This is a genomic window from Methylobacterium sp. P3_A11 (genome assembly GCF_056403155.1).
Genome location: NZ_JBFUGA010000031.1, coordinates 1 through 50,152, shown reverse-complemented (window position 1 = coordinate 50,152; position 50,152 = coordinate 1). Strand labels below are relative to the sequence as shown.

Annotated in this window: 46 protein-coding genes and 1 pseudogene; 26 read left to right on the top strand and 21 right to left on the bottom strand. The window is 69.5% G+C overall.

The annotated features are described in order from the left end of the window. Window positions 1–294: 294 nt before the first annotated feature. Together AC1DXK_RS12375 and AC1DXK_RS12370 are read left to right on the top strand one after the other, a co-directional pair. Entirely contained in the window at window positions 295–633 is a 339-nt protein-coding gene (locus tag AC1DXK_RS12375; protein ID WP_003600526.1) for a P-II family nitrogen regulator, read from the top strand. A 181-nt stretch (window positions 634–814) separates the two neighbouring features. Then, on the top strand, window positions 815–991 hold the full coding sequence (locus AC1DXK_RS12370) for a DUF2735 domain-containing protein (protein WP_457105840.1): 177 nt from the start codon (window positions 815–817) through the stop codon (window positions 989–991). Between the two features lie 124 nt (window positions 992–1,115). On the opposite strand, the gene AC1DXK_RS12365 is transcribed toward AC1DXK_RS12370, so the two are convergent. Continuing rightward, window positions 1,116–2,150 (bottom strand): glutamine synthetase beta-grasp domain-containing protein, encoded by a 1,035-nt coding sequence (locus tag AC1DXK_RS12365; RefSeq protein WP_477297899.1) that lies wholly within the window; start codon window positions 2,148–2,150, stop codon window positions 1,116–1,118. Window positions 2,151–2,485: 335 nt separating this feature from the next. Here AC1DXK_RS12365 and glnA point away from each other — a divergent pair, with 335 nt between their 5' ends. After that, window positions 2,486–3,895, top strand: coding sequence for a type I glutamate--ammonia ligase (gene glnA / locus AC1DXK_RS12360; protein ID WP_238194911.1), 1,410 nt, complete (start codon window positions 2,486–2,488; stop codon window positions 3,893–3,895). A 221-nt stretch (window positions 3,896–4,116) separates the two neighbouring features. After that, entirely contained in the window at window positions 4,117–4,755 is a 639-nt protein-coding gene (locus AC1DXK_RS12355) for a VOC family protein (RefSeq protein WP_457105838.1), read from the top strand. A gap of 163 nt (window positions 4,756–4,918) precedes the next feature. On the opposite strand, the gene AC1DXK_RS12350 is transcribed toward AC1DXK_RS12355, so the two are convergent. Further along, window positions 4,919–5,542, bottom strand: a complete 624-nt coding sequence (locus AC1DXK_RS12350; protein ID WP_457105837.1) for a ribonuclease D — start codon at window positions 5,540–5,542, stop codon at window positions 4,919–4,921. 87 nt (window positions 5,543–5,629) lie between these two features. Between AC1DXK_RS12350 and AC1DXK_RS12345 the strand changes: the two genes are divergently transcribed. Further along, a complete protein-coding gene (locus tag AC1DXK_RS12345) occupies window positions 5,630–6,058 on the top strand; it encodes a cupin domain-containing protein (RefSeq protein WP_477297897.1) in 429 nt (142 codons plus the stop codon). Between the two features lie 152 nt (window positions 6,059–6,210). Here the strand turns inward: AC1DXK_RS12345 and AC1DXK_RS12340 are convergent, their stop codons facing one another. Then, window positions 6,211–7,167, bottom strand: coding sequence for an ABC transporter substrate-binding protein (locus AC1DXK_RS12340; RefSeq protein WP_457105835.1), 957 nt, complete (start codon window positions 7,165–7,167; stop codon window positions 6,211–6,213). 606 nt (window positions 7,168–7,773) lie between these two features. Here AC1DXK_RS12340 and AC1DXK_RS12335 point away from each other — a divergent pair. Next, window positions 7,774–8,262, top strand: coding sequence for a response regulator (locus AC1DXK_RS12335; protein WP_457105834.1), 489 nt, complete (start codon window positions 7,774–7,776; stop codon window positions 8,260–8,262). Between the two features lie 194 nt (window positions 8,263–8,456). On the opposite strand, the gene yddG is transcribed toward AC1DXK_RS12335, so the two are convergent. Continuing rightward, window positions 8,457–9,362 carry an aromatic amino acid exporter YddG gene (gene yddG, locus AC1DXK_RS12330; protein WP_477297894.1) on the bottom strand — a complete coding sequence of 302 codons (906 nt, stop codon included), beginning with the start codon at window positions 9,360–9,362 and terminating at the stop codon, window positions 8,457–8,459. 97 nt (window positions 9,363–9,459) lie between these two features. On the opposite strand from yddG, the gene AC1DXK_RS12325 reads away from it, so the two are divergent. After that, window positions 9,460–10,686 carry a glycerophosphodiester phosphodiesterase family protein gene (locus AC1DXK_RS12325; RefSeq protein WP_457105832.1) on the top strand — a complete coding sequence of 409 codons (1,227 nt, stop codon included), beginning with the start codon at window positions 9,460–9,462 and terminating at the stop codon, window positions 10,684–10,686. Between the two features lie 172 nt (window positions 10,687–10,858). On the opposite strand, the gene AC1DXK_RS12320 is transcribed toward AC1DXK_RS12325, so the two are convergent. The 4 genes from AC1DXK_RS12320 to AC1DXK_RS12305 all read right to left on the bottom strand — a co-directional run bounded on the left by AC1DXK_RS12320 (window position 10,859) and on the right by AC1DXK_RS12305 (window position 14,131). After that, entirely contained in the window at window positions 10,859–11,098 is a 240-nt protein-coding gene (locus AC1DXK_RS12320) for a hypothetical protein (protein ID WP_457105831.1), read from the bottom strand. 21 nt (window positions 11,099–11,119) lie between these two features. After that, complete coding sequence (locus AC1DXK_RS12315; protein WP_457105830.1) at window positions 11,120–11,623, bottom strand: hypothetical protein; 504 nt, start codon at window positions 11,621–11,623, stop codon at window positions 11,120–11,122. 480 nt (window positions 11,624–12,103) lie between these two features. Next, a complete protein-coding gene (phbB, locus tag AC1DXK_RS12310; protein WP_477297891.1) occupies window positions 12,104–12,832 on the bottom strand; it encodes an acetoacetyl-CoA reductase in 729 nt (242 codons plus the stop codon). Between the two features lie 114 nt (window positions 12,833–12,946). Beyond that, the gene (locus tag AC1DXK_RS12305; protein WP_457105828.1) at window positions 12,947–14,131 is read right to left on the bottom strand and encodes an acetyl-CoA C-acetyltransferase; all 1,185 of its coding nucleotides are present in this window, start codon (window positions 14,129–14,131) and stop codon (window positions 12,947–12,949) included. 324 nt (window positions 14,132–14,455) lie between these two features. Here AC1DXK_RS12305 and phaR point away from each other — a divergent pair, with 324 nt between their 5' ends. Both phaR and AC1DXK_RS12295 read left to right on the top strand, forming a co-directional pair. Continuing rightward, on the top strand, window positions 14,456–15,046 hold the full coding sequence (gene phaR / locus AC1DXK_RS12300) for a polyhydroxyalkanoate synthesis repressor PhaR (protein WP_457105827.1): 591 nt from the start codon (window positions 14,456–14,458) through the stop codon (window positions 15,044–15,046). 167 nt (window positions 15,047–15,213) lie between these two features. Next, window positions 15,214–15,456 (top strand): hypothetical protein, encoded by a 243-nt coding sequence (locus tag AC1DXK_RS12295; RefSeq protein WP_457105826.1) that lies wholly within the window; start codon window positions 15,214–15,216, stop codon window positions 15,454–15,456. Between the two features lie 19 nt (window positions 15,457–15,475). Here the strand turns inward: AC1DXK_RS12295 and rpmF are convergent, their stop codons facing one another. After that, window positions 15,476–15,664 (bottom strand): 50S ribosomal protein L32, encoded by a 189-nt coding sequence (gene rpmF / locus AC1DXK_RS12290; protein WP_003601373.1) that lies wholly within the window; start codon window positions 15,662–15,664, stop codon window positions 15,476–15,478. A gap of 225 nt (window positions 15,665–15,889) precedes the next feature. Between rpmF and AC1DXK_RS12285 the strand changes: the two genes are divergently transcribed. Next, the gene (locus AC1DXK_RS12285; RefSeq protein ID WP_457105825.1) at window positions 15,890–16,249 is read left to right on the top strand and encodes a helix-hairpin-helix domain-containing protein; all 360 of its coding nucleotides are present in this window, start codon (window positions 15,890–15,892) and stop codon (window positions 16,247–16,249) included. A gap of 18 nt (window positions 16,250–16,267) precedes the next feature. Here the strand turns inward: AC1DXK_RS12285 and AC1DXK_RS12280 are convergent, their stop codons facing one another. Together AC1DXK_RS12280 and AC1DXK_RS12275 are read right to left on the bottom strand one after the other, a co-directional pair. Beyond that, the gene (locus AC1DXK_RS12280) at window positions 16,268–16,954 is read right to left on the bottom strand and encodes a hypothetical protein (RefSeq protein WP_457105824.1); all 687 of its coding nucleotides are present in this window, start codon (window positions 16,952–16,954) and stop codon (window positions 16,268–16,270) included. After that, complete coding sequence (locus AC1DXK_RS12275) at window positions 16,951–17,241, bottom strand: hypothetical protein (RefSeq protein ID WP_457105823.1); 291 nt, start codon at window positions 17,239–17,241, stop codon at window positions 16,951–16,953. Before AC1DXK_RS12275 ends, AC1DXK_RS12280 begins: the two co-directional genes overlap by 4 nt. Window positions 17,242–17,382: 141 nt before the next feature. Between AC1DXK_RS12275 and AC1DXK_RS12270 the strand changes: the two genes are divergently transcribed. Beyond that, entirely contained in the window at window positions 17,383–20,262 is a 2,880-nt protein-coding gene (locus AC1DXK_RS12270; RefSeq protein ID WP_457105822.1) for a phosphoenolpyruvate carboxylase, read from the top strand. Between the two features lie 104 nt (window positions 20,263–20,366). Continuing rightward, window positions 20,367–20,738, top strand: coding sequence for a thiol-disulfide oxidoreductase DCC family protein (locus AC1DXK_RS12265; RefSeq protein ID WP_457105821.1), 372 nt, complete (start codon window positions 20,367–20,369; stop codon window positions 20,736–20,738). A gap of 100 nt (window positions 20,739–20,838) precedes the next feature. Here AC1DXK_RS12265 and AC1DXK_RS12260 read toward each other — a convergent pair whose 3' ends face one another. Continuing rightward, window positions 20,839–21,306 (bottom strand): NfeD family protein, encoded by a 468-nt coding sequence (locus AC1DXK_RS12260; RefSeq protein ID WP_457105820.1) that lies wholly within the window; start codon window positions 21,304–21,306, stop codon window positions 20,839–20,841. 8 nt (window positions 21,307–21,314) lie between these two features. Next, a complete protein-coding gene (locus AC1DXK_RS12255) occupies window positions 21,315–22,295 on the bottom strand; it encodes an SPFH domain-containing protein (RefSeq protein WP_477297884.1) in 981 nt (326 codons plus the stop codon). Window positions 22,296–22,505: 210 nt separating this feature from the next. Between AC1DXK_RS12255 and AC1DXK_RS12250 the strand changes: the two genes are divergently transcribed. From AC1DXK_RS12250 to AC1DXK_RS12235, 4 genes are all read left to right on the top strand, one after another. Next, window positions 22,506–22,631 (top strand): hypothetical protein, encoded by a 126-nt coding sequence (locus AC1DXK_RS12250; RefSeq protein WP_457105818.1) that lies wholly within the window; start codon window positions 22,506–22,508, stop codon window positions 22,629–22,631. Beyond that, the gene (locus tag AC1DXK_RS12245) at window positions 22,628–23,722 is read left to right on the top strand and encodes a glycosyltransferase family 4 protein (protein ID WP_457105817.1); all 1,095 of its coding nucleotides are present in this window, start codon (window positions 22,628–22,630) and stop codon (window positions 23,720–23,722) included. Before AC1DXK_RS12250 ends, AC1DXK_RS12245 begins: the two co-directional genes overlap by 4 nt. Before the next feature lie 106 nt (window positions 23,723–23,828). Next, window positions 23,829–24,923 carry a glycosyltransferase family 2 protein gene (locus AC1DXK_RS12240; RefSeq protein WP_457105816.1) on the top strand — a complete coding sequence of 365 codons (1,095 nt, stop codon included), beginning with the start codon at window positions 23,829–23,831 and terminating at the stop codon, window positions 24,921–24,923. Further along, complete coding sequence (locus tag AC1DXK_RS12235) at window positions 24,920–25,978, top strand: glycosyltransferase (RefSeq protein WP_457105815.1); 1,059 nt, start codon at window positions 24,920–24,922, stop codon at window positions 25,976–25,978. Before AC1DXK_RS12240 ends, AC1DXK_RS12235 begins: the two co-directional genes overlap by 4 nt. A gap of 58 nt (window positions 25,979–26,036) precedes the next feature. Here AC1DXK_RS12235 and AC1DXK_RS12230 read toward each other — a convergent pair whose 3' ends face one another. Then, window positions 26,037–26,219 carry a hypothetical protein gene (locus tag AC1DXK_RS12230; RefSeq protein ID WP_457105814.1) on the bottom strand — a complete coding sequence of 61 codons (183 nt, stop codon included), beginning with the start codon at window positions 26,217–26,219 and terminating at the stop codon, window positions 26,037–26,039. Window positions 26,220–26,397: 178 nt separating this feature from the next. Between AC1DXK_RS12230 and AC1DXK_RS12225 the strand changes: the two genes are divergently transcribed. The 4 genes from AC1DXK_RS12225 (at window position 26,398) to AC1DXK_RS12210 (ending at window position 32,120) form a co-directional block, all read left to right on the top strand. Beyond that, the gene (locus AC1DXK_RS12225) at window positions 26,398–27,681 is read left to right on the top strand and encodes an efflux RND transporter periplasmic adaptor subunit (RefSeq protein ID WP_457105813.1); all 1,284 of its coding nucleotides are present in this window, start codon (window positions 26,398–26,400) and stop codon (window positions 27,679–27,681) included. A 9-nt stretch (window positions 27,682–27,690) separates the two neighbouring features. Continuing rightward, window positions 27,691–30,828: an efflux RND transporter permease subunit gene (locus AC1DXK_RS12220; RefSeq protein ID WP_457105812.1), complete on the top strand. Its 3,138-nt coding sequence runs from the start codon at window positions 27,691–27,693 to the stop codon at window positions 30,826–30,828. An 84-nt stretch (window positions 30,829–30,912) separates the two neighbouring features. Beyond that, window positions 30,913–31,470, top strand: a complete 558-nt coding sequence (locus AC1DXK_RS12215; RefSeq protein ID WP_457105811.1) for a DUF4337 domain-containing protein — start codon at window positions 30,913–30,915, stop codon at window positions 31,468–31,470. A 122-nt stretch (window positions 31,471–31,592) separates the two neighbouring features. After that, window positions 31,593–32,120, top strand: a complete 528-nt coding sequence (locus AC1DXK_RS12210) for a phosphate-starvation-inducible PsiE family protein (RefSeq protein ID WP_457105855.1) — start codon at window positions 31,593–31,595, stop codon at window positions 32,118–32,120. Window positions 32,121–32,250: 130 nt separating this feature from the next. On the opposite strand, the gene AC1DXK_RS12205 is transcribed toward AC1DXK_RS12210, so the two are convergent. After that, the gene (locus AC1DXK_RS12205; protein WP_457105810.1) at window positions 32,251–32,769 is read right to left on the bottom strand and encodes a TspO/MBR family protein; all 519 of its coding nucleotides are present in this window, start codon (window positions 32,767–32,769) and stop codon (window positions 32,251–32,253) included. Between the two features lie 84 nt (window positions 32,770–32,853). Between AC1DXK_RS12205 and AC1DXK_RS12200 the strand changes: the two genes are divergently transcribed. Next, window positions 32,854–34,059, top strand: a complete 1,206-nt coding sequence (locus tag AC1DXK_RS12200) for a trans-sulfuration enzyme family protein (protein ID WP_457105809.1) — start codon at window positions 32,854–32,856, stop codon at window positions 34,057–34,059. 21 nt (window positions 34,060–34,080) lie between these two features. On the opposite strand, the gene AC1DXK_RS12195 is transcribed toward AC1DXK_RS12200, so the two are convergent. Further along, window positions 34,081–35,748 carry a methyl-accepting chemotaxis protein gene (locus AC1DXK_RS12195; RefSeq protein ID WP_457105808.1) on the bottom strand — a complete coding sequence of 556 codons (1,668 nt, stop codon included), beginning with the start codon at window positions 35,746–35,748 and terminating at the stop codon, window positions 34,081–34,083. A gap of 405 nt (window positions 35,749–36,153) precedes the next feature. Between AC1DXK_RS12195 and AC1DXK_RS12190 the strand changes: the two genes are divergently transcribed. The 3 genes from AC1DXK_RS12190 (at window position 36,154) to AC1DXK_RS12180 (ending at window position 39,006) form a co-directional block, all read left to right on the top strand. Further along, entirely contained in the window at window positions 36,154–36,618 is a 465-nt protein-coding gene (locus AC1DXK_RS12190; protein ID WP_457105807.1) for a hypothetical protein, read from the top strand. 118 nt (window positions 36,619–36,736) lie between these two features. Continuing rightward, on the top strand, window positions 36,737–37,666 hold the full coding sequence (locus AC1DXK_RS12185; protein ID WP_457105806.1) for an AEC family transporter: 930 nt from the start codon (window positions 36,737–36,739) through the stop codon (window positions 37,664–37,666). Window positions 37,667–37,776: 110 nt separating this feature from the next. After that, a complete protein-coding gene (locus tag AC1DXK_RS12180) occupies window positions 37,777–39,006 on the top strand; it encodes an acyl-CoA dehydrogenase (RefSeq protein ID WP_457105805.1) in 1,230 nt (409 codons plus the stop codon). A 143-nt stretch (window positions 39,007–39,149) separates the two neighbouring features. Here the strand turns inward: AC1DXK_RS12180 and addB are convergent, their stop codons facing one another. Both addB and tcuA read right to left on the bottom strand, forming a co-directional pair. Then, complete coding sequence (gene addB / locus AC1DXK_RS12175) at window positions 39,150–42,314, bottom strand: double-strand break repair protein AddB (protein ID WP_477297878.1); 3,165 nt, start codon at window positions 42,312–42,314, stop codon at window positions 39,150–39,152. Between the two features lie 152 nt (window positions 42,315–42,466). Then, window positions 42,467–43,963, bottom strand: coding sequence for an FAD-dependent tricarballylate dehydrogenase TcuA (gene tcuA, locus AC1DXK_RS12170; protein WP_477297876.1), 1,497 nt, complete (start codon window positions 43,961–43,963; stop codon window positions 42,467–42,469). Window positions 43,964–44,079: 116 nt separating this feature from the next. Here tcuA and AC1DXK_RS12165 point away from each other — a divergent pair, with 116 nt between their 5' ends. After that, window positions 44,080–44,733 carry a GntR family transcriptional regulator gene (locus tag AC1DXK_RS12165; protein WP_457105802.1) on the top strand — a complete coding sequence of 218 codons (654 nt, stop codon included), beginning with the start codon at window positions 44,080–44,082 and terminating at the stop codon, window positions 44,731–44,733. Window positions 44,734–44,746: 13 nt separating this feature from the next. Here the strand turns inward: AC1DXK_RS12165 and tcuC are convergent, their stop codons facing one another. From tcuC to AC1DXK_RS12150, 3 genes are all read right to left on the bottom strand, one after another. After that, window positions 44,747–46,054: an MFS transporter gene (gene tcuC / locus AC1DXK_RS12160; RefSeq protein WP_457105801.1), complete on the bottom strand. Its 1,308-nt coding sequence runs from the start codon at window positions 46,052–46,054 to the stop codon at window positions 44,747–44,749. A 24-nt stretch (window positions 46,055–46,078) separates the two neighbouring features. Further along, window positions 46,079–47,461 (bottom strand): 2-hydroxycarboxylate transporter family protein, encoded by a 1,383-nt coding sequence (locus tag AC1DXK_RS12155; RefSeq protein WP_457105800.1) that lies wholly within the window; start codon window positions 47,459–47,461, stop codon window positions 46,079–46,081. Between the two features lie 325 nt (window positions 47,462–47,786). Continuing rightward, window positions 47,787–49,397 (bottom strand): porin, encoded by a 1,611-nt coding sequence (locus AC1DXK_RS12150; protein WP_457105799.1) that lies wholly within the window; start codon window positions 49,395–49,397, stop codon window positions 47,787–47,789. Window positions 49,398–49,730: 333 nt separating this feature from the next. On the opposite strand from AC1DXK_RS12150, the pseudogene AC1DXK_RS12145 reads away from it, so the two are divergent. Further along, window positions 49,731–50,152, top strand: a pseudogene (locus tag AC1DXK_RS12145) (hypothetical protein); the annotation flags it as partial.

Here is a 50,152-nt window from a genome sequence, read left to right as displayed (position 1 = left end):
CCGCCGCCCCGGCCGCCTCCATCAGGCGGATGCCGGGCACACCACCCGCGATCGCCGCGGCATCGACCCGCCGCATGGCCGCGACCGTCAACAACCGCATATCCGTCTCCGCCTTTGCCCGCGCACCGATCAGTCCTGACTAAAATTTCGCCAAAAACCCGCCAATCGCCCGAAGGATGTGCGTAGATCGCACAGGAAATGGGCACTATCATCGGACACGCCAAGAAAACGGCATGGCGGAGGCGTCACGAGGATGTTAGAAATGACGGACACCGCAGCGCAGGCCCGAGCGGCATGAAGAAGATCGAAGCGATCATCAAGCCTTTCAAGCTCGACGAGGTGAAGGAGGCGCTCCAGGAGGTCGGCCTCCAGGGCATCACCGTGATCGAAGCGAAGGGCTTCGGCCGCCAGAAGGGCCACACGGAACTCTATCGGGGTGCCGAATACGTGGTCGACTTCCTGCCAAAGGTGAAGCTGGAGATCGTTCTGTCCGACGCGCTGGTGGAGGGCGCCGTCGAGGCGATCCGCAAGTCGGCCCAGACCGGCCGCATCGGCGACGGCAAGATCTTCGTCTCGACCATCGAGGAGGCGATCCGCATCCGCACTGGTGAGACCGGCACGGACGCGATCTGACCCGCATCGTCCCGCGGTCCCGCCCCTCGGAACCGTCTTTTCCGGGCACTGCCTAAGATTTCGCACTGCGCGAATGTCCGGCATCGGCGTTCCTCGCTATGGAGCGCCGCTCTCCGCACCCCACATCATCGGGAACGGCCGGGATCATCGGCCGCGTGAACCCGATGCAGGAGGATGTGCGATGGCCGTCACGGACCCGCGCGAGACTGCCAAGATCTACGATCTGTCCGCGTTCCGGCGCGTGCGCGTGGCGCCCCGGACGAGTCCGGATGCGAAGCCGGCGCCGACGCCGAGCTTCGGCGGCGCGTGGTATCACGAGGCGGCCATCCGCGAGGACGACCGCCCACGCCGCTCCTGAGGCGAGGCGGCCCTTGCCGCCATGGCGGCCACGGCGGAATCCCGAAGCCTGAACACGACGAAGCCGGACTCAAGAGCCCGGCTTAGTTGACTTGACGTGGGGCGCGTGATGCCCCCCGCGCGACTTACGCGGCTGCGGCGGCCTCAGTCGGCACGGAAGCGATCGTCTTCAGCACCTGCGAGGCGATCTGGTAGGGGTCGCCCTGGGAGTTCGGACGGCGGTCCTCAAGGTAACCCTTGTAGCCGTTGTTGACGAAGGAGTGCGGCACGCGGATCGAGGCGCCGCGGTCGGCCACGCCGTACGAGAACTCGTGGATCGAGGCGGTCTCGTGCTTGCCGGTCAGGCGCATGTGGTTGTCCGGACCGTAGACGGCGATGTGCTCCTCGCGGGCGTTCTTGAACGCCTCCATGAGCGTCTCGAAATAGGCCTTGCCGCCGTGCTCGCGCATGAACGCGGTCGAGAAGTTGCAGTGCATGCCCGAGCCGTTCCAGTCGGTGTCGCCGAGCGGCTTGCAATGGTACTCGACGTCGATGCCGTAGGTCTCGCAGAGGCGCTGCAGGAGGTATCGGGCCATCCACATCTCGTCGGCGGCCTTCTTGGAGCCCTTGCCGAAGATCTGGAACTCCCACTGGCCCTTGGCCACCTCGGCGTTGATGCCCTCGTGGTTGATGCCGGCCTCGAGGCAGAGGTCGAGGTGCTCCTCGACGATCTTGCGGGCGACGTCGCCGACGTTCGAATAGCCGACGCCGGTGTAGTACGGGCCCTGCGGCGCCGGGTAGCCGGAGGCCGGGAAACCGAGCGGGCGGCCGTCCTTGTAGAGGAAGTACTCCTGCTCGAAGCCGAACCAGGCGCCGGCATCGTCCAGGATCGTGGCGCGCTTGTTGGACTCGTGCGGGGTCACGCCGTCCGGCATCATCACTTCGCACATCACCAGCACGCCGTTCTTGCGGGCCGGGTCGGGGAAGTGGCGCACGGGCTTGAGCATGCAATCGGAGCTGCCGCCCTCGGCCTGCTTGGTGGACGAGCCGTCGAAGCCCCACATCGGGAGCTGCTCGAGGGTCGGGAAGCTGTCGAATTCCTTGATCTGCGTCTTACCGCGCAGGTTCGGGGTCGGCGTATACCCGTCGAGCCATATGTACTCGAGCTTATATTTGGTCATTCCGGTTCTCTCGTCCGTATCGATGCGCGACCTGGGGCAACCCGGGAAGACGCGAACGGCTTGCCGCCTCCACGACGGCCGATGCCGCCTTTGCACGGAGCGTGCCAGAAACGCCTTTGCAGCGAGAGGACGACGCCCTAGACGGGGATGGACGCGTTCACGCTTTCGAGATCGGGCGCATTCGCGGAGCAAACGTTTCACCGGTCGGCCGATTCCGGCGCCACGCGGGTGGCAACAGACGCCCGCGACGGATATCAAGCGCCGCTTGCCGGCGTAGCCGACTGGATGCGGGTGCGCACGACAGACGTTTCAGAGATCCCTGGAGGATGCCCACGATGACCACAGCGGCCGAGGTGCTGAAGACGATCCGGGACAACGACGTGCGCTACGTGGACTTCCGGTTCACCGACCCGCGCGGCAAGTGGCAGCACGTCACGTTCGACGTGTCGCTCATCGACGAGGAGATCTTCGACGAGGGCACCATGTTCGACGGCTCCTCGATCGCCGGCTGGAAGGCGATCAACGAGTCCGACATGCTGCTGATGCCCGACCCCGTGACCGCCACCCTCGACCCGTTCTTCTCCGCCGCAACGATGTCGATCGTCTGCGACGTGCTGGAGCCGGCCACGGGCGAGCCCTACGGCCGCGACCCCCGCGGCACCGCCAAGCGCGCCGAGGCCTACCTGCAGCAGACCGGCATCGGCGACACGATCTATGTCGGCCCCGAGGCCGAGTTCTTCGTGTTCGACGACGTGAAGTTCGGCGCCGACCCCTACCGCACCGGCTTCGAGCTCGATTCCACCGAGCTGCCGACCAACGGCTTCACCGACTACGAGGGCGGCAACCTCGGCCACCGGGTGCAGACCAAGGGCGGCTACTTCCCTGTGCCGCCGCAGGATTCGGCCCAGGACATGCGCGGCGAGATGCTGGCCGCCATGCAGTCCATGGGCGTGAAGGTCGAGAAGCACCACCACGAGGTGGCCTCGGCCCAGCACGAACTCGGCATGAAGTTCGACACGCTGACCCTGCTCGCCGACCACATGCAGATCTACAAGTATTGCATCCACAACGTCGCGCAGAGCTACGGCAAGTCCGCGACCTTCATGCCGAAGCCCGTCTACGGCGACAACGGCTCGGGCATGCACGTCCACCAGTCGATATGGAAGGACGGCAAGCCGGTCTTCGCCGGCGACAAGTATGCCGGCCTCTCCCAGGAATGCCTCTGGTACATCGGCGGCATCATCAAGCACGCCAAGGCGCTCAACGCCTTCACCAACCCGTCGACCAACTCGTACAAGCGCCTGGTGCCGGGCTACGAGGCGCCGGTGCTGCTGGCCTACTCGGCCCGCAACCGCTCGGCCTCCTGCCGCATCCCGTGGACCAAGAGCCCGAAGGCCAAGCGCGTCGAGGTCCGCTTCCCCGACCCGATGGCGAACCCCTACCTCGCCTTCTCAGCGCTGCTGATGGCCGGCCTCGACGGCATCCGCAACAAGATCGACCCGGGTCCGGCCATGGACAAGGATCTCTACGAGCTGCCGCCGCGGGAGCTCAAGAAGATCCCGACCGTGTGCGGCTCGCTCCGCGAAGCGCTCGCCAGCCTCGACAAGGACCGGGCCTTCCTCAAGGAGGGCGGCGTGTTCTCGGACGACCAGATCGACTCGTTCATCGAGCTGAAGATGACCGAGGTGCTGCGCTACGAGATGACCCCGCACCCGATCGAGTTCGTGCAGTACTACTCGCTGTGAGGTGAGAGGGGCCGGGCGCGATGCCCGGCCCGCCATCCTCTCCCGGGCCGGGGCCTCTCACGGGGTTCCGGCCTTTTTCATGGATGTTCAAGAGTCAGCCGATCCATCCGCGCATCCTGAGGCATGCAGGCCGGGACGCGGGCACGGCGGAGACCGGCGCGGCCCGTGGCATGCCTGCCGGCCCAAAGTGTAAGCTGGAGGGGTCGCACGGAGCCTGGCCGATGCTCACCCTCGACCACCTCGTCGTCGTCGCCCCCAACCTCGCGGAGGGCGTGGCCCATGTCCGCGACTGCCTTGGCCTCGTGATGCCGGAGGGCGGACGCCATCGCGAGTTGGGCACCCGCAACCACCTTCTGCGCCTCGGCGAAGCCCTGTTCCTCGAGGTGATCGCCGTCGATCCCGAGGCGCCACCGCCGTCCGGCGCCCGCTGGTTCGGCCTCGATGACGCCGGACAGGTGCGGGCGGATTGGGAGGCGGGACGTCGGCTGCGCGGCCTGGTCGCCCGGACGGACGATCTCGATGGCGTTCTCGCCGCCCATGGCGCCCTGCTCGGACAGGCCGCCACCATGACCCGCGGGGACCTGTCGTGGCGCTTCGGCCTGCGTCCGGACGGGGCGTGGCCGGCCGACGGCGCCGCGCCCTGCGTGATGGCGTGGGGTCCGCGGGGCAACCCCGCCCGGGGGATGCCGGATCTGGGGGTGCATCTCGATGCGGTGGAGCTGGCCCATCCGGATCCGGACGGGGTGGCGGCGCTCCACGGGCGGCTGGGCCTCGGCGACCCGCCGCACCTCGCACGGGGCGCCCTCCCCCGCTTCACGGCCCGGATCACCACGCCGTCGGGCACGCGGACACTGACCTGACTGGGACGAGCCCTCCTCGTCGGCCTGATCGGGTTGGCGACCGGCGAGGAGGGCCTGGCCGGCACCCGAAGGCGCCGACAGCCGCAACCTACCAGCGACGCGTCGCGGCGCGGTGACAGGAAAGTCTCACGCGACGCAGGACGTGCGCGTGTCCCCCGCATCCTCAGGTATGCGCGAAGATGTCGGTCTCGGGCCAGCCGTCGAGGTCGAGGCGGGCACGGGTCGGAAGGAAGGCGAAACAGGCCGCTGCGAGGTCGCTTCGCCCCTCCCGGGCCAGCATCCCATCGAGCCGGTCGCGGGCCGCGTGGAGGTGGAGCACGTCCGAGGCCGCGTAATCGAGCTGCGCCTGCGACAGGCTGTCGGCCCCCCAATCCGAGGATTGCTGCTGCTTCGACAGGTCGACGCCGACGAGTTCGCGGACCACGTCCTTCAGGCCGTGGCGGTCCGTGTAGGTCCGGGCGAGCTTCGAGGCGATCTTGGTGCAGTAGACCGGCGCCGGCATCACCCCGAACGCCTTGAACAGGACCGCGACGTCGAACCGGGCGAAGTGGAAGATCTTGACGACCGCCGGATCGGCCAGGATGCCCTTGAGCACGACCGGCTCCGGACCATCTTGCGGGATCTGGACAATGTCGGCCGTGCCGTCGCCGGTGGAGAGCTGCACCACGCAGAGCCGGTCCCGGTGCGGGTTGAGCCCGAGCGTCTCGGTATCGATGGCCACCGCCCGGCCCGCGTCGTAATCGGCGGGCAGGTCGCCGTGGTGGAGGCGTACGGTCGGGCTCGGCATCGTTTTCGGACCTTGCGGGTTTTTCGGCCGGTACCATCGGCGCCAAGGGCCGGCAAGCGGCCGGCGCGGCGGAAGGAGAGGCGGACCATGACGGCAGCCGAAGTGATCGCGACGCTGGGGCTGAAACCGCATCCCGAGGGCGGCCATTACCGCGAGACTTTCCGCGATCCCCGGACGGTGGACGGCCGCTCGGTCGGCACGGCGATCTACTTCCTGCTGGATCTCGGCGAGGTCTCCGCGTGGCACCGGGTCGACGCCACCGAGATCTGGCACTGGCATGCTGGCGCGCCGCTCGTGATCACCACGAGCCCGAACGGGCACGATGCCGAGGCCCGGCATCTCGGACCGGATCTCGCCGCCGGCCAGCGCCCGCACTGCGTCGTCCCGGCCGGCCACTGGCAGACCGCCACCAGCCTCGGCGCCTGGACGCTCGTCGGCTGCACGGTGTCGCCGGGCTTCGAATTCTCGGGGTTCGAGATGGCGCCGCCGGACTGGCGGCCGACGCCGCGGGGTTAGGGTCTGCGCCACGTGTGGTGAACGCGTGGATGTCTGAGAGGGCTGGATTTCGGTTGGTCCGCTTCCGAGCGTCACGTGCGTCGGAGCGGACGTCACTGTCACATGCGGGAAAACGTCGAAGCCTGCCCACTTCATTCAAATGCCATGCAGATTCATTCAACCTCTTCGTCGACCCGCGAGAGAAAAGAGGCTGGAATTTCTAATCCAAGTTTCTTGGCCTTCTGAATATTGATAGATAAGTAAAAACTAGTATTGAACTGAACTGGCAGCTTTCCCACATCAGCGCCATCGATTATTTTCTTAGCATACCCAGCGGCCTTTTTATACGCGTCCGCCTCTTCAGGACCATAAGCTACTAGTGCCTCATCTTGCGCGGTTGCTTTGTTATAGGCGGCCACTGGGATGCCATATTTCTCGGAGGTTGAGCTTATTATTCGACGATGTATATAATTAAAGCTGTCATTCATGAGAATGAGGCCACATTTTTCTACCGACAGTCCTTTTATGGTGTTTTCGATATCTTTTTCTGTGGCAACAGGAGATAGCCTGGATGTCACATTCATTGATCTCGATGCTTCCTCGAATGGAGACACGTAGTATTTATAGTATGGAGCGGTGCTAGGATTATACATCATCGTTACGCAGGACATTCCGGGTATCAATTCTTTCAAATATTGCACCCACTTGCCGGCGATACTGCCTTCTGAATTCACGAATCCGGTAACATTTTTTCCAGGAGCAGCCAAGTTTTCTACAAATCCGCTGCCGACTGGATCAGCCACTGTCGCGAATACGATAGGTATTGTTTTTGTTTCCTGCAGAAGGGACCGCACCACCGGCGTCGTAGCGGCAAATATCACGTCGGGTTGACTTAAAACAATTTTCTTGGCGTAACTTCGCACAGCTTCGACATTTCCACTTGACCAATAGTATTCATATTTTATGGATATATCCTTAGATTTTTCACCGTTTAGAGTGTCTACAAATTGTTTTACGAGAATTTGAGCCGCAGGATCTGACTCGGAAAAATTTGTGATGACCGATACTTTTATTTCCTTAAGTCCCTGATCGCCGACGGCGGCCGTCGAGAAAATTGCAACCGCCAGCATTTGGATTAGTATTATCTTAAGCATTGCGGTAAGCGCTCATCAGACGCGAAGGTCAAATATGATCGGTGAGATGCTTTTTAACACCACTGAATGCAATGACCTATGAAAATATAACCGGCAAAGATCAACTTATCAAGAGCGGAGACGGATCGTAGACTTGGCCCTCAGGCCGGGCCTTAAACGTGTTGGACCACGCTTGAAGCGCTCGGATCTTGGTCCAAATCTGACGGAAGAACCAACTGAGTGGCAAACTGTGCGGGACCTTCATCCGCAGTGCGTAGTTGCAGGGTCGCACGGAAAGAGATCATGGCCGCTTTCGAGAAACGCCGACAGTTGTCTGTACGGCCGTTACGGGTCGAAAACAGCCGCAAACAGCGGCCTTCCAAAGGCGCATTCAAGGTGGACCGATCGCGCCGGTCTGCGTCGGCCTACCCGAACCAAATGGGATGCACCGTCTGCAACGCACGTCTTCCGGATTAGGGATCCCGCTCGTGGTGCGATAAGATACAGGCTGGCTCCGATGCCCCCGGAGCCGCGACATCGCCATGCCGGAGTGCTCCGAAGCTCCTCGTCCTGACGACCGTCAGTGTGAGAAGAGGAGGCTTGATGACTGTCGACAGCAGACCTGTAGCCATCCTCATCGCGGAGTCGGATCGGCTCGTCCGTATGGTCACGGCCGACATGCTGAGCGATGTCGGCTTTCGGGCCATCGAGGTGCGCACGGCCGCGGAGGCGTTGGCGGTGCTCGAAGAAATTGCCGCCGTACGCATGCTGATCACAGGGCGTGGCATCGTGGGCGATGGGGTGGCCCTCGCGCATCTCGTTCATCACCGCTGGCCCGCCGTCGGCATCATCGTCACCTCGGGAGCCGGCGCTGACCTGAAGCGCGCGTTGCCGCCGGGCACACGCCTGCTCAACAAGCCATACGATTTCGCGGACCTCATACACGAGGTGGAGGCCAGCCTCGGAGAGGTCGAGGACGAGCCCTCCGCCGCTCCCGTACTGCCTAGTGGCGTGCCGCCCCATACGGGAACGGAAGTGAGCGGCGGTGTCGGAGCTGTTGCGGCCCCCACCACCGAGCCGGACAAGACCTGACCTCCGCTCGCCCTTACCGTCCAGCCTCGATCGGTCACGGCGCCAGAGACAGCTTCGACGCACTCGATCCGCATCGCGGAAGCCCCACTGGATACCGTCCGTGCGTCGGCTTTCGCGATCGGCGCGCGTCAGCATGAACGGCGGAGGTGGGTCGTCAGCAGCCACCGCACGGTCCAGTTGATTGGCGTCCCACCTCAGGCCCGCCGCACGACCCGCGAAGCGCGCACCGCTGCGAGCGCCCCCGCCACGATCAGCAGGCCGGCGAGCGCCAACGCCGGGCTCGGGCTGGCATAGCCCGCCGCCACCAGGATCAGCGTCGAGAGCACGGGCGCCGCATAGGCCGTGACGCCGAGCAGGCGGACGTCGCCGCGCTTGCAGCCGATGTCCCAGAGGTAGAAGGCGGCGCCCACCGGTCCGAGGCCGAGCAGGACCACCGCGCCCCACTGCGCGGCATCGGCGGGCCAGACCGTCGCCTCGAAGGCGCCGTGACAGGCAAGGCTCAGCGCGGCCGTGGCGAGGCAGAAGCCCGCGACCGCATCCGTGGGCACCGMCCCGACCCGGGCCGAGAGCACCGAGTAGCCGGCCCAGACGAACGCTGCCGCCAGGGAGGCCGCGTAGCCCGGCACCGCGCCCGGCGCGAAGCCGAGATCGCCCCTGCCGGCGAACAGGGCCGCGACGCCGGCGAGGCCCAGGAAAGCCCCGGCGAGGTGGCCCGGACGCAGACCGGCCGAGCCCGGGAGCCGTGCGGAGAACAGGACGATGAGCAGCGGCCAGAGATAGTTGATCAACCCCGCCTCGGCCGGCGGCGCGAGACGCAGGGCGCTGAAATACAGGGCGTGGTAGCCGAACAGGCCGCCGACCCCGAGCAGCCAGACCGTCCAGGGCTGAATCAGCGCACGGGCGCGGCTCGGCCGGGCGATCCAGGTCGCGCAGCCGCACAGGCCGCCGATGAGGAAGGTCATGGCGGCGAGCTGGAACGGCGGAACCGCCCCGGAAGCCGCCGTGAAGAGGGCGAGCAGCGACCACAGCAGGATCGCCCCGAAACCCGCAAGGGTCGCGGCCGGCGTGCGGGCGGAGGGACTCGATGCGGACGCGCTCATGGCCCGCGGCTATCACGCGGCTCGCGAGTCGGCGAGACTGGGGTCACGCCGTCGTCACCGCGGTGCTCTACCTGCGATCCGAGAGGGGAGGTTCGCGATGCGTGCGATCTTGATCGGCCTGAGTCTGTTCCTGCTGGCGAGCCCCGGGCTCGCCGGCGAGGCCGCCCAGCTCGGGCCGCGGCCGTTCTACCTTGTCGACCGGCTCAAGCCCGGCCCCCTGAAGGACAAGCTCGCAGCCTGCGGCGTCAACCGGACCTACACGCCCAGGACCTTCTCGATCTCGCATCGCGGCGCGCCGCTGATGTTCCCCGAGCACACCCGGGAGGGCCTGATCGCTGCCGACCGGATGGGCGCCGGGATCATCGAGTGCGACGTGGCCTTCACCAAGGACCGGCAGCTCGTCTGCCGCCACAGTCAGTGCGACCTGCACACGACCACCGACATCCTGGCCCGGCCCGAATTCGCGGCGAAGTGCACGCAGGGCTTCGCGCCGGCCGATCCGGCGACCGGGCGCAAGGCCTCGGCCAAGTGCTGCACCAGCGACCTGACGCTGGACGAGTTCAAGGCGCTCAACGGCAAGATGGATGCGGCCGATCCGGAGGCCACGACGGTCGCAGCCTACATGAGCGCAACCCCGCGCTGGCGCACCGATCTCTATGCCGGCACCGGCACGCTGATGACCCACAGGGAGTACATCGCGCTCGTGAAGGGGATGGGGCGAAAGTTCACGCCCGAGTTGAAGGCACCCCAGGTCGCGATGCCGTTCGACGGCACCTACACCCAGGACATGTACGCCCAGCAGCTGATCGACGAGTACAGGCAGGCCGGCATCCCGGCCTCAGACGTCTATCCGCAAAGCTTCCAGCTCCGGGACATCCTGTACTGGCTCGACAAGGATCCGGATTTCGGCCGCCAGGCGATCTTCCTCGACGACCGCGACGAGACCGCCAAGGGCTTCGACCCGGAGAAGCCGGCCACGTGGCAGCCCGGCATGGCTGAGCTGGCGCAGAAAGGCGTGACGATCCTGGCCCCGCCGCTCTGGATGCTGGTCCGGCCGGGACCGGACGGGACGATCGAGCCCTCCACCTACGCCCGGGCGGCGAAGACGGCCGGGCTGGGCCTGATCGCGTGGTCCCTGGAGCGCTCGGGCCCCCTGAAGGGCGGCGGCGGATACTATTATCAGTCGATCAAGCCGGTGGTCACCGACGACGGCGACATCCTGCGGCTGCTCGATGTCCTGCACGGGCAGGTGGGCGTGCTGGGCGTCTTCTCCGACTGGCCTGCGACGACGACCTTCTACGCCAACTGCGTCGGCGCGCCGTAGGGGTGCGGCTCAGTCGGCCCACAGGGCTACGAGGGAGAAGACGCCGGCCATCGCGACGTTGACGATGAGGAAGCCGGCGATGATCAGGGCGAGCGTCATGAGGGGTTGTCTCGGCGTGCCGGAGCAAAGGGACAGGCGGCGGCCTCTCGGGGCGCCGCCGGGGATGGGCGTCTCAGTGCGGGAACAGCAGCAGGACGAGATGGCCCAGATGGGCGAAGTTGAGCGGCTTCCATCCGCGGGAGCGCTGAAGCGGCATGTAGATCACGCATTGCACCGCGGCGCTGCCGAGCATCGCCAGGAAAAACCATCCCCAGTCCTGCGTGACCATACCGATCGTGGCCGCGAACATCGCCGTCGTGGCGAAGATGAACTTGCTCGCGTTCCCCGGTCCCTGGGCGGTGACGTCCGACATCGTCGATCTCCCTGATATCGATCAGCGGGCGCGGCAGTTCGGGCCGTACCAAGTCATGGTCCGGCGATCCATGCCGCCCTCGGACGACGCTCCGCAGATCGGAAAGCCCGCGTCGCCGCTCCGCTGCAGGCTGACGATCTTGTAGAGGTCTTGCCGGGCCTCGCGGCGGCGGCTCTGCTCCGCGAGCTGCGCCTGCGCGTACAGGGTGCTGTTGGCCTGCGCGACGGCGCGCTCCTGGTGGAGCCCCATCATGCATTCGGCAAAGGCGTCGGTTCCGGGCTCGAAGCCGAAGGCAGCGCACTGGTTCCGATCCATCGCGTGGCGCTCCTGCGGCGTGACGCACGCGGCCAGCCCGAGGACACAGGCCGCGGCCAGACCAAGCTTCGCGACGGAGGGACGGGCGCGGCTCCGGGGGCTCGCCGGACGATCGGCACGAGCGGATGCGCTTAGCAAATAACAATCCAGTTCCTCACCGATAAACTGAACGCCGAATTTACCATTAATCCATTTGTTCATGATGACCATGGACTCGTAAACTGTCGGGGCGACCTTCCGCGACCCGATGGAACGAGAGATATACGAGGCCGGTCGAATTGTTCGTGTCTCAGAACACGCGGGCGATGGCGCCGATCGGTGCCCGCAATGCCCGTTATCCCGCCCGGCCCCGGAGACCGCGCGCCGAGAAGGGCCTTCGTCACGCTTTCACTCGTGGATCGCAGGGATAGATCGCTGGGCCTGCGCCGGAGCGCCCGCGCGCCGCGGTGTCGGGCCTCATGCCGGTCCGCACAGGCGGTGGCGTCGTCCGTACCGGTGGATGATCGGCGTGGCCGTCAGGCGGCCTTCGAGCGGCGGGTCCGAGCCGGGATCATGCGACCTCGCCGGGATGGGACCGCGCTCCGCACGGCGGACAAGCGGCCCGGCAGGCGCGTCCCCGTCGAAGGCCGGAAACCGCTGCCGAACCCGAATGCGGGCGCGCCGGCCTGAACCGTGCGCGCCCGCTGGCGATCAGACGAAGTGCTGGCCGCCGTTGATGGTCAGCGTCGAGCCGTTCACGAAGCCGGCCTCGTCGCTCGCCAGATACTCGACCGCGTGGGCGATCTCGTTGGCTTCGCCCAGGCGGCCCGTGGGAATGGTGGAGATGATCTTGTTGCGGATCTCCTCCGGCACCGCCATCACCATCTCGGTGGCGATGTAGCCCGGCGCGATCACGTTCACCGTGATGCCCTTGGACGCGCTCTCCTGCGCCAGGGCCTTGGCGAAGCCGATCACGCCGGCCTTGGCGGCCGAGTAGTTGGTCTGGCCGGCCTGGCCCTTCTGGCCGTTGATCGACGAGATGATGATGATGCGCCCGAAGTTGCGGCTGCGCATGCCCTCGATCAGCGGACGTGTGCAGGTGAACATCGAATCGAGATTGGTMTTGATGACGGCCTGCCACTTGTCGAAGGTCATCTTGTGGAAGGCGCCGTCCCGGGTGATGCCGGCGTTGTTCACCAGCACCTCAATCGGCCCCAGTTCGGCCTCGACCGCCTTGATGCCGGCCTCGCAGCTCGCGAGATCGCCGACGTCGAATTTGAAGACCGGGATGCCGGTCTCGGCCTTGAAGGCGTTGGCCGCCTCGTCGTTGCCGCCGTAATTGGCCGCGACCCGGTAGCCCTTGTCCTTGAGCCGCTTCGAGATCGCCGCGCCGATGCCGCGAGTGCCGCCCGTGACCAGGGCGACGCGTCCTTGAGCCATTGTTTCCTCCTGTTCGCATCCCGTGATGCCGCGTGCGGATGGCGTCCGCACGCGAATTTTTGTGATCTCGGCCTTAAGTCTAAGTTGTCCAGCAGGCTCGCCGCCCCGGAGCGATCAGGCCCGCTCGACGCACATCGCGACGCCCATGCCGCCGCCGATGCAGAGCGTGGCGAGGCCCTTCTTGGCGTCACGGCGCTTCATCTCGTGCAGCAGGGTGACGAGGACGCGGGCGCCGGACGCGCCGATCGGGTGACCGATGGCGATGGCGCCGCCGTTGACGTTCACCTTCGCGTCGTCCCAACCCATGTCCTTGTTCACCGCCAGCGCCTGGGCGGCGAAGGCCTCGTTGGCCTCGATCAGGTCGAGGTCGGACGGCTTCCAGCCGGCCTTCTCCAAGGCCTTGCGGGAGGCGGGAATCGGGCCAGTGCCCATCACCTTCGGATCGACGCCCGCGGTCGCCCAGGACTTGATCTTCGCGAGCGGGGTAAGGCCGCGGCGCTCGGCCTCCGAGGCCGACATCAGCACGAGGGCGGCGGCGCCGTCGTTGAGGCCCGAGGCGTTGGCCGCCGTCACGGTGCCGTCCTTGGTGAAGGCCGGCTTCAGCTTGGCCATCGCCTCCAGGGTAGCGCCGTCACGGATGTACTCGTCGGTGTCGACGATCGTGTCGCCCTTCCGGCCCGGCACCGTCACGGGGACGATCTCGTCCTTGAAGCGCCCCTCCTTGCGGGCGGCCTCGGCCTTGTTCTGCGACCGCGTGGCGAACTGGTCCTGCTGCTCGCGGGTGAGCTGGAAGGCCTGGGCGACGTTCTCGGCTGTCTGGCCCATGTGATAGCCGTTGAAGGCGTCCCACAGGCCGTCCTTGATCATGGTGTCGACGAGCTTGACGTCGCCCATCTTCTGGCCGGCGCGCAGGTACTGCGCGTGGGGCGAGAGCGACATGGATTCCTGTCCGCCGGCGACGATGACCTTGGCGTCGCCGTTGGCGATCTGCTGCATGCCGATGGCGACCGTGCGCAGGCCCGAGCCGCAGACCTGGTTGAGGCCCCAGGCGGTGGCCTTCTCGGGGATGCCGGCCTTGATGGCGGCCTGCCGGGCCGGGTTCTGGCCGGCGCCCGCAGTGAGCACCTGACCGAAGATCACCTCGTCCACGTCGTCCGGGGAGACCTTGGCCCGCTCCAGGGCGGCCTTGATGGCCGTGGCGCCGAGTTCGTGGGCCGGCACCGCCCCGAAGGCGCCGCCGAACGAGCCGACCGCCGTGCGCGCGGCCCCGACGATGACGATCTCTTCGCTGCCTGCCATGTGAACGTTCTCCTCTCGCGAGCCGGCGCGCCATTGTCGTGCTGGGCGCGCTCTATGCCGGTCTTGGGATGAAGGGCGTGGGATCAGCGAAGTCAAGGTTGCCGTTCAAAGCGCTAAATCGCGACGCCGACACACTTGCGGAATCGAGACGGTTCGTGCGTGGGAGCAGCCTGCATTATTCTGCGTTGAAGACGTGCAGTTTGCTGTTTTCTGCGCTCGGCGAAGGCTTTAAGGATCGTGTTGCGGGCGCGAAGACAGCCCCCGTCAGGCTGCACCGCGCGCCTGCAACGCCCCCCGGTCCCGAGTCCAGAAAGGCCGTTCCCGATGGCGGATACCGTCAAGGCCACCCAGACCGTCATCAAGAAGTACGCCAATCGGCGCCTTTATCACACCGGTACCTCGACCTACGTGACGCTGGAGGACCTCGCCACGATGGTCCAGAACGGCGAGGACTTCATCGTCTACGATGCGCGCACCGGCGACGACATCACCCGCTCGGTACTCACGCAGATCATCTTCGAGCAGGAGAACAAGGCCGGGGCCGAGAATCTGCTTCCCGTGGCGTTCCTCCGCCAGCTGATCCGGTTCTACGGCGACAGCATGCGCACGATGGTGCCGAGTTTCCTCGAATTCTCCATGGCGAATTTCGCCAAGGACCAAGACGGGTTGCGCGAGAAGTTCGCCCACAGCTTCGGTCCGGCCGCGTTCCAGAACGCGATCGAGCAGCAGGTGCGCACCAACATGAACTTCTTCGGCGACGCCATGAAGATGTTCACGGGGTTCGCGCCGCCCGCAACGGGGGCGCAGCCGACCACGGCGGCACAGCCCGCAGCCTATGCCGGCGGCGAGCTGGACGACCTCAAGCGCCAGATGCTGGAGATGCAGCAGCGCCTCGAGGCGCTCGCGAAAAAATAATCGGTAGTCGGCGCGACCGGATAAAGGGTTGACGATTAGTAAACGCCGGCCCCACCTTTGCGACACCGGCACGGAAACGTGCGGAGGGCGTGGCCATGGTGCGGATCGGAACAGTCAGCCGTCTCGATCCGGTACAGGCCCGGCCCGGCCGACGCGCGCCGGATGTGATGTCATCGACAGACGCGGAGCCGGGTCAGCCGACGGCCCGCGCCCTCACCGTCATCGATGGTGGGCAGTCCGACGGGCGGCGGGAGGCTCTGTCGGCGGAACGTGCGGCGGTCGGGAAACCCCGGGCCGTCTTCGTCGCGCAGCTGCTGTCGGCCGACGACCCGACCTTGCAGCCGTCGCGCCTGGAACGGACCCGGGTGGCCGCCGCGCGCTACGCGGAAGCTGCGCGGCGCCTCGCCTGAGGCGCCGCCCTCGCGAAGCTCAGGCCTCTGCGGACTTCACCTTCAGGACCTGACGGCCGCGGTACATGCCGGTCTTGAGGTCGATATGGTGCGGACGGCGCAGCTCGCCCGAATCCTTGTCCTCGACGTAGGTCGGCGCCTTGAGGGCGTCGGCCGAGCGGCGCATGCCGCGGCGGGAGGGGGAAGTCTTTCGCTTCGGAACGGCCATGGCTGGATCCTTCGTGACGCCGCGGACAAAGCGGCGCGCGGGCGGCTCCTCGATCGAGGATCGCCTCGCACACCGCGGGATACGGATGAGGGCGGGCTTATAGCCTCGGCGCCGGCGCCTGGCTAGGGGTTCCGGGCCACAACCGTTAAGCGTGGGTTCAAGCGGCGCGGCGCAGATCTGACGCGACGGTACCGCTGAGCGGGCCGTGCCCCTCGGGAGAACGCCATGGCCTCCTCCACCAAGACACTCGCCCTCCTCGCCCTCCTGTCGAGCCTCGTCGGGGTACCGGCCCTGGCGCAGTCGCCCCAGGCGCCGACCACCGCAGCGCCGACGGCACCCATGAAGCCCGCGGCCCCGAGCGCGCCGGTCGCCGGCTCGCCGAACGCCGCCAAGGGCGTGCTCGTCGACCTCAACAGCGCCAGCGCCGAGGAACTCGACGCCCTGCCCGGCATCGGTGCGGCCCGCGCCGCCGCGATCATCAAGGGCCGCCCCTACCACGGCAAGGACGACCTGGTCTCCAAGAAGATCCTCTCAAAGGGCGTCTACGACGGCATCAAGGACAAGGTCATCGCCAAGCAGAAATAGGCGCAGAAACAGGCGCGCCTATTCGGCGATCGCCCCCTGCGGCATGGAAAAGCCCGAAGGCGTCTTCTGGGCCGCGGCCTTCGGGGCCGCGTGCCGGGGGGGCGCCTTCTTGCGAGCCTCGGCCTTGGGAGCCTTGACGGCAGGCGGGCTTTCGCAGGCGCGGAAGGAGAGCTGCGCCAGGGGCGTCCCCTCCTCGGTGACGATCGCGATCGGATCGGGGAAGGTCGGCAGCGCCGGCTGCCAGCGAATCGATCCGCCCAACATCGCCTCGATGGCCGACGCCGCGCTGCCGCGCCGCAGCGTGGTGAAGTCCGGTCCGTAGGCGGTCGCGACCTTGCCGGCGATCACGACCTGGAGAACCTCGTTCACCTCGGGCGTCAGCGGCCTGAGCGGGTTCGTCGTCCGGACCTGCCCGGCCCGGGTGATCAGCATCTTGAACCCTTTGCCGTTCTCGAAGCGGGCCGCCGATGTCCCGCAGGGCTGTGCGAGGGGCGGGCCGGCTGCCGGCGTGGGCGTTGGCGCCTGAGCGGCGGGCGGCTCCGAGGTGGGCGCCGGAGCCGGTGTGGCCTGGGCGGGAGCGGCCTGGGCGGGAGCGGCCGGCGCAGGCGGATTGCCGGCGGGAGCCGCCGGAACGGCCTGCCCCATCGACAGGCACAGGGGGGCGGCCAGCAGCAGCCGGCCTGCTCCGCATGCGAAAGGCCTCATTGGCCGGCTCCCGGCAGGTCTCGACGGCGGGGCTCGCCGCGCTCAGTTCGGTCGAGCGCCCGGATCGGTTCCAATTCAATCGCTTCCAGATCGAGAACGCGTGGATCGAGAACCTGGGCGCTGCGGTCGATCGGACTCCTGCGGGGTCCGATGGATCCGATGAGCAGATTCTCATCCTCATGGTCGAGTTCGGCGCCCATGCGCAGGGGCTCGCGCCGGCCGCGGGCCGCCATCGCGGCGACGGCGACGAGGGCGACGGCGAAGACCAGGATAGCCAGGATGATCAACAGGCGCTCCATGAGGAGGCAAGCTCTAACCCGCGCGTGGGGCCGCCGCCACCCCGTCGAGTCCCCGATCGCGCGCGGAACGCTCCTTGCGTGGCTCGCCCGACCGGGTAGATGCGGGCAGACCGGAGCCGGGACCGACCGATGCAGCATGAGCCGAGCCGCGAGCCCGAGGAACTGGAGGCGCACCTCCTCGGACTGATCGAGGCCGCCCGGGATCAGGCCCGGGAGGACCCGTTCCGCAACCCCGTCCTGGCGGTGACCCTCGCGATCACCCGCCGGTTCGACCGGAACGAGATCGCGACGGGCGACCTGGAAGCCCTGTTCGTGCGCCTGCGCGCCGCCGCCCTGGCGGCCCGGGCAGAGCGGCTGCGGGCCTATGTGGGTCTCGACGGCGGCTCGGAGGATCCCCAGGCGGCGATCCCCGCCCGCCTCGTGGCCGCCGTCCCGGACCGGCCCGACAGCCTTGAGGCCTTCGCGGCCCTGATCCACCGCACCGCCTTCGCGGTGGTGTTCACCGCCCATCCGACCTTCGGCATGCCGAGGGCCGTCGCCGGCCTCCTCGCCGAGGCCGCGAGCCTGCCCGATCCCGGCGCCCGTGCCGGCTTGATCGCCCGCGCTGCGGCCCTGTCCACGCGACCGGACGCGCCGATCACCCTGGATGTCGAGTTCGAGCAGGCCTGCGCAGCGGCCAATAACGGCCGTCTCGCCCTGGACGCCTTCAACGGCGCCGTTCTCGACGCCGCCCGCGCCCGCTGGCCGGAAGGCTGGACGGAGCTGACGCCCCGCCCGTTCGCCATCGCCAGCTGGGTCGGCTGCGACACGGACGGGCGCACCGATATCGGCTGGTGGGACACCCTGCGCTACCGCCTGATCTCGAAGCGCATGCAATTCGACCGGGTGATGCGCGACCTGCCCGAGATCGCCGCCTGCCGCGAGGTCCGGTCCCTGGCCGAGAACGCCCTGGCAGCGGTGAACCGCCAGCTCGCGGTGGCGCCGCGCCTGGGCGACAAGCCGTCCCTCGAAGCGGTCCACCGCTTCGCCTTGGCGCTCATCATCGAGCGCGAGCGTGCCCAGACCGATGCGGGCGCCCTCGTGGCCGGGCTGACGACCGCCCTGGACTCCGCCGACGACGCGGCGGACAAGCGGCGGATCGCCGTCCTGCGCGCGGGCGTCGCGACCCACGGCCTGTCGAACGCCCTGCCGCATTTCCGGCTGAACGCCAGCCAGATCCACAACGCGGTCCGCCGGGTGATCGACCTGGAGGGCGAGCCCGCCGACGCGGCCCGGCGCCGCTCGCATCTCGCGACCATCCACGCCCTGCTCAACGACGTCCGCCCGGTCGCCGTCGATTTCGGGGCGCTGGCGGCCGAGCGGGCCTCCGCCGCCCGCCTGATGATGACGATCGCCCAGATCCTCAAGCACGTGGACGGCACCCATCCGGTGCGCTTCCTGATCGCCGAGACCGAGACCGGCTACACCCTGCTCGCCGCCCTCTGGCTGGCCCGCCACTACGGCATCGCCGACAAGCTGGAGATCACGCCGCTGTTCGAGACGGCGAGCGCACTCGAGCAGGGCATCCGGGTGCTCGACGACGCCCTGCGCAACCCGCACTGGCGCCAATACCTCAAGCGCATCGGCCGGCTCACCGTGCAGTTCGGCTACTCGGATTCCGGTCGCTACGTCGGCCAGCTGGCGGCGACCTTCTGGATCGAGCGGCTGCGGCTGCGGATCACCGAGATGCTGGTCCAGAACGGCCTCTCCGACGTCGAGCTGGCGATCTTCGACACCCACGGCGAGTCGATCGGGCGCGGCGCGCATCCGACCTCCCTGCGCGACCGCCTCGCCTACCTCGCCCCCGAGGATGCGCGGGACCGCGCCCGGAAGGCCGGCATCCGGGTCCGCCTCGAATCGAGCTTCCAGGGTACCGACGGCTACCTGCTCTACGGCACCGAGGCGCTGGCGGCGGCGAGCGTCGCCCGGATCGCCGAGCACGTCTACGCGCTGGACGTCACCGAGGAGGACACCTTCTCGGACTATGCCCTCAACGACCATCCGAAGGGGTCGGCACCCAAGGACGATCCGATCTATTCCGAGCCGGATTTCGCCCTCGAATTCTTCACCGCGGCCCGCCAGGACATGGAGGCGCTGGTCGACGATCCGGGCTACGCCGCCCTGCTCGGCACCTTCGGCCCGAGCCTGATCGACCGCACYGGCTCCCGTCCCGTGGCGCGCCAGTCCGACAATGGCGGCCCGGCCCGGATCACCCATCCGCGCCAGATGCGGGCGATCCCCAACAACGCGATCCTGCACCAGCTCGGCTTCCTGGCGAATTCGCTCCACGGGATCGGCCGGGCCGCCCAGCGCGGCCCGGACCTGTTCCGGGACATGCGCCGCGATTCGGTGCGGTTCTCCCGGGCCTTCCGGCTGGTGCAGCACGCGGCCTCCGTAGGCGACCTCGACGTCCTGCGCGCCTACATCGACACCCTCGATCCGGCCGTGTGGCTGGAGCGGGCGCGGCGCACGCAGAAGGATTTCCGCCGGGACGAGCTGGTGGTGATCTCCGGTGCCCTCGAGCGCCTCGATCTCGCCCCCGCCCTCCGCAACCTGTTCGGACGGCTGACCCGCGACTGGCTCGCCCTGCGAGCGGCCGCCCCCGACCTCCCGGCCATGTCGGCGCGGCTGACCCTGCTCCACGCGCTGCGGCTGGCCCTGATCCACCGGATCTGGTTCCTGGCGGTGCACATCCCGGGATTCCGGCCGCAGGCGGGCATCTCCCGCGAGCAGCTGCTGGAGCGCGTCCTGCGCCTCGACATCGACGGCTGCCTGACGCTCCTCGACGCGATCTTCCCGATCACGCCGGATCCGACGCTCGGCCTAAACTTCGGCGAGCCCGCGGGGCCGCGGGATGTCGGCACCTACGAGGCGGAGCACGCCAACCTGTTCCAGCCGATCCGCCGGATGTTCGATCAGGTCCGCGAAATCTCCGGTATGATCCAGCACGAGGTCGGGGCGTTCGGCTGACGGGGCCTTTGCCCTCGGCGGCGCTCGCAAGGCCGGCTCGGTACCGAGGGGAGCGGCCCGCGGCGGCCTGTCGGGCGCGCGGGCGCCGGCCTATATCGCCCGTCATGGAACAGGTCGTCGTGTGGTTCGATGGGGGTTGCCCGCTCTGCCGGCGGGAGATCGCGCTCATGCGCCGGCTGGATCGGCGCGGCGCGATCACCTTTATCGACGTCGCGGAAAATGCGGGCGCCTGTCCCGCGTCGCGGGCGGACATGCTGGCGCGTTTCCACGCGCGGGAAGGCGGGCGCGTGCTGACCGGTGCCGCGGCCTTCGCGGCGATGTGGCGTGCGATCCCGGTCCTGCGCCCGCTCGGTCTCCTCGCGCGGTCCGGCATGGTCCTGAGCCTGCTCGAGCGGCTCTACGGCCTGTTCCTCCGCGTCCGACCCCGGCTGCAGCGGCTGGTCCGGCGGTTCGACCAGCGGCGGGTGCGGACCTGATCCCGATCTCCGAGGGGAGACACGGCCTTTTTCGAGGCGGCCCGGGATTGCGATCCCCGGCTGATACCGGGCGGCCGGCCCGCGCAACGCCCCTTCGCGGTCAGGGACGACCGCCCGCCGCCTCGACCCGCAGGATCGTTCCCGTCATGCCCGTCACCCGCACCCGGCAGCCCGCCGGAAGATCCGGCCCGGCGACCCGCCAGAGCGTATCGTCGAAGTGGATCCGGCCCGCACCCTGCACGATCGGCTCTTCGAGGAAGCCCTCGCGCCCGATCAGGCCGCGGTCGGCGCGGTTCAGGCCGGACCCCGCTCGTCCGGCGCCGCGCCGCTGCAGACGGGTGGCGACCCCGACCAGGACGACGGCCAACGCCGCGAACAGCAGGGTCTGAGCCTGCCAGGGCATGGGCAGCGCTGCGGCGGCGAGACCGGTCGCGAGCGCCGCGAGGCCGAGCCAGATCAGGAACACGCCCGGCACGAGGATCTCGGTCCCCGCCAGCACGAGCCCGGCGACGACCCAGCTCCAGGCTGGGCCGAGCGCCGCGACCGCGTCGGCGACGGATGTGAGCATGGCCCGCGTCAGGCCCGCGGCGGGGCGACGTTGGGCGGGGTCCCGGTGCGCCGGGGCGCCGGGGCGCCATCACCGAACACCGAGCGGGTCAGTTCTCCGATGCCACCGAGCGTCCCCGCCAGCGCCGCCGCCTCGATCGGTACAACGACGACCCGCTGGTTGGGCGCCGTGGCGATCGCCCGCACGGCGTCGACGTACTTCTCCGCGACGAGGAAATTCGCGGCCGCGATGTCGCCCTCGGCGATCGCCCGGCTGACCATGCCGGTCGCGGCCGCCTCCGCCTCGGCGGAGCGCTCCCGCGCCTCCGCGTCGCGGAACGCGGCCTCGCGCCGACCCTCGGCCTCCAAGATGRCCGACTGCTTGCGCCCTTCGGCCCGCAGGATCTCGGCGGCGCGCTGACCCTCGGCCTCCAGGATCGAGGCACGCTTCTCGCGCTCGGCCTTCATCTGGCGGGCCATGGCCCCGGCAAGGTCGGCCGGGAGAACGATGTCCTTGATCTCGATGCGGTTGATCTTCACGCCCCAGGGCGAAGCCGCCGCGTCCATCACCCGCAGCAGACGCTCGTTGATCTCGTCGCGATGGGCCAGCAGCTGGTCGAGGTCCATCGAGCCGACCACGGTGCGAATATTCGTCATGGTCAGGGTCGTGGCGGCGAGGTCGAGGTTCGTGACCTCGTAGGAGGCCCGCGCCGCGTCGAGCACTTGGTAGAACACCACCGCATCGATGGTGACGCCGGCATTGTCGCGGGTGAACGCCTGCTGGCTCGGAACGTCGATCACCTGCTCCATCACGTTGACCCGCCGGCCGACGCGCTCGATGAACGGCGTGATCAGCCCGAGACCAGCCTCCAGGCTGCGTGCGTAGCGTCCGAAGCGCTCCACCGTGTAGACGTAGCCCTGCGGGACGATCTTCACGCCTGCCGCCAGGGTGACGATCGCCAGCGCCGCGACACCCACCGCGAACACGCTGAGCCCGACCGGAAGCCCCATCGCGCCCTCTCCCCCTTCACTCGCCGCATCGCGTCCGGCGGGCGACGCGCAGGCAGCTTAACAGGTCGATGCAGGCTCCGCGACACGGGCGGAATCCGGCCCCGCGCCGTCCGGAGGGTGAACGGCCCACCACCGGTCTCGATCATCATTGGTTCAGGCCGCCGCGCCTAAACAGCCGGCAAGCGCCGCGTTTGTCGTCGCACCAGCCCCGTGAACGCAACGCTTGTTGAAGAAACAATCGGCATGATCGCCGCCACCCTCGCTGCGGAAATAAGTCCTTTCGCGTCGCTGTGGGCGGCAGAAATCCCCATTCAACCGGATTCGGTGCGCGCGTGAAGATCGCAGTCCTCGCACATCTGAAGTACCCGATCGGCCAGCCCTATGCCGGCGGCTTGGAGATGCACACGCACCTCCTCACCGTCGCGCTCAGGCGGCACGGGCACGATGTCACGCTGTTCGCCAGCCGCGGATCGGACCCGGCGCTCGATCCGGTGATGCTCTGCGATCCCACCGGGGACGCGCTCCTCGATCCGGAACTCGAGGACGCGATCGACCGGGCGGAACACGACGCCTACCGGCGCATGATGGAGATGGTCGCGGCCGGCGGCTTCGACCTCGTCCATAACAATTCCCTGCACGCGCTGCCGCTGCGCGAGAGCGCCCAGCTGGGCCTGCCCTGGATCACGGTGCTGCACACGCCGCCCTTCGAATCGCTCGTCGGCGGCATCGTGCAGGCCGATCCGGACATGGCGTTCCTCGCGGTCTCGCCGTCTCTGGCCCAGGAATGGGCGCATCTGGTGCCCGGCGCGCAGGTGGTCGACAATGGGGTCGACCTCTCCACCTTCGCATTCTCGGAGGCTGCCGACGCGCCGCCCTTCGCCTTCTGGTCAGGGCGGATCGTGCCCGAGAAGGGGCTGCACCTCGCCATCGACGCCGCCCGCGCCGCCGGGCTGCCGCTGACCTTTGCCGGGCCGAAGCTCAACCCGGGCTACTGGGCCGCCGAGATCGCCCCGCGGCTCGGGCCGGACCTCACGCATCTCGGCCACCTCTCGCACCGGGACCTCGCCCATCATCTCGGCCGGGCTCGGGTGGCGATCGTCTCGCCGCGCTGGGAAGAGCCCTTCGGCCTCGTCGTGGCGGAGGCGCTGGCCTGCGGCACGCCGGTGGCCGCCTTCCGGCGGGGCGCCATGCCCGACATCCTCGACGCGTCCTGCGGCCGGCTCGCCCGTCCGGACGATCCCCAGGACCTGTCCGTGGCGATCCGGGAGGCCGCCGGCCTCTCGCGCCGGGCCTGCCGGGACCGGGCCGAGGCGCTCTATGACGCCACCGCCATGACCGGGCGCTACCTCGAAGCCTACGATGCGGTGATCGCGCGCTGTGCCGAGCGGGCACGGCCCGCGCTGCGCGTCGCGGGAGGACGGGGCTGAGCGGCGTGGAGCCCGCGCCACCGGCCATGCATGCACCCGAGCCCGGAGCCTGGCGAGCGACGCGCCGCACCTCCGCGGCCCGTGACGGTGCCACGGGAGACCTGACATGACCCCAGACGCCGACCATCCGGTCCCGCTGCCCTGCGTCGTCTGCATCCCCGCCCGGAACGAAGCCGAGCGCCTGCCCCGCCTGCTGGCGTCCCTGGCCGCCCAGAACGGCGTCTCGGCGCGCGCCCCCCTGCGGGTCGTGGTGCTCGCCAACAATTGCACGGACGGGACCGTCCCGGCGGTCCGGGATGTCGAAGCCTCCGGGATCCTGGCGACGCTCGCGCTCCGGGTGATCGACGTCGCCCTCGGCGAAGCGGACGCCCATGTCGGGACCGCCCGGCGCATGGCGCTCGAGGCCGGTGCCGACTGGCTCGACGCCGACGGACAGCCCGACGGATTTCTCCTGACCACCGACGCGGATGCCCGCCTGCCGGCCGATTGGGTGGCGGCGAACCTGCGGGCGCTGGAATGCGCCGACGTGGTCGGCGGCCGGCTCGTGATCGACGACGACGGGTCCGGGGATCCAGACCTCACGGCCCTGCACGCGCGCATCGAACGCTACTGGTCCGGCGTCCGGCGCCTGGAGGACCTCCTCGACCCGCCGCCGTACGACCCCGCCCCCCGCCACGGCGATCATACCGGCGCGAGCCTGGCCGTACCGGCCGCCCTGTACCGGGCGGTCGGCGGGCTCCCGGCGCTGCCCTGCGGCGAGGACAACGCCCTGGTCGGGCTTCTGCGGTCGAACGGCGCGCGCCTGCGCCACTGCCCGGACGTGCAGGTGCTGGTCTCGTCCCGCCATCAGGGCCGGGTCTCGGGCGGGATGGCCACCGAGATGGTGCGCCGCGCCCGCGTCCTCGACGGCGAGGCCTACCTGCTGCCCGAGGCCGCCCACTGGCAGGCGCTGATCCTGCGCCGGGCCACGTTGCGCCGGGCCTTCCACCTGGAACCGGAGGCCCGCGCCGCGGCCTGCGCACGGCTCGGACTCGACGCGGAGGATCTCGCATCCTTCGGCGCCTGCCCCAACGACATCGCCTTCGTGGAGCGGGCGGACCGGATCCTCGAGGCGCGTGCCGCGCCGGCGCGGGAATGCCCCCTCGACCGGGCGATCGCCGATCTCGACGCCCTCGCCCTCTCCGTGCGGGACGCGGCGTGACCCGCGGGATCGGCTGGTATGTCCACCACCAGGGCGCCGGCCATCTCCAGCGCGCCCGAGCCGTGGCGGCGGCCCTGCCCCGCCCCTGCACGATCCTCGGCACGCTCGCGGGTTTCGACACCACCGGGCTCGACGTCGTCGACCTGCCCGACGACCGCCCCCTTGACCGCCCCCTCGGCGGCGGCGCGGCCTTCGACGGCCGCGACGGCGAGGCCGAGCGGCCGGAGGCGCTGCACTACGCCCCCCTGAACCATCCCGGCCTCCGCGCCCGGATGGCGCGCATCGCCGCCTGGGCGGAGCGGACGGACCCGGCCCTCCTCGTGGTCGACGTCTCGGTGGAGGTGGCCCTCCTGGCGCGCCTCCTGTCGGTCCCGACGCTGGTGGTGCGGCTCGCCGGAACCCGGACCGACCAGCCCCATCTCGAAGCCTTCCGGAGCGCGACGCGGCTTCTCGCGCCCTTCCCCGCGGCCCTCGACGGCGCGGGCGTGCCGGACTGGGTCCGGGCCAAGACGCTCTACGCCGGCTTCCTCGGCGGGCCGGCCCAGGTGGCGACCGAGGCGCGCCGGGACATCGTGGTGGTGTTCGGCCGCGGCGGCGCGGGGGGCCATTTCGAGGACCTCGCCGCGGCGGCGCGGGCCGTGCCCGACCGGCCCTGGCACGTGCTCGGTCCGGTCTCGGGCTCCGGCGAGACGCCCGGCAACCTGCACCTGCACGGCTGGGTCCCGGACGTCGAGACGCGGGTCGCGGGGGCGGCCCTGCTGGTCGGCGGCGGCGGCGACGGCGTGGTCGCTCTCGCCGCCGCGCAGGCGAAGCGCTTCCTCTGCCTGCCCGAGGAGCGGGCCTATGGCGAGCAGACCGAGAAGGCCGCGGCCCTGGCGCGGCTCGGGGCCGCAATCGTGCATCCGGGCTGGCCCGCGGCCGCAGCCTGGCCCGGCCTGATCCGGGACGGCCTCGCCCTCGATCCGTCGGCGATCGCAGCCCTCCACGATCCGGACGCGGTGCGCGCCTGTGCGGCCGCGATCGAGACCCTTGTTCAGGGCTTCGGGCCGACCTGAAAAAGGCGCCCGTCAGGAACGGGCGCCCGGTCGTCTCAGCACGGGGCGGAGCGGTGCCTCAGGAGATCAGGTCGAGCTTCGCCGCCTCGATCCCGTCGGCCCGGATCGCATCCGGCAGGGCCGAGAAGTCGCGGTATCCGGCCTCGCGCGCCATAGCGTCGAGGGCGGTCTGCTCATCATTGGCCGCACCGGTCCAGAGCACGGCGCCGCTCTTCTTCTGCTTGATCTGAAAGATGCTCATCGATTCCTCCCCGGTCGCGCAAAGACCTTCGATTCAATAACGTTGCCATTCGCGCCTGGTTGCAGGTTGAAAGAACAGGACAGCCGCTCCCCGGCCGCCGCTTCGAACCTGCGGCGCGGGGGCCGGCGACGGCATCGCCGGATGGCGCTATGCTGATGGGCGTCCAGGATTGCCCGTCATGAAAACGCCGACCTGCCCAGTCAGGGATAAGCGATACCAATCCAGCGCCGACTGCGAGGCCTCTCCCGTGAACTCCCTCCGTTGGCGCGCGTCCCGCCTCAGTCTCCTGTGCGGGCTCGCAATCCTCGCCGCGGCGCCGGCCCGGGCCGTCGAAACCGCAGCCGTTCCCGACGCCGCTGCCATCGCGCCGGCGGTCACCGTCGTGCCGGCCGAGAGTCGCGAGATCGTCGAGCGGGCCGTCGTCACCGGCACGCTGGTCCCGCGGGACGAGATCCTGGTCTCCCCCGAGGTCGAGGGCCTGCGCATCACCGACCTGTTCGTCGAGGAGGGCGACCGCGTCGCCAAGGGTCAGGTGCTGGCGAAGCTGTCGCTGGAGATGATCGCCACGCAGGAGGCGTCGAACGCCGCGGCGGTCGCCCGCGCCGAAGCCGCGATCGTCCAGGCCCGGAGCCAGATCGTCCAGGCGGAAGCCGCCAACGTCGAGGCCAAGCAGTCCCTGGAACGCGCCCAGGCGCTGGCCAAGACCGGCAACGCCACCGCGGCCGTGCTGGAGCAACGGGTTTCTGCGGCGCAGGGCGCGGAAGGTCGGCTCGCCGCCGCCAGGGGCGGCCTGCAATCCGCCCAGGCCGACCTCGCCACGGCGCGCGCCGCGGGCTCCGAGATCGCCCTCCGGCGCGCCCGTACCGACATCCGGGCGCCCGAAGCCGGCATCGTCAACCGGCGGACCGCCCGGATCGGCGCCACCGCCACCGCGGCGGGCGAGCCGCTGTTCCGGCTGATCGCCCGGGGTGAGATCGAACTGGAGGGCGAGGTGCCCGAGACGTCCCTCGCCCGCATCCAGGTCGGCAACCCGGCGAGCCTCGACCTCGATGACGGACGGCGCATCGGCGGGAAGGTCCGCCGGGTCTATCCGGAGGTGGACCGGGCGACACGGCTCGGCAAGGTCCGCATCCGGCTCGGCGACGATCCGGCCCTGCGGATCGGCGCCTTCGCCCGCGGCAACGTCGAGGTCGCGCGCCGCACGGGCATCGCGGTGCCGGTTTCCAGCCTGCTCTACGCGGCCGACGGCCGCGCCAGCGTCCTCGTGGTGAAGGACGGGCGCGTCGAGGCCCGGCCCGTGACGACGGGCCTCTCCGCGGAGGGCGTCACGGAACTGCGCTCCGGCGTCGCCGCCGGCGAGAACGTGGTGGCCCGCGCCGGCAGCTTCCTGCGCGACGGCGACCGGGTGCGGGCGGTGCCCTCGCCCGCGAGCACCCCCATGGCCGACGCGGCCCCGCGGTAGGACCGAGCCATGCGTCTCAACGTCTCCGCCTGGGCGATCCGCAAGCCCCTGCCCTCGGTGGTGCTGTTCCTGGTCCTGATGATCCTGGGCCTGGTGAGCTTCCGCGCCCTGCCGATCACGCGGTTTCCCAACATCGACATTCCGATCGTCTCGGTGACGATCACCCAGTCGGGCGCCGCGCCCGCGGAGCTTCAGACCCAGGTCACCAAGTGGGTCGAGGATTCGGTCGCCGGCGTGAAGGGCGTCAAGCACATCCTCTCGACGATCACCGAGGGTACCTCGACGACGACGATCGAGTTCCGCCTGGAGGTCAATCAGGACCGGGCGACCAACGACGTCAAAGATGCGATCGCCAAGATCCGGCAGAACCTGCCGCGCACCATCGACGAGCCGATCGTCTCCCGCGTAGAGATCGCCGGCCTGCCGATCATGGTCTACGGCGCCTCGGCGCCGGCCATGACGCCCGAGGACCTGTCGTGGTTCGTGGACGACGTGGTGGCCCGCGGTCTGCAGAGCGTGAAGGGCGTCGGCGGCGTCGAGCGCCTCGGCGGCGTCGCCCGCGAGATCCGCGTCACCCTCAAGCCCGACCGGCTGCTGGCGCTGGGCATCACCGCCGCGGACGTGAACAGGCAGTTGCGCCTGACCTCCGCCGACATGGCCGGCGGCCGCGCCGAGGTCGGCGGCCAAGAGCAGTCGATCCGGGCGCTCGCCGCCTCGGCGAGCCTGGAGACTCTGGCCAAGACTTCCATCGTCGTGCCGGGCAACCGCAAGGTCCGCCTCGACGAGCTGGCGACGCTGTCAGACACCGCCGAGGAGCCCCGCACCTTCGCGCGCTTCAACGGCGAGCCGGTGGTCGCCTTCGCGATCTCCCGCGCCAGCGGCGCGAGCGACGCCGACGTCTCGGTCGGGGTGGCCAAGAAGATCGCGGCGCTCCACGCGGCCAACCCCGACGTACGCTTCGACCTGATCGACACCAGCGTCGTCAACACGATCGGCAACTACCATTCGGCCATGATGGGGCTGATCGAGGGCGCGGCCCTCGCGGTCGTGGTGGTGCTGCTGTTCCTGCGCGACTGGCGGGCGACCCTGATCGCCGCCGTGGCGCTGCCGCTATCGGTGCTACCCACCTTCTGGGTGATGAGCGCACTGGGCTTCTCGCTCAACGCCGTGAGCCTGCTGGCGATCACGCTGGTCACCGGCATCCTGGTGGACGACGCGATCGTGGAGATCGAGAACATCGTCCGCCACATGCGGATGGGGAAGTCGCCCTACCGCGCCGCCCTGGAGGCGGCGGACGAGATCGGACTCGCGGTCATCGCCATCACGGCGACGATCATGGCGATCTTCTCGCCCGTGTCGTTCATGGGCGGCATCGCCGGCCAGTATTTCAAGCAGTTCGGCCTGACCATCGCGGCGGCGGTGTTCATGTCGCTGCTCGTGGCGCGGCTGATCACGCCGCTTCTCGCCGCCTACTTCCTGCGCGACCACGGGCCGGACCACGAGCGCGACGGGTTCGTGATGCGCGGCTACACCCGCCTCGTGGCGTGGTCGGTGCGGCACAAGTTCATCACGCTGGTGCTCGGCATCGCGTGCTTCGCCGCCTCCATCGCCTCCACGGGCCTCCTGCCGGCGGGCTTCCTCCCGGCCGAGGATCAAGCCCGCACGCTGTTCGTGGTCGAGCTGCCGCCGGGCGCCCGCCTGCCCGACACCGTCCGCGTGGCGGACCGGATCGTCGACAGGATCCGCGCGCTGCCCGAGGTGAAGAGCGTGTTCGTGGACGGCGGGCGCCAGCTCCCGGCCAAGAAGGAGGTCCGGCTCGCGAGTCTCACCATCAACCTCACCCCGAAGAACACCCGCCACAAGACGCAGAAGCAGGTCGACGCGGAGGTGGCGGCGATCCTGCGGGAGGAACCGGACCTGCGCTTCTGGGCACTGCGCGAGGGCGGCCAGCGCGACCTCGCGCTGATCATCGCCGGCCCCGACAAGGCGGTGGTGGCGGAGGTCGCCGCAAAGCTCCAGCGCGAGGCCCAGCAGGTCCCGCACCTCGTCAACGTGATGTCGACGGCGCCGCTCGACCGGACCGAGGTCCGCATCCGGCCAAAGCCCGGCGTGGCGGCCGATCTCGGCGTCACCACCGACACCATCGCCGAGACCGTGCGGGTCGGCACGATCGGCGACATCGGCATGAACCTCGCCAAGTTCAACGCCACCGACCGGCAGGTGCCGATCCGGGTGCAGCTGCCCGAGAGCCTGCGCGGCCGGCTCTCCGATCTTGAGACCCTGAAGGTGCCGGTGAAGGGCGGGGCCGCCGTGCCGCTGGCCACGGTGGCCGACATCAGCCTCGGCCAGGGGCCGACCGGCATCGACCGCTATGACCGCGCCGTGCGCGTCGCCCTCGAAGGCGACATGCAGGGTACCGACGCGCTGGCCGAGCTGATCTCCCAGGTCATGAACCTGCCGACCGCGAAAAATCTGCCGCCGGGGGTCACGATCAGCCAGACCGGAGACGCCGAGGTGATGGGCGAGGTCTTCGAGGGCTTCGCGCTGGCCATGGGCGCCGGCCTGATGATGGTGTTCGGCGTGCTGATCCTGCTGTTCGGCAACTTCCTGCAGCCGCTGACCATCCTGTTCTCGCTGCCACTCTCCATCGGCGGCGCGATCCTGGCGCTCCTGATCTGTCACATGCCGATCTCGATGCCGGTGGTGATCGGCATCCTGATGCTGATGGGCGTGGTCACCAAGAACGCGATCATGCTGGTGGATTTCGCCGTCGAGCAGATCCACGCGGGCGTCGACCGGAACGTCGCCATCGTCGACGCCGGCCGCAAGCGGGCGCGGCCGATCGTGATGACCACGATCGCCATGGCGGCCGGCATGGTGCCCTCCGCGATGGCCTACGGGATCGGCGGCGAGTTCCGCGCCCCCATGGCGGTGGCGGTGATCGGCGGCCTGATCGTCTCCACGGTGCTGTCGCTGGTGTTCGTGCCGGCGATCTTCGTGCTGATGGACGACCTGTCGCGCCTGCTGAAGCGGCTGTTCGGCCGCTTCGTGGGCGAGCGCGACGACCCGGAGGATGCGCTGACCTTCGATCGGGCCCATCCGGCCAATGACGGCCGTCCGGCACCGCCACGGATCGCCGCCGAGTAGACGCGGATCGGCCGCATGCATTGCGCCCCGCCCCGGGATGGGCTGTGACTCGACCCCGTCGAATCAACGGAGACGGGCGAAGCGATGTCGGGTGGTCACGGGGCGATCGAGGGGTCCAACAAGCGCGTGGCGCTGTTGATCTCGGTGCTGGCACTGTTCCTCGCCTTCAGCGAGACCCTGGGCAAGGCGGCCCAGACGGAGTCGATCGGCGCCAACGTCGAGGCCGCGAACCAGTGGGCCTATTTCCAGGCCCGCACCATCCGCTCGACGGTGCTCAAGACCGCCGACGAGGCCCTGGCCCTGGTCCCCCCAGGCGCCAACCAGGACGCGATCGCGGCCAAGCGCGCCGAGTGGGCCAAGACCCTGGCGCGCTGGGAATCCGAGCCCGCCACCGGCGAGGGCCGCAAGGAGCTGACCGCGAAGGCGCGGGCCTCCGAGGAGCGGCGCGACCTGACGCTGCTGCGCTACCACCATTACGAGTTGGCCTCGGCGGCCTTCCAGATCGGCATCGTGCTGGCGTCGGCCGAGGTGATCACCGGCATCACGATACTGGTGTTCGCCGGCGGCTTCCTCGGACTCGCCGGGGCGGCGCTCCTGGGCTTCGGCTATCTCGCACCGCACGCGCTGCCGTTCTTCCACTGAGCGGCATCCGGCGGGGGGCGGCGTAACGCCACTCTCGCCCGCTTCGGGATCGGAGCGGCGTGCTGCCGGGCTGGACGCGCGCACAGGAAGCTTGTCTTGTCGGCACATTCCAGGGGGGAATGATGCCGGAACACTCGGACGAACAGGGTCGCCTGACACGGCTCGCCAGCGCGATCTTCCTGCACACCGAGCACGCGATCTACGCGGCGCTCGGCCTGCTGCTCGCCCTCACCGCGCTCGTCGCGCTGGTCGATGCCGCCGGGCTGACCTGGGAGGCCATGCGGGCGCTCGGGGGCGCCCAGCAGATCCTGGAGGTCATCGACCGGCTGCTGTTCCTGCTCATGCTGATCGAGATCCTGCACACGGTGCGGGTCTCGATGCGGTCCGGCACGCTGACCTGCGAGCCGTTCCTGATCGTCGGGCTGATCGCCTCGATCCGGCGGGTGCTGGTGATCACGCTGCAATCCTCGGAGATCATGCACGCCAAGGATTGGTCGCCCGAGAAGCAGGCGCTGTTCCAGGCGTCGATGATCGAGCTCGGGGTGCTGGCGGGTCTGATCCTCACGATGGTCTTCGCGATCTTCCTGCTCCACCGCGCCCGCGACGACGGGAAACCCGCAGGCGAGGAGCAGCCGGCCGGCGAGGCCTGACGATCCGGAGACCGTGGCCGTCGGCGCGCGGCGCGATCCAAGGGCGCAGCACCGGCCGAACTCCCGCTGCACGGGATCGCCTCGCTGCGTTGGCGAGGCCGGAGCGCGTCCAAGCCGACCGAACGCGCGCTCAGTTCAACCGCAGGATCGCCGCGTTGAGCAGCGTCGCGAAGGCCACCCAGGCGGCGTAGGGCACGAGGAGCCACGCCGCGATCCTGTCGAACCGCCAGGTCAGCCGGATGGTCCAGAGCACCATGACCAGCAGCATCGCGACGACGACGAGCCCAGCCCCGATCGCGTGGGCGGAAAAGAAGACCGGCGTCCAGGCGGCGTTGAGCGCGATCTGCACCAGGAAGGCCGCGAGGGCGAGCCACCAGCCCTCACGGCTCGGGCCGACGCGCGGCAGGGCGCCGAGCAGCCGCCAGAGCGAGACGGCGATCATCGCGTAGAGGATCGTCCAGGCGACCGGAAAGACCCAGTTCGGAGGGTTGAAGACCGGCTTGTTCAGGCCGGCGTACCAGCCCGGGATCTCGGCCTGCGTCGCCGTCGAGCCGATCGCCGCGGTCGCCGCGATCGGCAGGATCGCGGCGGCCAGCCGGAGCCAGCGCGGCAGGGCGGCGCCGTCGGGCACATGTGTTGCGGCGGTCATGGTCGTTCGTCTCCACGCGGCGCGGCTTGCCGGGGCCTGCGCGCCGTGGCACGCGCCCGTCTCCACCCGCCGAGAAATCGTCAGATGCCACAGCCTAACGCGCCGCAGGGGCCGGCGGATACCCGCGCCGACGCAGGCCCGGATTTCACCCACCGGAGCCTCGCGGCCCAGGCGATGGGCCGGATCGAACCCGAGACCCGGGCCGTGGTGATGCCGCTGCACGTCTCGACGACGTTCATCCGCGATCCCGATAACGGTTACAGCTCGGGCTACAGCTACGCCCGGCCCGACAACGCCACGGTGCGCGAGGCGGAATCGGTCCTGGCGATGCTGGAGGGGGCCGGGGCCGGTGCCCTGCTGTTCGGCTCAGGGATGGCGGCGGCGACCGCGGTGTTCGGCGCCCTGGAGCCCGGCGACCACGTGGTCGCCGGCACCGTGATGTATTGGGCGCTGAAGCGCTGGCTGCGCGCGGAGGCGCCCCGGCGCGGCCTCACCGTGACTTTCGTGGAGACCGACGACCTGGACGCCCTGCGCGCCGCGGTCGAGCCGGGCCGGACCAAGCTCGTCTGGATCGAGACCCCCGGCAATCCCCTGTGGACCGTCACCGACATCGCCGCGGCGGCCGGGATCGCCCACGCGGCGGGGGCGCGCCTCGCGGTGGATTCCACCGCCGCCTCCCCGGTCCATACGCGCCCCCTGGAACGCGGCGCCGACCTCGTGATGCATTCGGCCACGAAGATCCTGAACGGCCATTCCGACGTGGTGGCGGGCGTGCTGGCCGCCGCCCGGGCCGACGCCTTCTGGGAGCGGATCCAGGCCATCCGCGCCGGAAGCGGCGGCATCCTCGGACCCTTCGAGGCCTATCTGCTGATGCGCTCGCTCCGCACCCTGCACCTGCGGGCGGCCGCGCAGGCGGCGGGCGCCCAGCGCCTGGCCGAACGCCTCGTTGGGCACCCGCAGGTGTCCCACGTGCTGTATCCGGGCCTGCCCGGCGACCCCGGGCATGCGGTCGCCCGCCGGCAGATGCGCGACGGGTTCGGCTTCATGCTGTCGATCCGGGTGGCCGGCGGCGAGGCCGGCGCCATCGCCACGGCGGCGCGGGTGCGGCTGTGGAAACGGGCGACCTCCCTCGGCGGCGTCGAGAGCCTGATCGAGCACCGGGCCTCGGTGGAGGGTCCGGGCAGCCCCTGTCCGCCGGATTTGCTGCGCCTGTCCACGGGCATCGAGGACACCGACGACCTCTACGGCGATCTGGACCGAGCCCTGAATTCGGCGCACGGGGCCGCCTGAGCGGGCGATCCGCCCGGTCGCTCAGGCGGCCTTGACGCTGCCGAGGAACGCGCCGACCTCCCGCGTCAGGCCCTCGGAGTGACGGGACAGCGTCTCTGCGGCGTGCAGGACCTGCGCGGCTGCGGCCCCCGTCTGGCTCGCCCCGTCGCGGACGCCGGCGATGGTCTGCGTCACCTGCTCGGTCCCCCGGGCCGCCTGCTGCACGTTGCGGGCGATCTCCCGGCTCGCGGCGCCCTGCTGGTCCATCGCGGCGGCGATCGCCGTCGCGGCGCCCGACATCTCGCCGATGATCCGGCTGATCGCCTCGATGTCGCCGACAGCCTCGCCGGTGGCGGACTGGATCTCGCCGATCCGCTCGCCAATCTCGCCGGTGGCCTTCGCGGTCTGCTCCGCCAGTTCCTTCACCTCACCGGCGACCACCGCGAAGCCGCGGCCCGCCTCGCCCGCACGCGCGGCTTCGATCGTGGCGTTCAGGGCCAGCAGGTTGGTCTGACGCGCGATACGGGCGATCACGTCCACGAAGGCGGCGATGCGCTCAGCCGTGGCGGCCAGATGCCGGACCGTGGCTCCGCTGCGTGTGGCACTCTCCACCGCGCGATCGGCGATCTGCGCCGATCGCGTCACCTGCGCCACGATCTCGTCCACGGATGCGGCCATCTCCTCGGTCGCAGCCGCCACGGTCTGGACGTTCCCGGACGTCTCCGCGGCGGCCCCGGCCACCGTCGCGGCCTGCTGCGTGGCTTGGCTCGCCACGCGCGTCATGGCTTGGGCCGTGGTCTCCATCTCGGAGGCGGCACCGGCCAGGCTCCCGGTCAGCGCCGAGATATCCGCTTCGAAGCGCGCGGTGAGGTCACCGAGCACCGTGGCCCGACGCGCCTTGGCCTCGGCCTCGATCGCGGCCGCCGCGTCGGCCGTCCGCTTGGCGATCATCGCGTCCTTGAAGACCTGCACGGCCCGGATCATCGCCCCGATCTCGTCCCGCCGCTCGGCGCCCGTGACGGGCGCGTCCAGGTCGCCGGAGGCCAGCCGGCCCATGAGGCGGGTCGCCTGATCGAGCGGGCGGGTCACCCGGGCCAGCACCGTGCGGAGGCCGAAGAGGATCGCCACGGACGCCGCCGCCAGGAGGCCGATCAGCAGGAGCCTGGAATAGGCCGCGGTCGCCTGGGCGCGCTCGAACTCGGCGCGGGTCTCCCGGAGCTGCAGCGCCGTCAGCTTCGACAGGACCGCGACGGTCGGTATCATCATCTGGTTGAGCGCGAGATGGGCGGCGCTGTAGCCGTCGAGTTGGCGCCCGCGCAGTCGGTCCAGCACACCCTGCGTGATCGAAGCGTTCCGATCGACCTGCTTCTGCATGTCGGCCACGAGCAGCATCTCCTCGGGCGTGCGGGCGGTCGCGCGATAGGCGGACCAGTGCTGGTCGACCGTGGCGAGCCCCATCGCGACCCGGGTCGCCGCGTGGAGCGGATCCGCCACGTTCTCGCGCACCTCCCGCGAGGCGTCGACGATCCGATCGTAGGCCTCGCGCATGGCGATGAACTGGCTCAGGGGCACGACCCGATTCTCATAGGCGGTCCGGAGATTGTCGTTGCTCCGCGTGAGCGCGAACTGGCCGACGAGTGCGGAGGCCAGCAGAAGAGCGCCCAGCAGGCCGAGCAGGACGAAGAGCCGACCCTTGATTGTATTGATCATGATCATAACCACCTAGCGCGCGAATTACACGCCCTTCGCGAGCATCAACGCCGACGAGACGTATCATTAGATCGTTGTTTGAAAGTTTCAAAGATCGATGCTTGGTTATATCGATGTAGTTTTACGGAAATATCCTCACACTTCTGCGTAAAGACATGAAAATAACCCAATTTATATCATATCATATCTATTCGTATCCGAGTTATAAGGTCACGGGCGCGGTGAAATCCTGTATTCTCCTGAACCGTCCCTCGCGATCCGAAGCCGGCCCGCGCCCCGGTGATCCGCCATGGCGCGGGACGAAAAGGCTCTGGATGGCACGGGCGACCCGGTACCAAACGGGCGCTGGCGCGTTCTGACGGCGAAGCCTCCTGCGGGCGCAGTCAACCGTGAGATTCGAACGTCATGAAACCGATCTCAACCGCCGTCGCGGCGATCCTGCTCGGCGGTCTCGCCGGCCCGGCCTGGGCCGACGCGGTGCCGAACCTTGACGTCGAGAAGACCTGCCGGTCGGCACAGGTGACCAACACGTCGATCAGCGACAAGGCCAACTACGACGGCTGCCTCCGCTCCGAGCGCGACGCCAGGACGGAGGCCGAGCGGCATTGGGGCGACTACACCCCGGCCGCGAAGCGGCAGTGCGAGGACCAGTTCAAGGCCGGGGGCTATCCCTCTTACGTCGAGATGGTGACGTGCCTCGAACTGGCCTCCGGCACCGTGCCGACGCAGAGCAACGACGGCGGTCGTGCGGTGGGCGGTCCCGGCTCGCCGCGGGACGTCAAGGTGCAGCAGGAGGGCGGCGCCAAACTCACCCGGGAGCCGCCCGCGAGCCAGCGCACGGACCCGATGAAGGTGCTGGAGAACAAGTAGGCCGGGCGCCTCGGACCCTCGGCACGCGCCGGCGTCCCATTCACGCGCCGCCGGCGCTTGAGACGGCGGCGGCGTGCTATGGGCGGCCGATCCCTCTCCCAGCACGTCACCCGGACCTGTGAACGCCCTCGCCATCATCGCCCCGATCTTCGGGATCGTTCTGATCGGATGGGCGGCGGCGCTCACGGGTCTACTCTCCGACAAGGTCAGCGACGGCCTGTCGGAATACGTGTTCGCGGTGGCCGTCCCGGCGCTGATCATCGCCACGCTGACGAAGCCCGGCATGAGCGGCACGGTGGCGTGGTCCTACTGGGTGGCGTATTTCGGCGGCGCCGGCCTCTCGTGGTTCGCGGGCACGCTGATCGCCCGGCGACGCGCCGGGATCGAGCGGCGGGGCGCGATCCTCCACGGCTTCGCGGCGAGCCAGTCGAACACGGTGTTCGTCGGCGTCCCGATGATCCTTCAGGCCTACGGCGAGGAGGGGGCCTTCCCGCTGTTCATGCTGCTCGCCGTGCACCTGCCGCTGATGATGGGCAGCGCGACCTTCCTGATCGAATCCGAGTCCGGCCTGCCGTTCTCGGCACGGGTCCGGGGGCTGGTCCTGGTGCTGCTGCGCAACCCGATCTTCGTGGCGCTCCTGATCGGGATGGCGATGAAGGGCCTCGGGCTTGCGCCCGCCGGGATCGCCCGGTCCGTGATCGACGCCTTCGCGGGCACCGCCTCGACCTGCGCGCTGGTGGCTCTGGGCGCCGGCCTGAAGCGCTACCGGGTACTGTTCGACCTCAGGGGCGCCCTGGTGATTGCCGGCCTGAAGAACATCCTGCACCCGCTGGCGGTCTGGATCCTGGCCTTCCACGTCTTCGCGATGCCGCCGGCCTATGCCGGGGTCGCGACCCTGTTCGCCGCCATGCCGGTGGGGATCAACGCCTACCTTCTGGCGGCGCGCTACAAGACCGAGACCGGGATGGTGGCGGCCTCAGTGCTGGTCTCGACCCTGCTGGCGCCGCTGACGACGGTTGCCTGGCTCATGCTGCTCGGCCGGGCGTGACGGCGGAGGCCAGGCGTCACCGGGCGCGTTGGACGGCGGCTTCGGCGGGTCTAGGGTAGCGACAAGCGCCGGCTCCGGAGGCCGGGCGCAACCCCACGCGAGGAAGACCCATGAACGCTCCGATGCGCCCTCCGGGCAGCGCCTCTCCGTCGGCCACCGCCTCCGCCCGCTTCGTCTGGGAGGATCCGTTCCTGCTGGAGGATCAGCTGACCGAGGACGAGCGGGCGATCCGCGACGTCGCCCAGAGCTTCGCGCAGGAGCAGCTGCTGCCCGGCATCGTCGAGGCCTACGCCACCGAGAAGTCCGATCCTGGCCTGTTCCGGAAGATGGGCGCTCTCGGCCTCCTCGGCGTGACGCTCCCTGAGGAATACGGCTGCGCGGGCGCCTCCTACGTCGCCTACGGGCTCGTGGCGCGCGCCGTCGAGGCGGTGGATTCCGGCTACCGCTCGATGATGAGTGTGCAATCCTCCCTCGTGATGTACCCGATCCACGCCTACGGTTCCGAGGAGCAGCGGAGGAAATTCCTGCCGAAGCTCGCCTCGGGCGAATGGATCGGCTGCTTCGGCCTCACCGAGCCGGATGCCGGCTCGGACCCGGCCGGCATGAAGACCAAGGCCGAGAAGATCGACGGCGGCTACCGGATCACCGGCGCCAAGATGTGGATCTCGAACGCGCCCTTCGCGGACGTGTTCGTGGTCTGGGCGAAGTCCGAGGCCCACGAGGGCGCGATCCGCGGCTTCGTCCTCGAGAAGGGCATGAAGGGCCTCTCGGCGCCGACCCTCAAGGGCAAGCTCTCCTTGCGCGCCTCCACCACCGGCGAGATCGTCATGGAGGGGGTCGAGGTCGGCGAGGACGCGCTGCTGCCGAACGTCTCCGGTCTCAAGGGACCGTTCGGCTGCCTCAACCGGGCGCGCTACGGCATCTCCTGGGGGGCGTTGGGCGCCGCCGAGGATTGCTGGCACCGCGCGCGCAATTACACGCTGGAGCGCAAGCAGTTCGGCCGGCCGCTGGCGCAGACGCAGCTCGTCCAGAAGAAGCTCGCCGACATGCAGACCGAGATCGCCCTCGGCCTCCAGGCCTCGCTGCGGGTCGGGCGGCTGATGGACGAGGGCAGGATGGCGCCCGAGATGATCTCGCTGGTCAAGCGCAACAATTGCGGCAAGGCGCTGGACATCGCCCGCACGGCCCGGGACATGCACGGCGGCAACGGCATCATGGGCGAGTACCACGTGATGCGCCACGCCCAGAACCTCGAGACGGTGAACACCTACGAGGGGACCCACGACGTCCACGCACTGATCCTGGGGCGGGCGCAGACGGGGCTGCAGGCGTTCTTCTGAGGCTCTGGGTCGCGCCTCCCACCAGACACCTCATCCTGAGGTGCGGCGAAGCCGCCTCGAAGGAGGGCTCCGTCGAGGCCCGCTGTCGCGGGCACCTCAGGATAAGGGCTTGGATGGGATGAAGCGGAGCAGGACCGCGCGCCTCACTCCCCGCCCTCATCCCCGGCCAGCGACCATTCCAAGACGCGGGCGAGGTGGTCGTAGGCGCCGTACTTGCTGGCGTATTGCGGATAGGGCCGGGCCGTGTAGGCGGCCTCGCCGGTCATGAACCGGGCGACCAGCCCCCGCAGCCGCTCGGCGTGCTCGGCCACGATCGCCGCGACGGCGCGCTCCTCGCCTCTCGGCGGCTTCACCGGCACCGGCACGAAGGGCTTACGCCCGCCCGAGGCGTGGACATAGAGCAGGTCCGGCGTCAGCTTCACGGCCGGCAGATCCACGAAGGCGCCGTGCATGAGCATCGCGGCCTCCAGGGTGAGCTGCGGCGAGAACCCGGAGAAGATCTGCTTGGCAGAGGGCGGCGTGCCGGTCTTATAGTCGACGATGCAGGCGGTCCCGTCCGGGCACAGCTCGATCCGGTCGGCCCGGGCACGCAGTGTGAAGGTCTCGCGTCCCATCGGGATCACCCAGCGTCCGGAGACCTCCGGGTGGACCCGGGTCAGGCCTGGCCGGCGCTGCGCCTCCCACGCGAGATAGGCCGAGGCCATGCGTTCGTAGCGCGGCCACCACTCGGCGTAGAGGTTCGGGTACTCCGCCTCGATGTCGGCGAAGGCGTTCACCGCGAGGTTGAGCAGTCGCACTGCCGCATCCGGGGGCAGGTCCTGCGGATGACGGCTCGCGAACGCTGCGAAGACGTCGTGCACCAGGGAGCCGCGGGTGGCGACGCCCGGGGCCGCCGCCAGCGGGTCGAGGGGATCGAGCCCGAGCACGTGCCGGGCGAAGATGCTGTAGGGATCGCGCACCAGCGTCTCGATCTCGGTGACGCTGAGCGAGCGCGGGAACAGGGCCGGGTCCGGCTTCGGCGCGGGACGCTTCAGCCGGGGCTCCGCGGGGGCAGTGTCCAGCCGCGCCGCGAGGTCGGTGAAGCGGCGGCCCGCCTCCAGGACGGCATCCCAACGCGCATCCCCCGCGAGCGCGCGCAGGCGCTGGATCAGCCGCGACGGGACGGTCGGCGCACCCTCGCGCTTCAGCGCCCGGGTGATCAGCGCGTCCCGGCAACCGAGCGCCTGCACGAAGTCGTGGGCCATCTGGCCGATCCGCCGCTCGGGCGGGTTGAGGCCGACCCGCTCGCGCATCGGTCGGTTGAGGAAGGAATCCGTCAGCGTGCGCACCGGCCAGACGCCCTCGTCGAGGCCGCCGAGCACGACCCGGTCCACGGACAGCAGACGCGACTCCAGCAGACCGAGGATGCGCAGCCGCGGATGCGGCGCCTCGCCGGAACACGCGACGGTGCGCTCCCGGGCTAGGGCGGTGAAGAAAGTGGCGTAATCGTCGAACCGCCCAGGCATCAGGCCGGGCTCGGCCATCTCAAGGTCGTCCAACAGCGCGTCGAGGCAGGACAGGGAGCCATCCGTCTCCGCCTCGGGCTCATCCTCCGGCCCGGCGATCAGCCGGTCGCAAGCTTCCCGGTGGCCCGTGGCCGTTTCGACGAGGTCGCATGCCCCGGCCCCGTCCAGCCCCGGAAACGCCCCGAATACCAGATCGAGCCGGTCGAGGAGGTCCGCCGCGAGGTCCCAGTCGAGATCCGTCAACCGCCGCTTCGCCCGGGGCCTGTGCTCCGGCGGCCCGGCGCGCTCGGCCGCGAGGGCGTTGCGCAGGCCGGCGAAGCCCGGCGCCGGGACCGGACCGCGCAGCAGGCCGATCTCCAGGGCCGCCGCGCCGCGCACCACGTCGGCGCGCGGCAGGCCGAGGCGGACCATCGGGTGGGAAAGCAGCGCGATCAGCCGGGCCGGGATCGCGTCCGCCTGAGCGCGAGCGAGATCCGCCGCGAGCTCGGCCGCGAGCCGGGCGAGTCGGCCGGCGGGGCTGCCGGCCAGCGCCAGCCCCGCCGAATCCTCCGCCACGATCCCCCAGCGCAGCAGCWCCACGGCGACCCGGCCGGCGAGCCCCCGGTCGGGAGTGATGAGGGCCGCGGTGGCGCCGGGCCTCTCAAGCGCCTCGCGGAGGGCCACGGCGACGACCAGCGCCTCCTCGCGCTCATCGGCTGCCTCGGCAAGCGCCAGCCCGTCGAGGCCATGGCGCGCGACGGTGTCGCGGGCCTCCGGATCGAGGTCGGCCCAGGCGTCGGTGGTGTCGGCCGGTCGGAGGGCCTGCGACAGGAGCGCGGCCCGGGCGCTCTGGCCGGCCTCGGGCTCGCCCAGGGCGACGACCTCCGCGCGGTCGAGGTCGAGGTTCTCCGCACCGAGCAGCCGGTGCAGCACCGCCTGCGGGTGGCCATGGGCGATCACGCGGGAGAAGCCCTCGCCGGTGTCGATGCCGTCCCAGCCGGAGGCATCGAGGTCGAGGTCGAGGCCGGGCAGAACCACGGCACCCCGGGGCAGCTTCGCCACGGCCGCGATGAGCCGTGCGGTGGCGGGAACCGAGCCGAGGGAGCCGGCGACGATCACGGGATCGGGGGTCGGGCTGCGCGACAGGCGCCGCTCCTCGGCGAGCACGAGGCCGCGGGCGCGGGCGACGGGATCGGCCAGGCCCCGCTCGGCCAGGAGCTTCGGCCAGTTCTCGGCGGCGATCTTCACGAAGTCGAGGGTCAGGCCGAAATAGCGGGAATACTCCGCCTCGACGGCGGCGCCGATCTCCGACCAGGGCAGGCCCTCGACGGTGAGCGCATCCATCAGCCGTTCGAGGTCGCCGGCGAGACCGATCGCGTCGGCGGGGGAAGACGGCACGAGGAACGGCACCTCGGCGTCGAGGGGCAGCAGGGTCCGGTCCACGGTCCTGGCCCAGGCCTGGACGAGGCGGGCGAGGATCAGCCGCCGCTCCAGGGGCGGCATCGGAACGCTGAGCGGATCGGCGTTCTCCTCCAGCAGCGGCTCGGCGGCGAGGTCGAGTTCGGCCTCGTCGGCCTCCCCCAGGGGGATCATCCGGGGCAGCAGGGTTGCCTGACCCGGGGCGTCGCGGCCTAGCCTGTCGGCGAGGATCGCCGAGAGTGCCCGGGCCGCGCGGCGTGTCGGCAGGTAGAGGGTGACGGCGGCGAGAGCTAACGGGTCGTCCGCCACCGGCCCGACGAGGCGGCCCGAGAGCAGCGCCTCGGCGAGCGTCGGCAGGAACGGGACGCCGCGGGTGATTGTGAAGACGGCCTGTCGGGGGGGCATGACGGGCTTCTACGCCCGTCGCGGCAGCCCGGACAGGGGGCGAGCGGCCGATGCGGGGATCGAGCGGGTCCCCGACGTGCCCAGCGCCTTTTGCGGGGTCGCGGATTCACACCCCGATCTGGCAGCACGGGCACAGGATGGAGCGTGGGTCCTCAGCCCCGCGCATTCGCCGCGGCGCCGTAGCCGGCGCGCCGGCCGAACACCACGCCGGAAGTCAGGCCCGAGCCGCCCGGATAGCCGTTGAAGAACACGCCGCCCACCATCTCGCCGCAGGCGTGGAGGCCGGGGATGGCGCTGCCGTCCTCCCGCTTCACCCCGCCGTCGTCGCCGACCTCGACGCCGCCATACGTGAAGGTGATCCCCCCCGTGACCGGATACGCCTTGAACGGTCCGGTCTCGATCGCCTGCGCCCAGTTCGACTTCGGCAGGGCGAGCCCCCGGGTGCCGCGCCCGTCCTTGACGGTCGGGTCGAACGGCACGGACTGGTCCACGGCGGCGTTGAACGCCGCGATGGTGCGCCGCGCCGCGACGCGGTCGATGCCTTCGAGCTTGTCGAGGAGGCCGTCCAGGGTCTCGGCCTCGACGAAATGCGCGTCGTGGAACCGGTACTCGCTGTAGAGCAGGTGATCGACCTTGGCGTCGAAGATCTGCCACGCCACGTGGCCCGGCTGCTCCATGATCGCGCGGCCGAATTGCGCGTAGGTATAGTTGCGGAAATCCTTGCCCTCGTCGACGAACCGCGCGCCGTCAGCATTGAGCATGAGCCCCAGGAAGTAGCAGATCTTCCGGTAGTGCTTGCGCTCGCCGTGGGGCAGGTCGAGGTTGCCGTAATCGGGGGTGTGCAGATCCATCGGCGTCGCATGGCATCCGCCGTAGAAGCCGTGGGCCTTCGCGCCGAGGTCCAGCGCCATCCGCAGCCCGTCGCCCTGATTGTGCGGCGTGCCGCGGACCCGCGCCTTGTCCCAGCCTTCGCCGATATAGCGCGTCCGCAGGGCGGCGTTCGACTCGAAGCCCCCGCAGGCGAGCACCACGGCCCGGGCGCGGAACGCGCCCTGCGGCGTGTCCACGCCGGCGACGCGCCCGTCCTCGACGATCAGCCCGGTGGCCGGACAACCGTAGCGGATCTCGCCGCCGGCCTCGGTGAAGGCCTCTAGCTCGGCCCGGGCGAGGCCGAAGCCCTCGTCATGGGTCGCGAGCGTCAGGCCGCCCCAGAACACGAAGCGCCCGTCCTTCTCGAAGGATTGCCGGGAATAGATCGGCTCGAACTTCACCCCCTGGGTCGCGAGCCAGCGCAGAGCCGCGCCGCTCTCGTCGATCAGGATTCGCTGCTCCCGCGAGAGCGGCCGGCCGTCGTTGAAGCCGAGGAGGTCCGCCTCGAACATTTCGGCTGTGTAGGCACCGAAATCGGTGCGGCGCAGGCGCGGATCAGCGGGATCGGCCAGAAGCGGGATCAGGTCGCCGTTGCCCGCGTAGACGACGCGCATGGCGCCGGCCGTGTAGGCGGTGTTGCCGCCGGCGAGATCCCGTTCGGCCTTCTCGATCATCAGCACCGAGGCGCCGCGCTCCAGGGCGGCGAGGCCGGCGCTCATGGCGGCGTTGCCTGACCCGACGACCACCACATCCCACTGCGCATCGCCCGGTCGCTGCATGCCCGCCTCCTCACGATCGATTGCCCTAGCAGCATTGTATACGTCTGCATGCAATTCAGCACAAGCGTTCCGGAGCGCCCGGTTTCAGGCTATGGCCGAGGCGAGGAGAGCCGGAGATGAAGGCCAGCGACGCAGAGCGCCCGAGCGGCGCCGGCGCCTATGAACGCCTGCTGCGGGCGATCGAGGAGGGCGAGCTCGCCCCCGGCAGCCGGCTGCGCGAGGCGGACCTCGCCGAGCGGTTCCAGATCAGCCGCACGCCGGTCCGCGAGGCGCTCGGGCGGCTGGAGGCGCAGGGCCTCGTCGCCCATGAGCCGCACCGGGGCGCCAGCGTGGCGCAGCTCGATTACGGGCAGGTGAGCGAACTCTACGACCTGCGCGAGGTGCTCGAGGGGACGGCGGCGCGCCTCGCGGCGATCCATGCCAGCGCGGTCGAGACCGAGATCCTTGAGGAGATGGTCGCCCGGGACCGGACGCTCACGGGCGACGCAGCCGCGCTGGCGCGGACCAACCGTCTGTTCCACCGTCAGATCCACGGCGCCGCGCGCAACCGCTTCCTGCAGGGCACCCTGGAGACGATGCGCCTTTCGCTGGTGCTGCTGCCGGGCGCCACCACCCTCGCGGCCCCCGAACGCGCGGCCGACTCCCTCGCCGAGCACGCCGCCATCGTGGCGGCGATCCGCGCCCATGACGGCGACGGCGCCGAGGCCGCGGCCCGGGCGCATATCCGGGCCGCCTTCAAGGCCCGGATCCGGATCTGGCAGGAGACCTGAGCGGCCTCGGCCCTCAGGCGTGAGCGGGAACCCGTTCCAGCCCGGGGCGCCCCCGGAACAGGGCGAGCGTCGCGACGATGCCGCAGGCCGCCGCCGCCATCAGCCAGTAGCTCGGTGCCGCCCGGTCGCCGGTCCTCTCGATCAGGTAGGTCGAGACCATCGGCGTGGCCGTGCCGAACAGGGCGGTGGCGAGGCTGTAGGCCAGCGAGAAGCCGCTCGCCCGAACATGGGCGGGGACGACCTCGGAGAGCGAGACCACCATGGCGCCGTTGTAGACGCCGAAGAAGAACGAGAACCACAACTCCACGGCGAGCATCTTGCCGAAGGTCGGGTCTGCCACGAGCCAGTGCAGCGCCGGGTAGGTCGTCAGCAGCGACAGGGTCGAGATCGTCAGCAGCACCGGTTTGCGCCCGATCGCGTCCGACAGAGCCCCGCCCACCGGCAGCCAGATGAAGTTGGTGATGGCGACGCAGAGCGTGACGATGAGGCTGTCGGTCTCGGTGAGCTTGAGGACGTTCTTGCCGAAGGTCGGGGTGTAGACGGTGATCATGTAGAAGGTCACCGTCGTCATCGTGGTCAGCATCATGCCGAGCAGCACGATCCGCCAGTTGGCGGCCACCGTGGTCAGGATCTCGCGGGTGCTGGGATGGCGGGTCCGCTTGGCGAATTCCTGCGTCTCCTGCAGCGAGCGGCGGATGAGGAAGATGAACGGCACGATCAGGCAGCCGATCAGGAACGGGATGCGCCAGCCGAAATCGCCGATCTGCTGCTTGGTGAGGAAGGCGTTCAGCCCGTAGCCGATCAGGGCGGCGAACATGATCGCGACCTGCTGGCTCGCCGACTGGAACGAGGTGTAGAGGCCGCGCCGCCCGGGGGTGGCGATCTCGAACAGGTAGATCGAGACGCCGCCGATCTCGACGCCCGCCGAGAAGCCCTGCAGCAGCCGGCCGGCGAGCACGATCAGCGGGGCCGCGACGCCGATGGTGGCGTAGCTCGGGCAGAAGGCGATGAGCACCGTGCCGCTCGCCATGATCGCCAGGGTGATGATCAGGCCCTTCCGGCGCCCGATCCGGTCGATATAGGCGCCGAGCACGATCGCCCCGAGGGGCCGCATCAGCGCCCCGAGCCAGAACGTGCCGAAGGTCAGGAGCAGCTCGGTCGTCTCGTTGCCCGAGGGGAAGAACGCCCGCGCGATATACGTGGCGTAGAACCCGAACAGGAAGAAGTCGAACATCTCCAGGAAGTTGCCGCTCGTCGAGCGGAGGATCGCGCCGATCCTCGACTGGAGCGTGGCTCCGACGGCCCCGGCATCACCGGCCATGTTGACGTCCTTTCCGGGTGCCGGTCAGGCACCGATCCACTTCATGGCGATGATCGTGCCCGTGACGGTCAGCGCGCCGCCGATGCGGGTGGCGATCTGCGCGAAGGGCATCAGTGCCATGCGGTTGGCCGCCGTGAGGATCGCCACGTCGCCGGTGCCGCCCTGGCCGCTGTGGCAGGCATTCACGATGGCGGTCTCGATCGGATACATCCCGAGCCAGCGGCCGACGAAGAAGCCCACGGTCATCAGCGTCGTCACGGTCGACACGATGGTGATCAGGTTCACCAGGGTGAAGGCCGCCATGAGTTCGTGCCAGGGCGTCAGCGCAACGCCGATGGCGAAGAGCAGCGGATAGGTCATGGAGACCTGCACGAACTTGTAGACCACGAAGCCGCCGGCCTGGAGGTGCGGCGACACCGCGCTGGCGAGCTTGGCGAAGACCGCCAGGAACAGCATGGCGACCGGCGCCGGCAAACCGATCAGGTGATGGGCGATGACGCCGAGCAGATAGAGGGTGATGGCGGTGAGCCCCGCGGCGCCGATCGTGGCGGCGTCGATCTGCCCGCGCGCGGCCTCCGACTTGGCCTGCGCATCGCTCGATTTCATCTCGTCCGAATCGGGCTGGAGCCGTCCCTCGCCGGTGAGGTGGGGGTACCGCTTCCCGACGGCGTTGAGCGTGCCGGAGAAGATGATGGCCGTGAGCGAGCCCAGCATCACCGGCGGCAGGACCTGGGCGAAGACGACGCCCTGCTGCAGGCCCAGGATCGCCGCGTAGCCGATGGAGAGCGGGATCGCACCCTCGCCGACGCCACCGGCCATGATCGGCACCACGATGAAGAAGAACGTCTTGTACGGGCCGAGGCCGAGGAGCGTGCCGACCAGCGTGCCGACCACGGCCGCCGCCACCGAGCCGATCGCGAGCGGCGCGAAGATCTTGAGGAAGCCCTTGATCAGGACCTCGCGGTCCATGCCGAGGATCGAGCCGACGATGATCGTGGCGATGTAGATGTAGAGGAAGTTGGTGAACTTGGTGAAGTCGGTGATCGCCTTCACCATCTGCGGCGGCACCAACGCGTAATAGACGAGCGCCGAGGGGATGAAGGTCGCGAAGATGGCCCCGGCGCCGATGTTCTTCAGGATCGGGATCCGCTTGCCGATCTCCGCGCAGGTGAAGCCGCCCATCACCAGCACGGCGATCATGGTCGGCCCGTCGGGCTTGATCTCGCCTTCCTGGACCAGGACGGCGATGAGAATCGCCAGGATCAGGTAGACCGGCAGCGGTATGATGCCGATCTTGCTGTCGACAAGGCGCCACCAGCGACCGGGCCAGATCCGGTCCGCGCGCCGCTCGGCCGCCCGATTGTCCGTGGAGGCGGGAATCGGGCTCGACGAAACTGTGCTGGTCATGGCGTCCCCCCGGATATCTGACCGCTTGCGGGCCGTTTCACCGTTCCCCGGGCGCCGCGACCGCGACCGCACGGGAAATCCCGGCCCGTCGAGTCCCGCGGGATCGGCGGAGATAAAGTGACATTCCGCGTAACAGCGCCGATGAAGGGCGGCAACGCGATCCGGGGGACAAAGGGCACGACCTGTTCCGCGAGCGGGGATTAAAGCCAGCTCGGCGTGGTCGCTCGGATGCGCACGAAAAGAGGCCCGGCGCGGGGCCGGGCCTCGACGGCGTTGTGCACGGAGTCCGGCGGCGCGCGCGGCGCTCCGCCGCCGGCCGCGCCGATCAGAAGTCGCGCTGGACGCGGAGGCGGACCTGCGAGACCGAGTCCTGCGTCATGGTGCGCGGGACGAACGTGCCGTTGTTGATGCCGGCGACGTTGGCGTAGGCCGTGGGGCTCTTGTCGAGGTCGATCGCGCGACCGCCCTTCACGCCGACCTGCATGTACAGCGCCTCCACGCCGATATCGAGGTCGCGCACGGGCGACCAGATGAGGCTCCCGCCGGCGACGAACTGGTAGGTGTCGCGCAAGGCCTGGCTGAGCTGGTAGAACCGGGTGCCAGGGGCGCCGACGCCGTTGGTGCCGAAGCTGTTGGCGCCGTTCGGGTTGACGAAGTTGAACGCCGCCCCCTGCGCCAGGCGGGCGCCGCGGCCGAAATCCTGCTCGCCGTAGCCGCCGAAGATGGCCGAGCGCCAGTCCGGCGACCAGTAATGCAAGTAGGAGGCGACCGCCGAGAGGCTGGTCGACGTCTGCAGCTGGCCGGTGAACGGGTTGATCGTCGCGTCCGCGAAGGTCTGCCCGATCTTCTGCCCCTGGATGAGCGTGTTGACCTGCTGGTAGCAGCCGGTGAACGCGCAGTAGCCGGTATACATCTGGGCGCCCTCCGCGTAGGCGCCCTGGAGATACAAGGCGTCGCCCGGAGCGATAAACGGCGTGTTGATCTTCAGGCCGCCCTGCACCGCCCAGCCCTCCACGCTCCTGGTGTGGGGGACGCCGGTGATGACGCCGGGGGCTCCCGCCGGCAGCGCCGCGGCCGTGGTCAGGTTGCCGACGTTCAGCTCGTGGGCCGCGGCTGAGATCTGGGCGGAGCCCCAGGCTTGATCGACGCGCAGGACACCGACGAAATCGGGCAGGCGCTCGCGCTGGATGGTGTCGATGGCGCTGTAGCTGGACGGGAGGGCGTTGGCGTAGCCCACGAAGACGGGGCTGACCGGGGAGGCCCCCGCCGACGGCGAGAAGATCGGGCTGCGGCGGAACACCGGGTCCTCGATCGAGAGCGTCGCCGACAGGCCGTCGCCGACGGCGACCGTGTAGGCGAGGAGGTTGGTCGACGCGATGTCCGAGCCCATCGTGGCGCCGGCGATCTCGAAGTCGTGGGCGTAGAAGTCGAAGAACGATGAGGCGCGACCGGCGGTGAGCCCGGCGAACTGGATGAACGCCTTGTCGACGTTCATGTATTGCTGCGCGTGGCCGTTCTGGTCGACGCCGGTGCCGTCATAGGCCTGCCCGATCCGCGCCTGGGTGCCCGACCGGTCGTAGCCGGTCCGCGACCCCGCATCGAGGCGCACGAAGGCGCGCAGCGTCCCGTAGGCGGTCTGCGTGCGCGCATCCAGGTTGATGCGCATCCGGGCCTGGTAACCGGAATCGTCGCCGTTATTCGTCCCGGCCTGCCGCGAGTAGACGGTCCTGTAGCCGCCCTCGAACCGGGCGCGGCCCGAGATGCGCAGGCAGGTGTCGGTTCCGGGGATGTAGAAGAACCCGGCGCCGTAGGCGCCACAGACGCGGACGTACTCGATCGGAACCGCCTTCTTGACCGGCAGGTCGGCGGCGTGCGCAGCGCCCACCACCGCGAACGCGGCAGCAGACCCGAGCAACGATGATTTCAGCAATGCCATCGATGTCTCCGGAAATCAGATGTTAAACTTCGCAACAGGCTAGACCAATTCAGTCATTTCCAATTACATCCGGAAAAATTTGCTCATTTCGCTAGAGAAATTTGTCCCGATGCAGCGATCTCGACGCCTATCTGCATCTCGACACTGTGCATCGACTTGGATTTAGGCAATCGTGATTCACGATGAAGTCAGTCTGGATCGTTCTTTGTGGCAGTTAGGCCACAAAAATTGTCCTCGATGAAAATTACATATTTGGTTTGATAAGATCATTGCTTGGAAACTTGAATTGATATCTTCTTATATTGAGTATTACATTTCAGTTAGGAGAGACTGTTGAGCGACGCGAAGAAGATCGGCCGAATCCGTCGCCTCGGCGCGCGATCGAACGACGGCTGCGGACGCCTCACCGGCCCGCAACGCCGGCTTTCCGCCTCCGGCGGGCGATTCGGCGTCGCGACGGCCGTCAACGGGTTCGGCGATTCGGCCTGCGGAGAAGCGATCGCGGAGTCGGGGGCCGATTCAGGGGTCGGGTGGCGGGGACCGATGGCCCAGGCGGTGCGCGGTCGTCGCGGCCCGACGAAGGCACTGCGCGCCGCATCCGGGACGCTCGCGGCGCGGCATGGCGGCGACGGCCGCGCGCGCAGGGATGGGCGGGGATCGCGTCTCGCGGGAGCGACCCCTCGGCGGCGATGCCGGAGTTCGCGGAGTGGGATCGGGCGCGTGTCGGGCGGGCGCGGCGCCGCATCGGGACGCGC

What these genes read in the sequence shown, in the direction of transcription:
- AC1DXK_RS12375 (WP_003600526.1), top strand. Translation starts at nt 295, where the DNA reads ATGAAGAAGATCGAAGCGATCATCAAGCCTTTCAAGCTCGACGAGGTG.
- AC1DXK_RS12370 (WP_457105840.1), top strand. Translation starts at nt 815, where the DNA reads ATGGCCGTCACGGACCCGCGCGAGACTGCCAAGATCTACGATCTGTCC.
- AC1DXK_RS12365 (WP_477297899.1), bottom strand. Translation starts at nt 2,150, where the DNA reads ATGACCAAATATAAGCTCGAGTACATATGGCTCGACGGGTATACGCCG.
- glnA (WP_238194911.1), top strand. Translation starts at nt 2,486, where the DNA reads ATGACCACAGCGGCCGAGGTGCTGAAGACGATCCGGGACAACGACGTG.
- AC1DXK_RS12355 (WP_457105838.1), top strand. Translation starts at nt 4,117, where the DNA reads ATGCTCACCCTCGACCACCTCGTCGTCGTCGCCCCCAACCTCGCGGAG.
- AC1DXK_RS12350 (WP_457105837.1), bottom strand. Translation starts at nt 5,542, where the DNA reads ATGCCGAGCCCGACCGTACGCCTCCACCACGGCGACCTGCCCGCCGAT.
- AC1DXK_RS12345 (WP_477297897.1), top strand. Translation starts at nt 5,630, where the DNA reads ATGACGGCAGCCGAAGTGATCGCGACGCTGGGGCTGAAACCGCATCCC.
- AC1DXK_RS12340 (WP_457105835.1), bottom strand. Translation starts at nt 7,167, where the DNA reads ATGCTGGCGGTTGCAATTTTCTCGACGGCCGCCGTCGGCGATCAGGGA.
- AC1DXK_RS12335 (WP_457105834.1), top strand. Translation starts at nt 7,774, where the DNA reads ATGACTGTCGACAGCAGACCTGTAGCCATCCTCATCGCGGAGTCGGAT.
- AC1DXK_RS12325 (WP_457105832.1), top strand. Translation starts at nt 9,460, where the DNA reads ATGCGTGCGATCTTGATCGGCCTGAGTCTGTTCCTGCTGGCGAGCCCC.
- AC1DXK_RS12320 (WP_457105831.1), bottom strand. Translation starts at nt 11,098, where the DNA reads ATGTCGGACGTCACCGCCCAGGGACCGGGGAACGCGAGCAAGTTCATC.
- AC1DXK_RS12315 (WP_457105830.1), bottom strand. Translation starts at nt 11,623, where the DNA reads ATGGTCATCATGAACAAATGGATTAATGGTAAATTCGGCGTTCAGTTT.
- AC1DXK_RS12305 (WP_457105828.1), bottom strand. Translation starts at nt 14,131, where the DNA reads ATGGCAGGCAGCGAAGAGATCGTCATCGTCGGGGCCGCGCGCACGGCG.
- phaR (WP_457105827.1), top strand. Translation starts at nt 14,456, where the DNA reads ATGGCGGATACCGTCAAGGCCACCCAGACCGTCATCAAGAAGTACGCC.
- AC1DXK_RS12295 (WP_457105826.1), top strand. Translation starts at nt 15,214, where the DNA reads ATGTCATCGACAGACGCGGAGCCGGGTCAGCCGACGGCCCGCGCCCTC.
- rpmF (WP_003601373.1), bottom strand. Translation starts at nt 15,664, where the DNA reads ATGGCCGTTCCGAAGCGAAAGACTTCCCCCTCCCGCCGCGGCATGCGC.
- AC1DXK_RS12285 (WP_457105825.1), top strand. Translation starts at nt 15,890, where the DNA reads ATGGCCTCCTCCACCAAGACACTCGCCCTCCTCGCCCTCCTGTCGAGC.
- AC1DXK_RS12280 (WP_457105824.1), bottom strand. Translation starts at nt 16,954, where the DNA reads ATGAGGCCTTTCGCATGCGGAGCAGGCCGGCTGCTGCTGGCCGCCCCC.
- AC1DXK_RS12265 (WP_457105821.1), top strand. Translation starts at nt 20,367, where the DNA reads ATGGAACAGGTCGTCGTGTGGTTCGATGGGGGTTGCCCGCTCTGCCGG.
- AC1DXK_RS12260 (WP_457105820.1), bottom strand. Translation starts at nt 21,306, where the DNA reads ATGCTCACATCCGTCGCCGACGCGGTCGCGGCGCTCGGCCCAGCCTGG.
- AC1DXK_RS12240 (WP_457105816.1), top strand. Translation starts at nt 23,829, where the DNA reads ATGACCCCAGACGCCGACCATCCGGTCCCGCTGCCCTGCGTCGTCTGC.
- AC1DXK_RS12230 (WP_457105814.1), bottom strand. Translation starts at nt 26,219, where the DNA reads ATGAGCATCTTTCAGATCAAGCAGAAGAAGAGCGGCGCCGTGCTCTGG.
- AC1DXK_RS12225 (WP_457105813.1), top strand. Translation starts at nt 26,398, where the DNA reads ATGAAAACGCCGACCTGCCCAGTCAGGGATAAGCGATACCAATCCAGC.
- AC1DXK_RS12220 (WP_457105812.1), top strand. Translation starts at nt 27,691, where the DNA reads ATGCGTCTCAACGTCTCCGCCTGGGCGATCCGCAAGCCCCTGCCCTCG.
- AC1DXK_RS12215 (WP_457105811.1), top strand. Translation starts at nt 30,913, where the DNA reads ATGTCGGGTGGTCACGGGGCGATCGAGGGGTCCAACAAGCGCGTGGCG.
- AC1DXK_RS12210 (WP_457105855.1), top strand. Translation starts at nt 31,593, where the DNA reads ATGCCGGAACACTCGGACGAACAGGGTCGCCTGACACGGCTCGCCAGC.
- AC1DXK_RS12205 (WP_457105810.1), bottom strand. Translation starts at nt 32,769, where the DNA reads ATGACCGCCGCAACACATGTGCCCGACGGCGCCGCCCTGCCGCGCTGG.
- AC1DXK_RS12200 (WP_457105809.1), top strand. Translation starts at nt 32,854, where the DNA reads ATGCCACAGCCTAACGCGCCGCAGGGGCCGGCGGATACCCGCGCCGAC.
- AC1DXK_RS12195 (WP_457105808.1), bottom strand. Translation starts at nt 35,748, where the DNA reads ATGATCAATACAATCAAGGGTCGGCTCTTCGTCCTGCTCGGCCTGCTG.
- AC1DXK_RS12190 (WP_457105807.1), top strand. Translation starts at nt 36,154, where the DNA reads ATGAAACCGATCTCAACCGCCGTCGCGGCGATCCTGCTCGGCGGTCTC.
- AC1DXK_RS12180 (WP_457105805.1), top strand. Translation starts at nt 37,777, where the DNA reads ATGAACGCTCCGATGCGCCCTCCGGGCAGCGCCTCTCCGTCGGCCACC.
- tcuA (WP_477297876.1), bottom strand. Translation starts at nt 43,963, where the DNA reads ATGCAGCGACCGGGCGATGCGCAGTGGGATGTGGTGGTCGTCGGGTCA.
- AC1DXK_RS12165 (WP_457105802.1), top strand. Translation starts at nt 44,080, where the DNA reads ATGAAGGCCAGCGACGCAGAGCGCCCGAGCGGCGCCGGCGCCTATGAA.
- tcuC (WP_457105801.1), bottom strand. Translation starts at nt 46,054, where the DNA reads ATGGCCGGTGATGCCGGGGCCGTCGGAGCCACGCTCCAGTCGAGGATC.
- AC1DXK_RS12155 (WP_457105800.1), bottom strand. Translation starts at nt 47,461, where the DNA reads ATGACCAGCACAGTTTCGTCGAGCCCGATTCCCGCCTCCACGGACAAT.
- AC1DXK_RS12150 (WP_457105799.1), bottom strand. Translation starts at nt 49,397, where the DNA reads ATGGCATTGCTGAAATCATCGTTGCTCGGGTCTGCTGCCGCGTTCGCG.